This is a genomic window from Desulfovibrio sp., from assembly GCF_014803725.1.
In the GTDB taxonomy this organism is placed as follows: domain Bacteria; phylum Desulfobacterota; class Desulfovibrionia; order Desulfovibrionales; family Desulfovibrionaceae; genus Desulfovibrio.
The window spans coordinates 1-42191 of the sequence record NZ_JAAVBE010000037.1 but is presented as its reverse complement, the minus strand read 5'-3'; the positions used below and the strand labels follow the sequence as shown (position 1 = coordinate 42191).

Annotated in this window: 44 protein-coding genes and 1 tRNA gene; 22 read left to right on the top strand and 23 right to left on the bottom strand. The window is 54.6% G+C overall.

Annotation, left to right across the window (positions count from 1 at the left end; all coding sequences use genetic code 11):
* Positions 1–36 precede the first annotated feature (36 nt).
* On the top strand, positions 37–759 hold the full coding sequence (locus tag HDR50_RS12060; RefSeq protein WP_291358511.1) for an IS3 family transposase: 723 nt from the start codon (positions 37–39) through the stop codon (positions 757–759).
* 11 nt (positions 760–770) lie between these two features.
* On the opposite strand, the gene HDR50_RS12055 is transcribed toward HDR50_RS12060, so the two are convergent.
* Both HDR50_RS12055 and HDR50_RS12050 read right to left on the bottom strand, forming a co-directional pair.
* Positions 771–1067 (bottom strand): hypothetical protein, encoded by a 297-nt coding sequence (locus tag HDR50_RS12055; protein ID WP_291358510.1) that lies wholly within the window; start codon positions 1065–1067, stop codon positions 771–773.
* A 9-nt stretch (positions 1068–1076) separates the two neighbouring features.
* Positions 1077–1739 (bottom strand): ERF family protein, encoded by a 663-nt coding sequence (locus tag HDR50_RS12050; RefSeq protein ID WP_291358509.1) that lies wholly within the window; start codon positions 1737–1739, stop codon positions 1077–1079.
* A gap of 505 nt (positions 1740–2244) precedes the next feature.
* On the opposite strand from HDR50_RS12050, the gene HDR50_RS12045 reads away from it, so the two are divergent.
* Positions 2245–2502 carry an antitoxin gene (locus HDR50_RS12045; protein WP_291358508.1) on the top strand — a complete coding sequence of 86 codons (258 nt, stop codon included), beginning with the start codon at positions 2245–2247 and terminating at the stop codon, positions 2500–2502.
* Positions 2502–2834 carry a type II toxin-antitoxin system PemK/MazF family toxin gene (locus HDR50_RS12040; RefSeq protein WP_365817724.1) on the top strand — a complete coding sequence of 111 codons (333 nt, stop codon included), beginning with the start codon at positions 2502–2504 and terminating at the stop codon, positions 2832–2834. Before HDR50_RS12045 ends, HDR50_RS12040 begins: the two co-directional genes overlap by 1 nt.
* Positions 2835–2855: 21 nt before the next feature.
* Here the strand turns inward: HDR50_RS12040 and HDR50_RS12035 are convergent, their stop codons facing one another.
* The gene (locus HDR50_RS12035) at positions 2856–3908 is read right to left on the bottom strand and encodes an MBL fold metallo-hydrolase (protein WP_291358506.1); all 1053 of its coding nucleotides are present in this window, start codon (positions 3906–3908) and stop codon (positions 2856–2858) included.
* 248 nt (positions 3909–4156) lie between these two features.
* On the opposite strand from HDR50_RS12035, the gene HDR50_RS12030 reads away from it, so the two are divergent.
* Positions 4157–4441: a hypothetical protein gene (locus tag HDR50_RS12030; protein WP_291358504.1), complete on the top strand. Its 285-nt coding sequence runs from the start codon at positions 4157–4159 to the stop codon at positions 4439–4441.
* Positions 4442–4779: 338 nt separating this feature from the next.
* On the opposite strand, the gene HDR50_RS12025 is transcribed toward HDR50_RS12030, so the two are convergent.
* The 3 genes from HDR50_RS12025 to HDR50_RS12015 form a co-directional block, all read right to left on the bottom strand.
* Positions 4780–7311: a VIT and VWA domain-containing protein gene (locus HDR50_RS12025; RefSeq protein ID WP_291358502.1), complete on the bottom strand. Its 2532-nt coding sequence runs from the start codon at positions 7309–7311 to the stop codon at positions 4780–4782.
* A gap of 35 nt (positions 7312–7346) precedes the next feature.
* Positions 7347–7490 (bottom strand): hypothetical protein, encoded by a 144-nt coding sequence (locus HDR50_RS12020; protein WP_291358501.1) that lies wholly within the window; start codon positions 7488–7490, stop codon positions 7347–7349.
* Positions 7491–7706: 216 nt separating this feature from the next.
* On the bottom strand, positions 7707–8762 hold the full coding sequence (locus tag HDR50_RS12015; RefSeq protein ID WP_291358499.1) for a hypothetical protein: 1056 nt from the start codon (positions 8760–8762) through the stop codon (positions 7707–7709).
* Between the two features lie 270 nt (positions 8763–9032).
* On the opposite strand from HDR50_RS12015, the gene HDR50_RS12010 reads away from it, so the two are divergent.
* On the top strand, positions 9033–9977 hold the full coding sequence (locus tag HDR50_RS12010) for a WYL domain-containing protein (RefSeq protein WP_291358497.1): 945 nt from the start codon (positions 9033–9035) through the stop codon (positions 9975–9977).
* On the opposite strand, the gene HDR50_RS12005 is transcribed toward HDR50_RS12010, so the two are convergent.
* The 3 genes from HDR50_RS12005 to HDR50_RS11995 form a co-directional block, all read right to left on the bottom strand.
* Positions 9974–10555, bottom strand: a complete 582-nt coding sequence (locus HDR50_RS12005; RefSeq protein ID WP_291358495.1) for a hypothetical protein — start codon at positions 10553–10555, stop codon at positions 9974–9976. The genes HDR50_RS12010 and HDR50_RS12005 overlap by 4 nt on opposite strands.
* A gap of 106 nt (positions 10556–10661) precedes the next feature.
* Positions 10662–12044, bottom strand: coding sequence for a hypothetical protein (locus HDR50_RS12000; protein WP_291358494.1), 1383 nt, complete (start codon positions 12042–12044; stop codon positions 10662–10664).
* 77 nt (positions 12045–12121) lie between these two features.
* The gene (locus tag HDR50_RS11995) at positions 12122–12646 is read right to left on the bottom strand and encodes a hypothetical protein (protein WP_291358493.1); all 525 of its coding nucleotides are present in this window, start codon (positions 12644–12646) and stop codon (positions 12122–12124) included.
* Positions 12647–12796: 150 nt separating this feature from the next.
* On the opposite strand from HDR50_RS11995, the gene HDR50_RS11990 reads away from it, so the two are divergent.
* From HDR50_RS11990 to HDR50_RS11950, 9 genes are all read left to right on the top strand, one after another.
* Positions 12797–13132, top strand: a complete 336-nt coding sequence (locus HDR50_RS11990) for a helix-turn-helix transcriptional regulator (protein ID WP_291358492.1) — start codon at positions 12797–12799, stop codon at positions 13130–13132.
* A 301-nt stretch (positions 13133–13433) separates the two neighbouring features.
* Positions 13434–14357, top strand: coding sequence for a WYL domain-containing protein (locus tag HDR50_RS11985; RefSeq protein WP_291358490.1), 924 nt, complete (start codon positions 13434–13436; stop codon positions 14355–14357).
* A gap of 13 nt (positions 14358–14370) precedes the next feature.
* Complete coding sequence (locus tag HDR50_RS11980) at positions 14371–14679, top strand: hypothetical protein (RefSeq protein WP_291358488.1); 309 nt, start codon at positions 14371–14373, stop codon at positions 14677–14679.
* A gap of 47 nt (positions 14680–14726) precedes the next feature.
* Positions 14727–15068 (top strand): hypothetical protein, encoded by a 342-nt coding sequence (locus tag HDR50_RS11975; RefSeq protein ID WP_291358486.1) that lies wholly within the window; start codon positions 14727–14729, stop codon positions 15066–15068.
* A 69-nt stretch (positions 15069–15137) separates the two neighbouring features.
* Complete coding sequence (locus HDR50_RS11970) at positions 15138–15311, top strand: hypothetical protein (protein ID WP_291358484.1); 174 nt, start codon at positions 15138–15140, stop codon at positions 15309–15311.
* Between the two features lie 25 nt (positions 15312–15336).
* Positions 15337–15957 (top strand): hypothetical protein, encoded by a 621-nt coding sequence (locus HDR50_RS11965; RefSeq protein WP_291358483.1) that lies wholly within the window; start codon positions 15337–15339, stop codon positions 15955–15957.
* Positions 15958–15998: 41 nt separating this feature from the next.
* Entirely contained in the window at positions 15999–16547 is a 549-nt protein-coding gene (locus HDR50_RS11960; RefSeq protein WP_291358482.1) for a hypothetical protein, read from the top strand.
* Positions 16548–16565: 18 nt separating this feature from the next.
* Positions 16566–17024 (top strand): hypothetical protein, encoded by a 459-nt coding sequence (locus HDR50_RS11955; RefSeq protein ID WP_291358480.1) that lies wholly within the window; start codon positions 16566–16568, stop codon positions 17022–17024.
* Between the two features lie 11 nt (positions 17025–17035).
* Entirely contained in the window at positions 17036–17215 is a 180-nt protein-coding gene (locus tag HDR50_RS11950; protein ID WP_291358479.1) for a hypothetical protein, read from the top strand.
* Between the two features lie 182 nt (positions 17216–17397).
* Here the strand turns inward: HDR50_RS11950 and HDR50_RS11945 are convergent, their stop codons facing one another.
* The 5 genes from HDR50_RS11945 to HDR50_RS11925 form a co-directional block, all read right to left on the bottom strand.
* Positions 17398–17808, bottom strand: coding sequence for a MucR family transcriptional regulator (locus HDR50_RS11945; protein WP_291358478.1), 411 nt, complete (start codon positions 17806–17808; stop codon positions 17398–17400).
* A 160-nt stretch (positions 17809–17968) separates the two neighbouring features.
* Positions 17969–18379, bottom strand: coding sequence for a nucleoside 2-deoxyribosyltransferase (locus tag HDR50_RS11940; RefSeq protein WP_291358477.1), 411 nt, complete (start codon positions 18377–18379; stop codon positions 17969–17971).
* A 433-nt stretch (positions 18380–18812) separates the two neighbouring features.
* The gene (locus tag HDR50_RS11935) at positions 18813–19367 is read right to left on the bottom strand and encodes a hypothetical protein (protein ID WP_291358476.1); all 555 of its coding nucleotides are present in this window, start codon (positions 19365–19367) and stop codon (positions 18813–18815) included.
* Positions 19368–19480: 113 nt separating this feature from the next.
* Positions 19481–20125, bottom strand: coding sequence for an inovirus-type Gp2 protein (locus tag HDR50_RS11930; protein WP_291358475.1), 645 nt, complete (start codon positions 20123–20125; stop codon positions 19481–19483).
* Positions 20126–20612: 487 nt separating this feature from the next.
* On the bottom strand, positions 20613–21140 hold the full coding sequence (locus HDR50_RS11925) for a thermonuclease family protein (protein ID WP_291358473.1): 528 nt from the start codon (positions 21138–21140) through the stop codon (positions 20613–20615).
* 97 nt (positions 21141–21237) lie between these two features.
* Here HDR50_RS11925 and umuD point away from each other — a divergent pair, with 97 nt between their 5' ends.
* Entirely contained in the window at positions 21238–21687 is a 450-nt protein-coding gene (gene umuD / locus HDR50_RS11920) for a translesion error-prone DNA polymerase V autoproteolytic subunit (protein WP_291358471.1), read from the top strand.
* 506 nt (positions 21688–22193) lie between these two features.
* On the opposite strand, the gene HDR50_RS11915 is transcribed toward umuD, so the two are convergent.
* The 3 genes from HDR50_RS11915 to HDR50_RS11905 form a co-directional block, all read right to left on the bottom strand.
* On the bottom strand, positions 22194–24410 hold the full coding sequence (locus HDR50_RS11915; RefSeq protein WP_291358469.1) for an AAA family ATPase: 2217 nt from the start codon (positions 24408–24410) through the stop codon (positions 22194–22196).
* A 446-nt stretch (positions 24411–24856) separates the two neighbouring features.
* Complete coding sequence (locus tag HDR50_RS11910) at positions 24857–26443, bottom strand: site-specific integrase (RefSeq protein ID WP_291358467.1); 1587 nt, start codon at positions 26441–26443, stop codon at positions 24857–24859.
* A 356-nt stretch (positions 26444–26799) separates the two neighbouring features.
* Positions 26800–26884, bottom strand: a tRNA-Leu gene (locus tag HDR50_RS11905).
* Positions 26885–27192: 308 nt separating this feature from the next.
* On the opposite strand from HDR50_RS11905, the gene HDR50_RS11900 reads away from it, so the two are divergent.
* The 7 genes from HDR50_RS11900 (at position 27193) to HDR50_RS11870 (ending at position 32357) form a co-directional block, all read left to right on the top strand.
* Positions 27193–28413 (top strand): sodium:calcium antiporter, encoded by a 1221-nt coding sequence (locus HDR50_RS11900; RefSeq protein ID WP_291358465.1) that lies wholly within the window; start codon positions 27193–27195, stop codon positions 28411–28413.
* Between the two features lie 221 nt (positions 28414–28634).
* Complete coding sequence (locus HDR50_RS11895; RefSeq protein ID WP_291358464.1) at positions 28635–29426, top strand: DUF3298 and DUF4163 domain-containing protein; 792 nt, start codon at positions 28635–28637, stop codon at positions 29424–29426.
* A 31-nt stretch (positions 29427–29457) separates the two neighbouring features.
* Positions 29458–30438, top strand: a complete 981-nt coding sequence (locus HDR50_RS11890; protein ID WP_291358462.1) for a DUF3298 domain-containing protein — start codon at positions 29458–29460, stop codon at positions 30436–30438.
* A gap of 20 nt (positions 30439–30458) precedes the next feature.
* Entirely contained in the window at positions 30459–30671 is a 213-nt protein-coding gene (locus HDR50_RS11885) for a Trm112 family protein (protein WP_291358460.1), read from the top strand.
* Positions 30671–31228, top strand: coding sequence for a phosphodiesterase (gene yfcE / locus HDR50_RS11880; protein ID WP_291358457.1), 558 nt, complete (start codon positions 30671–30673; stop codon positions 31226–31228). Before HDR50_RS11885 ends, yfcE begins: the two co-directional genes overlap by 1 nt.
* A 6-nt stretch (positions 31229–31234) precedes the next feature.
* A complete protein-coding gene (locus tag HDR50_RS11875) occupies positions 31235–31900 on the top strand; it encodes a Maf family protein (protein WP_291358455.1) in 666 nt (221 codons plus the stop codon).
* Between the two features lie 211 nt (positions 31901–32111).
* Positions 32112–32357 carry a FeoA family protein gene (locus HDR50_RS11870; protein ID WP_291358453.1) on the top strand — a complete coding sequence of 82 codons (246 nt, stop codon included), beginning with the start codon at positions 32112–32114 and terminating at the stop codon, positions 32355–32357.
* Between the two features lie 48 nt (positions 32358–32405).
* Here HDR50_RS11870 and HDR50_RS11865 read toward each other — a convergent pair whose 3' ends face one another.
* From HDR50_RS11865 to HDR50_RS11840, 6 genes are all read right to left on the bottom strand, one after another.
* Positions 32406–33644 (bottom strand): diaminopropionate ammonia-lyase, encoded by a 1239-nt coding sequence (locus HDR50_RS11865; RefSeq protein ID WP_291358451.1) that lies wholly within the window; start codon positions 33642–33644, stop codon positions 32406–32408.
* Entirely contained in the window at positions 33641–36868 is a 3228-nt protein-coding gene (locus tag HDR50_RS11860; protein ID WP_291358449.1) for an efflux RND transporter permease subunit, read from the bottom strand. Before HDR50_RS11860 ends, HDR50_RS11865 begins: the two co-directional genes overlap by 4 nt.
* Positions 36865–40014: a multidrug efflux RND transporter permease subunit gene (locus HDR50_RS11855; protein ID WP_291358447.1), complete on the bottom strand. Its 3150-nt coding sequence runs from the start codon at positions 40012–40014 to the stop codon at positions 36865–36867. The genes HDR50_RS11860 and HDR50_RS11855 overlap by 4 nt, the downstream gene beginning before the upstream one ends.
* Entirely contained in the window at positions 40011–41318 is a 1308-nt protein-coding gene (locus HDR50_RS11850) for an MdtA/MuxA family multidrug efflux RND transporter periplasmic adaptor subunit (protein WP_291358445.1), read from the bottom strand. Before HDR50_RS11850 ends, HDR50_RS11855 begins: the two co-directional genes overlap by 4 nt.
* A 133-nt stretch (positions 41319–41451) precedes the next feature.
* Positions 41452–41856 (bottom strand): NirD/YgiW/YdeI family stress tolerance protein, encoded by a 405-nt coding sequence (locus HDR50_RS11845; RefSeq protein ID WP_291358443.1) that lies wholly within the window; start codon positions 41854–41856, stop codon positions 41452–41454.
* Positions 41857–42008: 152 nt separating this feature from the next.
* On the bottom strand, positions 42009–42191 hold a 183-nt coding region (locus HDR50_RS11840), incomplete at its 5' end, for a hypothetical protein (RefSeq protein ID WP_291358441.1).

Sequence of the window (42191 nt, the reverse complement as noted above, 5' to 3'; positions counted from 1 at the left end):
GTACGGCGTCCTCCTCCATAGGACCGGGATGCGGAGCTGCGGCGGCGTCTGCGGGAACTGGCAGAGGAGCGGCGGCGTTTCGGCGTTCAGCGACTGCATGTCTTGTTGCGGCGTGAGGGGCTCGTGGTGAATCATAAGCGGACGGAGCGACTGTACCGCGAGGAGAGCCTGTCCTTGCGCTTGCGCCCCATGAAGAAGCGTCCTTGTGTCCTGCGGTCGTGCCAACCAGCGCCTATCGGTCCCGACGAGCAATGGGGGATGGATTTTGTCAGCGATAGTCTGGAGTCAGGGCGGCGTATCCGTATCCTGACCATCCTTGACCTCTGGGACCGGTCAACCCCAGCCCTGGAAGTGGGTATATCGCTTTCTGGCCAACGGGTGGTGCAGGTGCTCGAACGCCTTCGGCTGCAAGGACGCCTGCCACGCAGGCTCCTAACGGACAATGGACCGGAGTTCACAGGCCACGCCTTGAATGAATGGGCGCAAAAACATGGCGTTGGCCTGGCGCATAGTCGGCCCGGAAACCCCACAGATAACGGTTTTGTGGAAAGTTTCAACGGAAGGCTCCGCGATGAATGCCTGAACCAGAATATTTTCGTTTCCCTGGCAGAAGCCCGGCGTCTCATCGAGCAATGGCGCCAGGATTATAATTGCAACCGTCCCCACAGCGCACTTGGGTGGCAAAGCCCCGAAGCTTTCCGGGCAATCCATCAACCCTCAACCACGACAGGAACCACTAACTTATCCTTGGTATCGTGAATGGGGTAGGGTCAGCTGATCTCGACCTGCCGCATGAGGCGCAAACCCAGTTCCCCAAAGCAGCCAGCAATGCCATCCTCAAACCAATGCCCACGCTGAAGCGTAAGCAGAGTTTCAAGGGAGGTATGCTGCTGGCTGAGTTTGGCTGCGACTGCCGCTCGTGGGCATTCCCCATACCGGGCAAGTTCGCTCATACCCAGATAAGCAGATCGGTCGCCCAACTGGGTGCGCGTCTGCCGTTCCCCATAATGCTGAAGGCCCTGCCGGAATACCTCCAGCAGGGCCTTGGCGCGTTCTATTTGACACATGAAGACCTCCTATACGGCATCTGCGTATTTCCACCAGCACTTGCGCTGGGCATTCCACCGAAAGCCAAGGCCGGACAGAATCTCCTTCTTCGGCTGGGTATTGCCACTAGCTACGATACACTCCCTGCCATCCTGCGATGCCATTCTCTGATAGGTGACGCCATCAAGCGCAGGCAAATCGTCAGTCTCATGGCGATGGGCAGACGCTGGTTCCTGACGATTGCCCGCCTGACGCCGTGGACTTGGCTGTCTGCTTGAACTCCCTTTCCTACCGCTGGCTGCTTCGCCATCATCATCTTCCGTGACCATCCCCAGCATAGCGGTCAGGGCATACCGTCTCGCATAGGTCAGGGCTGAGCCCATGCCCTGCGGGTCAGCTTTGGGCAGAGGGACGACAGCCAGAGAGCTCTGCCATTGCCCGGATTCCACATGGGTCAGCTTGGTCGCCAGGCCGATACACCCTTCCGTCTCCACGGGCACGGGGTACTGACAGAGCCAGATGCCATTTTCCAGAAGCACATCACGGCTAGCAGCCATCACCGAATTGAGCGTGGCGTACTTGCTCTTGGTAAACGGGTTTGTAGCATCCTTGGACGCGGGTTGGAGCTGACGCTGCACATTGAGCAGCGCCTTGGCCAATTCCTTGATTTCCTGGGAACAATCCGACTGCATAGATTCCTCCTCTGGTTAAAAAGAGAAAGCAGGATCCAGGAATCCCGAACCCTGCTTTCTTGCTTTTCAGACAATATAGGGATAAATGTCTTGTTTATTCGAGTAATATATAAATTTTTAATAGATGGGGAGCATAAAAATTTAAAAATGATGAATTATGCTCCAATAAAACGCAATTATTCCTTTACGATGGTGAAGAATATGCTTTTCACCAATATCATCCGCCTTAGTGCTGATACGTATCGTAGGCTTATCACATGCGTTTCAAGTTAGTGTGGTCTTGGTTATAGGCACGTGGCAAGCAACGCGGCTTAGACTTTTTTTCGCCAGTATCACGGCGCTTTGGGTGATAACGCTTGGAGACTTGCTGAGCACCCCATCAATCCTCATCCATGATGAGCCACTAACTATTCCTTAAAAATTGGAAGAGGTACGTCCAAAACGCCACCGCTTGCAGCCGTTTAGATTCCATGTTATATAAAAATATAACTTATGGAGGCGCATCATGTACACGTGCAATCTGAGAAAAGTGGGAGGGTCAGTGATGCTGGCTGTGCCTCCCGCCATTCTGGAAATGCTGCAAATGGAATCGGGTTCAGCGGTGAGCATGGTCGTGGAATCTGGTCGTTTGGTCATTGAGCCAGGAGTCCGCAAAAAATACAGCCTGCAAGAATTATTGGCCCAGTGCGACACTTCCGCGCCTCTTTCCGAAGAAGATGCCGCATGGACGTCATCACCTGCCAAGGGTCGGGAGTTGATCTGATGCGTCGAGGAGACATTTATTTGGTCAGCCTTGACCCAACAGCAGGTCACGAACAGCAGGGCACACGCCCGGTGCTGGTCGTATCACCTGATGCGTTCAACAAGGTAACACGAGTGCCTGTGGTCTTGCCCATCACGAGCGGAGGCAACTTTGCTCGCACAGCGGGTTTTGCTGTTTCATTGAGCGGATGCGGCACCCGCACAACCGGAGTGGTACGTTGTGATCAACCTCGCGCGCTAGACATACAGGCACGCGCCGGAAGATGTTTAGAACAGGTTCCGGCATCAGTGATGGAGGAAGTCCTGGCCAAGCTGGAGACTATCCTCAGTTAGTTTAATTTTTACAAATAAATATTATTTATCATCGTCAATACGGAACTTTTCGCCAATGATAGGTAAGATATACTTCTGACCAACTTCCTCCGCCTTTTTACTAAAACGGCGCGTTGGCTCATCCCATGCGTGCCACGCGAGTGTGAACTTGCCAATATGCGCCGGGCAGGCAAGAAGACTCCGTGTATCTTGGGCCGCCCTGACAGCCTGCTCAGGAAACATATGCACAGTACTCCACGCGCGATTATATTGGCCGGTATCAGGGAAAATGCTCTCGAATGGCCCATACCTGCGGCCGATTTCCGCAAAGTGATGCCCATAGCCGCCATCGCCGGTGAAATAGACCTTGCCGCCACTCCCGGCATCGACGACAAAACCGCCCCAAAGGCTTTGATTTCTGGTCAGTCCCCTCCCTGAAAAATGCTGAGAAGGGGTGAAGACAATACGCAGCGGCCCCTCTCGCCACTCTTCCCACCAATCCAATTCGGTAAAATTCTTTCTGCCCCATGCGCCAAAATGCGCCCCAACGCCTTTGCCACAGAGGACGTGCCCGTAGTCAAGGTTTTTCACGGCCTTATAGTCAAGGTGATCCCAATGGTCATGGCTGACGCAGAGATAATCGATAAACGGGAAATCCGCCGCCTGGTAGGGATTGGCACCTGGCCACGCAGGTATGGTGAAGGGAACCGGGGACGCGCGGGATGACAGGACAGGATCAATGCAGATGATTTTTCCATTCAGCTTAAGCAGAAAAGAGGAATGGCCAAGCCAGACAAATTCGCCATCTTTGAGAGAATGAAAATCGGCTGGAGCAGAGGGAACAGGCGCGGGCGGATAACGATCCCCATCGCAGGCAAGGAAAAATTTCAGCCAGCCGCCGGTTTCAAGAGGCTCCTTATCCAACCCGGCATATACATACGTATTCGGCAGATTGTGGAAAGCACCGTCCTCCCAGTTGGGAGAAATCGGGGTGGGCTCAGGAAGTGCCCCGAATTTCCGCCAGAGGTTCCACGAATACACGCCCCCAGCGACAACGGTTGCGAGGGCACCAAGTACAAAATATCGCCGTGTCATTTATAGTTCACCCTTTCTCATCATCCTCTCAGGTGCATAAAAAATGAGCCTTATAGCCATAACTCACGGTAATGACATATATTAGCACTCTTTGCAAAAATTTGAAAGTTTACATTTATCCTGATGGGATTTATAAAAATAATATAAAAACGCACTAATTTTCATAGAAAAATTTGTATATATTTATATTTCTGTATATATTACAATCATAGAAAGGAGCATCCGTTTAACATATAAGGGAGGGAGTCATGAGTCAAAAGGAACTTTCAGTGATAGCAGAATTTGGTTTGGGACTGGTGGCTATTGAAAATGAAACTACAAATCTTGATCTCATACTTCAGTATTATTCTGAAGAACAACTTGAATTGTTTGCAAAGTCGACTATAAGTGAACGCGACTTGAACGAACTAACTCGTGATGGCATTCGTAATAGTTGGAAAAACTTTGTAGATACAGCATCTGGAAAGTTGCCTCCTTTTAGAGAGCAATTGGATCAACAGCTTTCAAACATTGGTATTCATGTGATGTATTAAAATATAGAGAGTATGGCATTATGGCATACTCTCTATATTTTTAATATTTAACTATTTTTTATACTTTTTATACGTTGTGCTAACTCTTTATCGCAATCTTTTCCAACAAATTATTCATATATAAATCTTCTATTGAGAACATCTTTGTACATTATTTCTAACATATAAATAACATCTGCCTTTCCAACTATTGATGACACATTTAAATTTAATACTAGTAATCAAATATATTAAATTACACATTGGCTTCAAGATTCGTTAAAGCCGTAAGTAACCATATTTCTACATAAATTGTATAAGGGGGTGCCTGTCATGGCACCCCCTTATGGCGTTGCAAATTAAGAATTGGTGTACCACGCATCCAGGAAATCAGGCACCATTTCCGCCATGGTCTCGTCACCATTTTTCATGGTGTCCGTGATGAAGCGCATGGAATGGCGGTCGAGCGTCTGCCCCGGATTCAGCTTGGCAAAGGCCCATTGAAGGAAGACGGCCATGTTCTGCTCGGGCTCAAGGATGGAATTATCATCCAGACGCTCGAAGAAGAAACTCAACGCTTTTCCCTTTTCCGAGGCGAAGAGTTTGTCCATGAACTCCTTCATCGACGAGAGAGAGAGGACGTTCCTATGCCAGAGGAGGAGGACATATTCCAGCAGTTCCTGCTTAGTGGAGAATATGCCGGGTCCCAGTTCATCCAGGCTCATCATGTTGGTGAAGTAGTCCAGCGAGGACACTTCTTCAGGCCCGGCTGGATCCTTCATGACATCCATAACCCTATCCCCCCTGAACATCCCCTTGGGGCGCATGGCAAAGCACGCACTTGAAGGTCCTAAGAGGGAATCAAACTCACCATCTAGCATAGAGCTTCTTCCGCCCCCATGGCCATAGGCAGGCATCTGGGGTACCTGCTGGATTGTGGGCAACCCTTCGAGTTTGTCATCCTCCGGTCGCTCATATACCAGGATGAGGGATGTCAGGTCGCTCACGAGCTGGTACTTGAGTGCAAGGCTCAGCTTTTCTTCCTCGGGGCTGACTTCCTCCATCTGACGCATACGGCCCAAGCGGAGCAAGTCTTCGTTGTCGGTGGTTTCAAACCGCTGGCAGACTGCGCGATGCGTACTGCCGTCGCTCTCCCAGCTCAGGACGGGTGCGGAAGATGATTGCCCCTTGAGCAAGGCAAAGGCATGTACCGTCTCGCCATCATAGATGTACTTGGGAAGACGGGATTGCCAGACCGGCTCCTGGCCCCACTCGATACGCATATTCCTGGCAATGGCTCCACGCATCCGGTGGAACATGCGCACGATAGCTTCAGCCATGTTTTCATCCGGGCTGACAAACTCGCATGCACCGCCGGTCTGCTCGGCCATGTCACGCAGCAGGCTTTCCGCCGGAGCATGGCCAACGCCTATGGTGAAGATACGGTGCCCGGAGTCCTTGGCCGTGGCGATGATATTCTTCACATCCCAGACATCGCCGTCCGTAATCAGCAGGACAACCGGCGGCACTTCATTCTGGGCGTCTCCCGCTATATCATGAAAGGTGGAACGGAGCGCGCCTTCCATTTCCGTGCCGCCCATGTCAGCGGATGTGGCATCGATGGCTTTTGACAGCTTTTCGAGGTTTTCCGGGGTGCAAGGTAGGAGGGTTCGCGTCAGATGCTCCACATTAGAGCCAAACCGGCTGTAGGCGATCTGATCGTGAGCCGCAAGCAGGTTCAGCACCTTGCCAAGTCCTTTTTGCGCTTCCTCTATGCTTGAGCCGCTCATGGAGCCGGAACAATCCACAAGGATCTTCAGCCCCAAGGGCGAAGCTGTTTTCTGAGGGATTTCTGGCGCAAAGCTGGCAACGACCATGCTCGTGCCCTCATCCGGCACACAAAGCGCATGCGAAGTCCCCGAAATATCCTGCATGAGCAGGATAAAATCCCTGTCCAGTACGGCCCCGGCTTCCAGGGACACGCACAGGCCATCCTCCAGCGTTTTGATCGTTGCCGGATGGCTGGGACAGGAGACGGAGCTTTTCGCCATGTCGCCCTTGATGGTCAGTTCCAGCGTGAAGGGATAGTGCGCCTTGGGATCGACCCTGGCGGATTCATGAGGGGCAAGACCGCCGTCACAATACGGGTCGCCATAGCGCTCGCCGATGACGGTGGGAATACAGAGGCGCACCTGCCCCTGCTCAAAGCGCAGCAGCCGGGCGCAGTGGATCTCCACCACAACGGTTTCACCGGCCTTGATATTACCAAGGTTGGCCGTGTACAGGCCACGTGAGGTCTGCTGCACCATGATGGCCGAATCGCCGTCCTTCACGGCCTTTTCGTACTTCTCCTCCGCTTCGGACTTTTTCACCACCTCGCCGATGAGGTGCTTTTCACCGATGGTCGCCTGCAAGCCGAGGAGCGCCGTGCCCCAGCCCAGGGGGAAGGTGTAGATGATCTCCAGCGCCTTGTCGGTGTCGTTTTTATATTCCTGCCGGATGGTGGAGGAGAACAGGAGCCCCTCCACCTCACCGTAGATGGACACCGACTTGAGGGAGATATTCTCTCCGCTGTCGGACACCATGTGGCCAAAGGGGTATGGCTCGTCGAAAATCGATGACGGCCTCCCGTGCGAAGTACGCCTGGATGCGCCCCCATAAGGGCGTGTGGAGCCCGGCGAGGAGTATATCGGCCCCTGCGCGGTCGTGTTGGTGCCGTTTCCTTGCGGCCCTTGCCCTTTTGCGGCCATTTCCGCTTCCTTCCTGGCTTTGCGTTCCTTCCACTTCTTCCAGGCTTCATAGCCCACAATGGCGGCAGCGCCGGCGATTTTGATAACGCCGCCAATTTTTCCGGGCAGCGGAAAACGATTGTAAGGTGGCAATGGCATCATGGCTTTTCCTCCTTATTTTGGGTGTGGACGTGGGGTTACTTCCCGTTCCGGGACTTCTGCTCCTTCTTTTTCTCTCTGCGCTCTTTCCACCACTTCCCGGCCTTCACGATGAGAATCAGCTCAGCAATCTCAACCATGAAATCGAAGACCGTGGGGCGTTCAGGCGGTGGCAGTATCATGGGCAATCCTCCTTGGCATATTCCTGCCGGTTTCTTCGGAATATGATGTATGGCTATGATTTCCGGCATCGACAGCGCGGGGATTTTCCCCCTGCGCTGTCGTGCGTTGCCAAGGAATCTAAAACAGGATATTTCCAGAAAACGGAAAACTCACTTTTTCCAAAATTTTTTGTCCAATCACGAGTCAACCTATGCAGCCTTGTAAAAATTGGAGATTTATTTCAGTAAAATTTCCAAGCGTTTGGCCTTCATACGTATAAGCTCAAAAGACATGAGCGTGAGGTCACGCGAGGTATGGAGGAGTACCTGCATTTGATCCATGCCGTCTTTTTCAAATGATGACTGTAACTCCTCAAGCAATTTATTACCCATATCTGAAAGTTTCGTTGATAAAATTTCGAATTGTTCCTCATAAAAGTCCGCAACTTTTTCTAGTTTTTCCGCATATTCAGCAATATTTTTATCGGTATCACATTTTTCATTTTGCGGAGTTTCATCGTGGAGCAATATTCGTTTCGCTTGATCAATAATATTTCGTTTGATTGGCAAGAAATCAGGAGAAAAGCAGCCTCTAGTATAATCAAAATAGATATTTAGATCTTTATACCCCACGGTAGATTGAATCCAATTTTGACACGCATATCTAAGTATATCAGAATCAATAATGGCCTGTGAGACTTCTTTTTGATAGTTTCCGTGTAATTCCTGATGTATTGGTGTTATATAAAAATAGAAATGAAATTCATCACCTGCATATTTTTTTATATCCTCCTCTAAATTTTTAATTAATTTATCACATAGACTCTTCTTATCTTGTTCTTTTGGCTCTTGCGTTTCATCCTTATAGGAGAGCTCAATGTTTTCTATCTGCGTTACCGGATAATCAGAAGTATTTGGCACAAATATTTCGTCAAGGTAAGATGTTGAACCATCTTTCCACTCTCGATCTTGACAAAAATCATCTGGATTATTTGTCCATCTACGCGCTCTTATAAAAATTATATTGTGTTCTTCATTATAATAACAAATAAAAACACCTGGAACATAACCATACCTAACATATAAACTAAAGAGCATAAACTTATCTAAACTCACATTCTTGATCATATATTTTGTAAAACGTGTGAGCTCAAACCTATAGGGCGGGTGGGGTCGTGATGCGGACTGATTTTCATTATCCATGGGGTTCATGACTCTCTCCTTTTTATTTTTTTTAGCTTGCTTTAACAGAGAAATTGCCAAAAGCAGTGGGGAAAGATATTTGATAATCACATTATCCCTCCTTCTTTACCCAATGAGTATTTGTGAATTTTAGATATTTATCTATTTCTGTACGGCCCATCCTTTTCTCCTTCATTTTTCGGCCTCCAGCCACTAGAAATTTGTCACGTTGTGCGTCTGCTATGGTTCCATGATTCCTTGCTATGTAAGTTAGATCATGATATTTCCAGAAAACGGAAAGTTTTGATCTTTCGCTAAAATTTTTTGATTTCTGGATTCTGGAATGTTCGCTTGCTATCGCCTTCTAAAAAGGAAATAACTATGCCCGAAAAAATGGATCAGGACAGCTCCCCCAGCGTCAAGCTCCTACGCGTCTTCCGTAAGCTGCTGCTCAATGGCCAGCGGCATTACCAGACCGACCTTGCCAGCGAGTTTCAATGCTCCGCACAGACCATCATTCGCATCATGGCGGACATCGAATCCGTCATCGGCGCGAATCTGGAGTACGGGCTGGACAACCGACGCAAGTGGTACAGGATTTCCTCACCCAGTCCAAAACTCCTCGGCCTGGAATTTGAAGAGCTGCGCTACCTTTCCGTGTGTCGTGACCTCGCCGCCCAGACCTTGCCGGAGCAGATACTCTCGCGGGTGGACGACACCATCTTCAACATGTCCGTCCAGATGGCAGAAAGAGGTTCTCAAGGGCCGACGAGCCAGAAAGAACCGTTGATTACGTTTTTCAGCAAGGGAAGGATCGACTACCGGGCAGCCTTCCCCTTCATAGAAAAACTCCTCACAGCCATTGACCAGAGCCGCGTCTGCCTCGTGCGGTACAAGGCTGCCGGCGCACACACTCCCAAGGAACATCGTTTCGCTCCGCATCGCCTCATAAGCATGAACCAGGCGCTTTATGTCGTGGGCGCGACCATGGCGGAGGACTACGGCACCGTGAGGCATTTCCTGAATTTTGCCATTCACCGCATTCAGGATGTGGTGCTGACCGACAAAACCTTCAGCATTGATTTCCCCGAAGTGGGCTCTGGTAATTTCGGTTTCCCCTGGCACGAGCCCCGTACCTTCCGCATCCATTTCAAGGCCGGAAAGGCCGCCGACTATGTTTCGGAGCGCATCTGGTCAGAAACGCAAAAAATAGAAAAGCAGGATGACGGCAGCGTCATCCTGCAAATTACGACTTCAAGCGAACCCGAGCTCATGGCCTGGGTCAGAAGCTTCGGGGAGGAGTCCAGTCTGGAAACCGCCCCCTAAGAAGGCGTTCCTTCCTGCTTTTGCTGCAAACGGAGTGCGGCAATGTCGATCACAGAAGGCACGATCTTGCGCCAGGCAGGCCCTGCTATAGCGGCTGCGGTAACGATGCCAGGCATTATCCCTGTGAGCACAGACGCAACAGCAAGCAAGCTGCGTGTGCTATTCATTTTTAGCAGGGAAAGAACATCTGTATATCCTTCACCCATCTCCTTAACCTGCATATTGAGCTTTTCTTCCGCCTCTGGATGCTTCTTTACATAATCTTTGAGCATTTTTTGAAGAATGAGCAGCTCATTTTCTGCTTCGTCTTCCGTCAGTTCTTGCTTTTTGATACCTATCTTTTCAGCGACCATTCTGACCACCTCATCATAGTTGGGTGATCCCTTGAAGGGCCGGAGGAGGGTATTGGAAGCGTCTTCCCGAATCTCCTGCACCAGAGAATCCGGGCTGTATTTGTCATGGCGCTTATAAAGATCGAGCAGGTATTTGTTCTGAGAGTCTTTATGGCTGACCTCAGTCAGGAGTCCAATGAGGCGCACGTTGGAGGCCACGCCATTCCTGTTTTTATCCGATGTCATTACTTCCCCCTATTGTTTGTGGTTGTGCATAATGAGCATTTTGTGTTATAATCAATTGATAATAGATCATAATGAAGTAATAATCTTTATATTAATAGACAATATTTTATCCAAAATTATTAAGATATTCAAGTTCTCTATTCAAATCTTTATCAATTTCCATCTGGATAAATTCATCCTTAATTTTTGTAATAAATCTTATATCTAAAAAAAGACGGCTTAAAGTTACTAAAATACCACCTATATCTAACTTATGGGGATTTTTCGTAATACAACAAAAAATTGTATTACTTGATGTCGCGAGGAAATTCGAAAGAAGTAATATTTTTCTTGTTCGGACTTCATACAAATTTTTATCAATTCCATCATTTACTGGTGAATAGTACATACTGTGAATAAAGCTTATAATCATATTTATTAATATTGAAATAGACGCAGAAAGTGCTACTGTTTTTAGATCCCTTTGTAAACAGAGATAGTCATATTGTTTCGTATATAGTTTACTTGCCCATTCCTCATTAAAAGTTGATAAAAATGGAATAGGTAACCCCATTTTCGTGTATTTATCTGATGCTAAATGAGCACCTTGTGCAACTAACGCAGCACAGAGGCATCTCCAATCAAATCTTGTTAAGTCAATAACCTCCGAAAAAAGCTGTACTAATGATACCGGCTCATTCACCCAATGTGCTTTTTTAATTCTATAGCTATCAAATGAAGCTAATGTTGCAGTATCGGTCATAAAATTAGCCGTTCCAAAAATCCACCCTAAAATTGGATCATGCCCAAGAGTTTTGAGCCTATGATTTTTACCAGATAAGCCAAGACCTAAAGCAGAACTACCTGGAAGAACATCATAAGGTGCTTTTGTGTAGAGTATCTCAATCCAAGATTTAGGATGTGCATCATCTTTCTTTGGCTCCCAGTATGTCCCCTGAGGATTCTTATCTCTTGAATAGTGTTTATCCCTCATTTCGTTAAGTGTTTGCTTATGCTCTCTTTCTATTTCTGGGTCATTATGATCCATACGATTGCTATCTTTATTTGTTTCACCAATTACTGGAAGGAGTAGCCATTTTAGAGTTTGTAATGCGGTTGCAAGTAACAAAATATATACATCTGTACGATTCATTTTTGTTTTATTAATAAATAGCTTATCAATATCATCAATTCTTTTATTTACATCTTCAATTTCTTGCTGAGAGAGAATATCTTCAAATGAATATATATCATCATCATTTAAAACTATAGAAGAATCTAAAAGAATCTCATTATAACTCCTGAGCTTGAGACCATTTAATATATTACTTGGGGGATTATTTTTTACAAATTTAGGATTATAACCTAACTTATTTAATAATTCTTCAGATTCCAAGATTCTCTCCTCTAATATATTAGATAAGTCATCAGATTTATTATTTATCTGTTCAGATAATTTTTGGTGATATTTAAATATTTTCAAATTGTTTCTATCATCGTTATGGTACATGACTTCCCCTCGAAATTATACAAATTTTTAAAAATATTTATTATTTCCCACGTCAAAATTGGCTAGGAGAATATAATTTATGCGGCCTCCGATATATCTGCATTTAAATCCTTTATTGCGGAGGTCAACATTATATTCAATGACTCAAGATACTTAATCCTATCCTCAGATAATTCTTGCTTTTTCCTTAGTTCTTCAAGTATTGCATTCTGCTTCTTCAAAGCGGCGGCATAGAGTTCCTGTTTTGCAGCTAAAAGTTTTTTCTTTTTATGGTGTGCCAGAACCCCATACCCTGCGACACTAAGTACCACTGCTGGCGCAGCCAGAACTCCCACCCCTGCTGCCATACCGCCACCAACAAGCGCACCAGCAGTAGCCAACGCAGATGTCATTCCTGCAGCGCTTAATCCAGCAACACCAAGCCCCCATAGTCCTGCAAAACCTATCGCTCCTCCTGCCCCTGCCCCAAGAGCGGCACCGAGTACATCCGGAATATCGCTCGTCTTTATGGTTCGAGAGGGGTCATTCAGTGCACTTGCGGCGTCATCAAGAACCTTTTTTATTGGATTAAGAGAATCCATGGATTTAAAATTCAAAGCCATTTTGCTCCTCCCGCCGAACTATAGGGACATGCAATCTCGTTTCATCGACACGTGTCACCCTAGGATTTCTAGATTTATAATTCTACTTTTAATCTTCTAAATCGTAAAGAATTTTTAATGGTTTCATGACAAAATATTAAAGGAGTTGTCATGAAACTTGTTGAACTTGTTGGACAAAATATCGCAAACCGCCGCAAGCTTCTTGGCCTCAGTCAGAAAGAGCTGGCTACGCGGCTTGGTATTACCCAAGACGCCCTGAACCGAATGGAAAAGGGCCGGATCGCGCCCAAGATGGGACGCCTTGAGGATATTGCCTCTCATCTTAAATGCACGGTGCCCTTCCTTTTTCGCCGCGAATCTGAGGCACTCCAGGAACGGGCAGCCACCATAGCGGATATTCTGGCCACATTGCCCCCAGGGGGCCAGGAAGCCTTGGTCAACCTCGTGGCCGATGCCGCACGTGTCATGAACTTTCGTAAGGATTGACAGGGCATAGCCCGACATTCGACGCTACCCCCGTCGGTATAAAATCTGCTTGAGAGATACTCCGGCCCAAAATCTCGGAAGCACGTTCAGAATAGCCAGAACAAATTCCTTTGCCATATGAAATTTGCTTCCAGTCCACTGAGGGGTGGACTGGAAGCTATTTTTTTCTCCTCTTTTTTCTTGCATGCTATTCCGCATGACGAGTATAAATCAAATTATGACGCGTATAAATCAAAAATCGACAGCGGCAAGTGGGAAGGACGCCGCCGAGCTGGCCAGAACGCTCCGGCTCCTTCACATCATGCAGGAAATCAGGAATGTACCCAGTCAGAGCTTGAAAACCGTCCTGAAAACTTTCGGTATCTCGCGCTCCCAGTTCTATAAGGACAAGGATGCCCTGGCCTCGCTGGGATTCTGCTTTGAGTACCGCAAGGGGAGCGGTTTCCGTATTACCGAGGATCGCCTCACGCCCATCCACGACCTCAGCCTTTCTGACAGGGTTATCCTGCTGTTCGCCCTGGAGTATCTCAGCACCTCTGGGGACGGCCTGCTGGCCGCCAAGGCCATAGAGGTCGGCAGGAAACTGGCAGGCGGCCTCGATAGCCCGTTCAGGGAGCAGTTGCTCCAGTGCTTCGACAGTGAAGTCACCGAGAAGACCTATGGCGTGAAGCCGGAAGTCTTTCTGGCCCTCACCGATGCCGTAAAGGAAGGCAGGCGCATCCGCATGCTCTATTGCCGCAGCGGCACCTGGACGGAAAGCTGGCGTGAGGTTGACCCCAGACGCATTTATCTGCGCCAGCGCGCCCTCTACCTCTATGCGCGCACAGTGGATGAAACGCCGCCGGCATGGAAGGTCTTCCGCCTGAACCGCATACGGGAAATCCAACCTACCGGCATTTGCCTGCCGCCCACTCCCAACGCCGAGGACGGCTTCTGCGAACGCCAGAGGAACGCATTCCTGGCTTTCCTCGGAGAGACGCCTAAACCCATCACCATCCGCTTCACCGGCGAGGCTATCCCCTATATCCGCGAATGCCAGTGGCATGAGAGCCAACATTTGGAGGAACAGCCGGATGGCAGCCTCCTGCTGACGGTCTCGGTTGCCGAACCGCAAGAGGTCGTGCGCTGGGCTCGCCAGTTTGGGAAAAATGCCACCGTAGTGAGCATGGCAGACGAAGACAACGTGGAGGAAGGCTTGAGCTCACATCCCGAAAAAGATCAATAATACCGAGCAGAAAATGAGCGAACAGAAGCAAAAATCGAGTGGATGTGGAACAGCCGCTAAGGGTTTGGCCTACATCACCTACAAGATCATTTATGGCAGGCCAGCCAAGTTCATACCCGTCCACATCACCATGGACAGGCATGAAGCCCATGTCATGACCAGCAAATATAGAGATGAGACAGAATACGATTATGTCGTGTATGAATTCAGAGTTCAGGACATTGGAGATGCGATGATGACCGCAGATAAGGATCATCTCCATTTCTTCCAGTATGAAGCAAAGCGTCTCCATGTAGATACACTCTCAAATATCGCTTCCTAGTATCAGCTTCAAGGAAGTCAAAACTTCCTCCGTAAGTGAGGTGATCAATGGCTATTTTCGATACGGTAGCGTCAATGATGGCGGACTCAGCGGGAAAAACTCTCATCAATCAGCATATTGGCAAATACGGGAAGCTCAAGAGCCTGTTTTTCAAGGATGGGAAAATTAATGCCAGTCTCATCCTAAATGGCTTTGACGATAAGAAGATTTACATCTCCTGTGCATCAGTCAAAATTGCTGATGACGGTAGCGAAATCAGCTTGGGGGATTTCAGTTCAAATGTCCCTTGCATTGAACAAGCACTCAATGACTTTTGCACTCGAACATTTCTTATCAAGTCCACAAAAGCCCAATACACAATGATGATTATAAAAAAACTCCTGCTTTAAATATATCAGAAATTTATAGCTATATATTACATATTTAATCATTCAACATAAACATCACGAGAGGAACATATGGGAAAAATCATGACATTCATTGGCGGCGCGGCAACAGCAATTATTGGGATTGCGACTGCATGCCTTATCTTTGATAAATTGTTCCCTTCAAAAGCAGACATATCTTCAGTGCCTGATAATGATGGGAATATCGGCATGGGATCTGATCAAAACCACACGTCAGATAGATAACTCTCTCAGAGAAAGGAGACCAATAATGGCCGTATCAGCAGCCTTTTTAGGTGGAGCCATCTCAGGGATTGCAGCATTAGTAGCAACGGCCCTGTTCGCGGATGATGGAAATGGTAAGCTTTCGTTTAAGCTCCATAATCCGGAATACTTCCCTACGATGACAGCACCTGAGTTATATGACTATCTGGATACATATTCTACAAATATGATGAAACTAAATAGAGAACTTATGGATCTTAAGCAGCAACGTGAAAAAACATATAAATTAGAAAATGCTATTTCTTATATGCTTCAAAATAACATAGAAGATAATGGAAATACTTTAAAAGCATGGAAAGATATTCTTTCTGTGCGAAATAATGAAGTTTATTTTCTTAGTGATATACAAAGGCGTGCGTCAAGAGTGTTTTTTCTATATAGACCTGTATTCATAAGGTGTAATAAAATATTTGAGGAGCATGGAATGAGTGGCTACAGTATAGATAGTTCAGTATTATCAGATTATTTTTATATTGATAAAAATCTCCAAACAGAAGAGTGGTCAGACGAGTATGGACGTATATATTCGAGGCTTCAAGATTTTCTCTTCAAAAGTTCAAGCGCTGCAAGCTTTATGAAGAGATATATGCCAACAAATCCAGCGTAGCATAGGGTGCAGCAATTCCACAGGAAGGGAATCAAGAAAAAATGACGACCATTTCACCCAAACGCATAGCGTTTATGGCGATACAGGTATCCGCTCTCCTGGGCGTGTGTGTTGGCATGACATGCTTGCTGCTGCCGCTGACAAATACGGTGGCGATCTTCTGTCTCATTGTGAGCATAGCCGTAGGCTATATCCTGTTTGTCGGCTATCTTGGGCTTTCAAGCCTCTATCTTCTGCTCCACTACAAGCAGATGAACAAACGGCAGGCAGCCTGGGCAGCCGTGGCCATTGGCATCTTCACCCTCCTCTGGGCCGGGATATTCGAGAGTGGGTTTAACACTACTGTCCACGAAACGCGCTCTATCCTTGCCACCTTTAAAACGGATAGGGGCCTCTTCACGCGCCTTGCCGTTGTCAATGCGGTCCGTGACACCTACAAGCTCTCGCTCAAGAAAAAGATCGCTCGTGATATTTGCAAAAATGAGGAGGACTATCTGGGGCATCTCCCCGTCCTAAAAGATGATGGGAGTTCCATCTCAAAACTCACTCGTGAACTGGAAGCAGGCTACAGATCCGTCTCCTGCTTCTAAGACTTTATGGAGGAAAATATGTCGGGTTTCTTTACCGCCCTAGGCGCAGCGGTGGCCATAATCCTGGTACTCTGCGTCCTCTTCGCCTCTGTCACCTCTGGGTTCAAGGCCATGTTCCTTGGCATCGTCAACAAAATCCGGGAGGGACTCCCCAAGGATAACGGTCAAACGCTTAGGCAAGCCGGGGACAAGCTGTTCAACATGGGACAGCAGCAACCTGAGTCGCTCATGAAGGAGATTGTCATCACCACGGGAAAATGCCAGTGCTGCGGGCGCACCTATATCGGGACAACCGACGATAGCGACTGCCCGCTCAAGGCCGTGGAGTTCATGGGCACGAGCAAGGTGCTTTGCCAAGATTGCTTGAATCAGCTCATGTCGGAATTTCAGCGTTCCGGGGTCAGCCAAGAAAAGAAATTCTCATCCAGTGCTGAGGGCTTACGCGATCTTTTATCCAACATCGGCAACAAAAATTAAGGAGACAAATCATGGAAAAAAATAATGTAAAAACGGAAAATTATCAATATGTTGATGTTAACGCGGATGATAACATAGAACAAAAAGATTTCTCAAAATCCAAGAAGTGCAAGACGATTAAGGGTATCAACGGCGATTTTACTATTGTCGATGAGTATGGAGGTATAGTTGAAATAGGGCTTGGCCTATAGACTCAGCAAGGAAGCTTTTAAATCAAGAGAAGGGTAGCTTAGCGCTGCCCCTCTCTTAATTTAATTTTTTATCTCGTGTTGAGGTTCGATACGATCTTGCTATAAAGTTTCTGTATATTCCGCTAATCCCACAGATGTTTTGTAAAAGACTTGTCTGATAGAAGATGGACTCGTCTAATGGCCTATGCCTCAGCGTTCTTCGCAGCAGGCTGGCGACGCTTCCAGAGCTCCATATCCTTCATTTTTTTCCGACGCTCGCGCTTCAATCCCTTGCACACTAAGGGGGTTCCCTTCTTGAAGCCGTACTTGGCCCGATACTCTTCGGGGGTCAGGCCATGGCCTGCCAAGTGACGCGCGCCAATTATCTTAAATGACTTACCACAAACCAAGCAGGTAATGGATTTTTCCCGAATGGACTTTTTGGGGTCCATGACCTCATCTGTCTCAGCATCTGAACAAGTGCAGCCTTCTGCCATACTACGCAGATTTGCGGCCAATTTACCAGCAAAACTGATGACCTCATCCTCCGACATGACACGCACCCCAGCTTGGGCACGAGCAATGCTGAGTGCTTCAGAAAGATAATCGTCCATGAGTTCCTCCAGGTGATTTTTTCTCTTCATAGCGAAAACAAAATCTCAACACAAGCGGTCATGGACACGATAACGCTGGAAAGGTAACAGCATGGAAATCACATGCCCAAATCAGAAGATAGTCTCATGCTTTTTCAGTCTTCTTTGAAGAGGTAATCGCTTACAGTTTTTCAAGAACAGCATCGACATCCGAGACGATAGCTACACAGCTCCCCTCGATCATGGCGTTTACACGGGAATGAGGAGTATCGCCTGACCTGCGAAAGTCAGTACGAATACCAATGACAGGGATACCCTTGGCGAAGGCATACCCGATCTCCCAAGCCGTACCATCATCGACCTGCGGCCCATCGAGGAGTGCGACAACAGCATCACAAGCGTCAATGGCAGACCTGTCCTTCTCCATGATCAGCCTAGGAGCATCGGCCCCCATCTCCTCGACCTCTCGCTGGGAGAAGAACTCTCCTGGCCAGATGACACGAATGTCAGCAGCAGCTAGTTTATCCCTAAACGCACGATGCCAAAGGATTTCCGCTTCTGTGAAGAGAGGGCCAGCTTGGTAAACACGCATCATTCCTCCAGGGGAGTCAGGGAGTATGTGGGACGAGAACATGTGGCGGCCAAGCAGTGAGAGTAACACAACATCCTCCAGGTTTCAAAAGGCATTACTGACCTGAAGCTTTAAGACGGTAGCGAGTCCCAGAATGCTCTTGCTGCCTTCCCTTGCTCAACCGGAGCCTTGTGCGAAGGTCGAGAGATTTCCTTCATCGGGCGCATAGATGTCTGAAGCCAGTCGATGAAGTCATGCTTCTCATAGAGGATGTTCTTGCCCACTCTCACCTTCGATGCTGGTCCTTTACCGGCAGAATCCAGATTGGAGAGGGTACGGGGGGTGAACAATCCTCCCGTCATCTTGCTCGCAGTCTTGCGTGTAAATACTGGAGGAAGAGCCTCCTCTAGCCCCCTAAAGAAATCTTTATTCTTAAGCGTATTTATTATCAATTTTACTGTCTCCTCTTATTTTTCATGGATTTTATTATTGAATCTGCCTCATGACCTTTAAGTTCGTTTAGAGACTTTTGGTACATAGAATTTGATACCTGCTCAGGGTTCATACCACGCTCAGTTGCCATGGTCTTGATGAGGTTAACTTGGTTTGGTGATATGGATTTTTCTCCTCCACCTTGAAGATTATCCTTAGATGACGTTGTCGTAGACTGCTCAGATGAGGACGTGCCATAAACTTCTGGATTCGGTATTGCACCACGTTTTATCCCTTCCTCTGTTTCATCCTCAAAAACAAACATTTCTCTTATGACCGTAGAGAATCCATTTTGTCCATTATTTTCCTCAACTTTCTGTTCAGGTTTAGATTTTTGTTCCTGTTTATCATCTTTTTGTTTGCTATCGTCTACTTTTTCATTAGCGTCTTGATGCTGCTTATTTGTATCAATGGATATTTTATCTTCACCAAAGGATATATTAACCTTGTTGACCTTCCATTCATCATTTACAATTGTGTCTATAGAAATGTGAATTTGTTGGTTTGAAGTGTCCATGTGTAGTGACCTCCGAATAATGTCATTTTGTGCCAATTAATGGCAACCTATATCATCGTTATTGATTTTCTAGGAGAGAGGGGAGAGGCGCTTATGACCTCTCCCCATAGACTTTACCTCTTAGTTTTAGAGACAGTAATCTTGTGTGTTCCTTTGGGAGTATTTTCTTTTTGATGTACCTTTGCCAAATAGCTTGCGGCATAGACAGCGTTCGCTTTCGCTTCTTCAAAGTCTAAACTATTTCTATTAATCATCAATCCTTTGTTACCCATCTTTTTACAACGTTCTACTAGCCCCCCATTCTCAGGGCTATTTTTATCCACCTTAAATATCCTATCTGCATGCCTTTCAAGCGATTGGAATAATGGGTATGCATTTTGGATACAGTTTCCATTCGCTGCTATAAGCAAGTGGTCATGCGTATTTCCTTCATTTGATTTTCTTTCCGTTGACCTTATGATTGTCATATCTAGACAATTTGGTGAATTCTCAAACTTCCTTTCTTGTTCTCTTTTGAATGCTTCAATTACCCTTGACATTTTTCTTTCTCCATTATCAAATTCAATTTCTTTAGGTTTTCGTATGTCAATTCTTGTTATTAGAACCTTATTATGTTTTTCTGTCTTTTCTTCTATTGTCCCTATACAAGTATCTAAACTTTTCTTGAAACATCCTTTTGAATAGGAAGGGTTATTAATCTCATATCCTCGATAGAATGAATCAAATATAATATCATCTTTTTTTGATGATTTACCCATAGCCTTTCTCCTTATTGTTGATTGATTGTTAATGATTAATATTACTCTATTCCCATAATAGAAGATATATTATTTAATTATTTAAATGAATTATCTTTTTATTAAAGCATATATTTTCTTTTAATAATTAATATAATGAACTCCCATAAGGGAGTTCATAAAGTAAGTATATTTATTTATTCTTTTAATATTGTGTATTAATAATCTGGTTATTATTTTCGTTATCTCTTTATTATTCCTTTGTTATATATTCTTTAAATTAGATACTACCAAAAACCTGAATATTGTTATTAATTATGGCAAATAATGCTTTATGCTATGATCATAAAATACATTATCTAATTGCGACAAATTTTTGCGACAAAAAAATATCTTTCCCCCTGATGGGAGAAAGATATTTTTTTGATTATGGTTGGAATGTGTTTCCGATTATTTTTATAAAGCGATTTATGATTTAATGGAATAATTAATATTGGAAAAGTAATAATCACCTATACACGCGGGAAACTTGGGGATTATCATCTTCCCCTGTTTGTCTTCCGCCAATTCCACGGCTCCATTGCCGCCTATCTGCCCAAAGTCCAGCCTTCGCTTTCTTGGCTCGCATCTCCTGCGCCTGCCATTCGCTGCAAAAGGATGCCGTGCAGTAGCGCGTGTAGAGCCATGCGTAGCCGTTGGCCAAAAGCTCCTGGTTGAGAATCCTGCCGTCTTCAGTCTTAACTACTCCTACGGCGCGTCCGTATCTGTCGGTGTCCAGAACGCTCACCGTCACGTTCCGGCCAGCCACCCGGTCGGCGGTAAAACGCCTCGCCTTCTGGCCAAATGCTTGGCCCTTCTCAGGGCAATCGATGCCGTAGAGCCTCACTTTCTCCTGTTGGTTTCCCGGCACAAGAACCGTGATGGTATCGCCATCGGCTACACGCACCACCTTGCCAGAAAATTCTGAGCGTGCGAAGGCCGTAACACTGAAGGCCAAGACAAGCATGAGAGAAAGTGCCAAGAACCGAGTCTTCAACGTCAACTCCGTCTGCGATTGTTGGGGATTGGCTCCCAAGTCAACCATTTTCACGCTGGGGCGTTTTCAATCAGCCCGACGTGGGCTATAAGGTCTCATGAACGCTACCCCACCACGAGCCCTGAAAATTGTAGGCCGGCCTTGCGACGATGCCAATACCCAGCGCACGAGTCCGCTCTATCTCTCACCGGTTAGCGCTGGCTTCCCATCAGCCGCAGAGGACTATATCGACAGCCAGATCAACCTGCACGAACTCCTCGTCCGCAATCCAGCGGCGACCTTTTTTCTGAGAGCCTCCGGCGACTCGATGTTGGGCGTGGGCATCCATGATGGAGACCTGCTCGTGGTTGATCGATCCCTAGACGCATCCCATAATCGAGTCGTCATTGCGGCCTTGGATGGCGAACTGCTGGTCAAAAAACTGTACAGGAAGGATGGCCGCGTTTTTCTTAAATCTGCGAACACCGATTACCCGGACTTCGACATCACCGAGAGGGAGCACGTCCACATCTGGGGAGTCGTGAGCCACGTCATTCATAGGCTCTAGTCGTGGCGCTGGTGGTACATGGGACGTGCCGTGAAACGGTGAAGACACCAAGGCTCAACCCGTTGTGCGTGTGCGCTGTGCGGGGGGGGAGAGGAGGTGGGATTCGGGGTTACGACCGGCAGCGGTTTATACGCACAGGCGCACGCCGCACTTTAAGATAGGCATGGCAAATGAAACCCATCGTGCCATTGTTTGACTTGTCGGCAGCTCAGTTTTGACTTACATGTCCACGTGCTCGGTGTTGCTGTCAGCAACTTCCCCAGCCGAGCGGCGCCCCGCCGGAGTGGTTCCTGCGGGGCTTTCTTATCGCGGCGTCATGCGGCTGTGAGGCTCCCTAGGAGCGTGGCCGTTCAGACACCGGAGCCAAGTGTGGCTGTTCTGCCCCTGTCCGGTATGAAGGTATCTGGGGGCTCTCCAGTATATGGCGGGGGATTCGTCCAGAGAGAACATCTGCCCCCCTCCTTAAGGAGGGGGGCAGATGGATGGATGCGATGGACGACTGGACGCTAGTTCTGACCGCCTTCGGACACCGGCTGCTTCGCCACTTTGTGGGAATCGGGTCGCTTCAGCCAGTAGGGGATCTTGCCGGCCTCTGACACGACCTTGATACGGGCTTGGATGGTACTGCGTTTTCCATAAAGTCCCTTTGCTTCGAGAGCTGCTGCCATATCTCCCTGCGTAGTATCAGGATGCTCACGAACATACTCAATGATCGCCTCATCAAGGCTTGAGGTATGCGCGGCGGAGGGATCGGGGAGCTCCACTCCACTATCGAGCCCTAATGGCTCGACCCCGTAGGGAACCGTTGACTTAGTTTCATTAGGGAGCCGGAATGTGATCCTCCCACTCTCGCTGGCATCGATTTGCATCTCCAGGTAGGCACCCGAGAGCTCCGCATAGTTGCGAGACTTCTTCACGTTTGCTTTTATGACGCGTCCCGAATCGGCCTTGCACAGCTGAAGGACAACGTCCAACGCAATCTCTTTACCCATTGTGCCAAAGGATGCACCTCGGTTTTTACCTTCGTGGTCAATGAGAATGAGGGTCTTATCATGTTCCTTGCACCAATGAAGCAATTCCAACAATTTTCCTGCTCGTTCAAAATCAGCGCCCATTGACATGGGAAAAAACTTGAAGACGGAATCAAGAATGATGATTTCAGCCCACAACAGGTCAGGAAGATATGCCTTAAAACCTTCATCTGTCTCAAGTGACAAATCTTTCTTTTCACTGAGAAGGGAACGCACCATCAAGGCATCCATCGATTCCTGGGGGACCTCATGGCCGGAGCAGAGACTGTAGCCCCTCTTTTTCAAGGCGCGCGACCGCATTTCTCCGTCCAGAAGCAGAACACGATACTTGCGGGAGGGACACACGCGGCCATTGAGTGCGCTTTTCCCCGACGCAAAGCACAGACCAAGCAGCATGGCAAACAGGCTTTTGCCGACTCCTCGCCAGGCGTGGATCATCATCTGGTCGCCAGTATCCAAGAGCCCTTCCATCAAAGGCTCCTGAGCCACGTCTGAATCAGGAAGGGCAGAAAGGGGAATGGCGTTCGGAAGTACTCCTTCAGGGGGAGTGGCACCAAATTCCTTATGGCAGTGAGCCACGAACTCTTGAAAGGAGCATCCATCGTGGTCAAAAGCCATCGCGTTCATCAAATCCTGATCCAGCTTGAGACTTCCTAGCCCGGCCCCATTTTGCCGCTTAATGAACCTCGGCTGAAAACCAAGCTTCTCCAAAGTTGCGTGAAGTCGAAATGCTTCGTAACAACCGGATGTTGTTGCGTCTGCAAAAATGATCGGTGTACGACCGTTGATTTTTGACCAGTCAGTACCAACCAAAGTGCTATATGCCGTTACAGGTATATAATTAGATAACCAACCGTGCTCTTTATGCATGTAGTCAGCATAAGCTTCAGTTGCACATATAACAGCATGACGCGAACCTGAAAAGGCAACAACCCTATCCAAGTTGTAAAGTGGATAAGGCATTGCAACATTGAGTGTGTCGTACACTATGGTTGAACGCCGAATATTGGACGTCTGCTGCCAAGCACTGAGAGGCAACTTATACTGATTGCCCTCAGAGTCGATAAACCGAACAATTCCGCAAGCAGTCCTACCATCTTCGGTTCGATACCAATATACCTTCCCCTGAGAAAAACCATACCGGGTAGGATATGCCCGATTAATTGCAAACACCACATTTTCGTCTGTGGGCACTTCATTCATAAGTATTTGCTGGTAGCAACCTCCCTTATGGTAAAGATGATACCGGTCTGAACTTTTCAGATTCGACTTGAGATCACGCAAGAAGTCTTCCTGCATGAGGTTCCACACTACCTTACGTAGTAACCATCCCTTCTTCCGAGCAATAAGTGGACCGGTATAATATCCACCTAAAGATGAATCCTGAAGCCCCCTGACTATATGCTCAGGGTCATGCTCATTACCCCGCAAGTAATTAAGGTTGTAGGGATACCTTCCGGCATATGCCCCGTGGCTTTCAGGGAAAAGTGACACAGCCAAATCCGGGGTAATGAGAAGCCCATCCTGACACTCATTCGCATCCGGCCACACACCCTTTATGACCTCTTTTAAGAAGACTGAATCCGTCTGCATTTTCCGCCAGAACAGATCCTCGATGGCTGCATCTTCTATCGTTTCAGCAAGATATGGCCACGCAGGATGGCCATTGTGGTGAGGGAAGCAAAAATCCATGACGATCCTCCATTGCTTGGGGAAGGCGTTGGCCCACTACGCACCCTGTCGCATCGGTGCGCCCCCTTTGTGTCACTTTCCTGTCCTACAAAGGTCCAAGATAAAGGACACAAAAAAGAAGAAACCCGACCCAGCTCACGCAAGCTGGGTAGGCGCGACAAGAGAATATAATTACCTGGAGGATCGAAGGCGGGAAAATAAAATTATTTATTTCAACGAGTTTTCACACATGGAAATCATTTTCCTCTTCTAAGGTATACGCAGTTCCTAACCTTGAGATCTGAAATAACCCAAAAATAACTCAAGGTCAACCTTAAAAAATAATTTGATCCCAAGATCCGCGCGTGAACGAGGCTCTACGCGATTTACATGTAAAATATAATATATTTCATTATTTGTCAATTATACCATATATTGATTTTTCAGTTTATTAAAAGTTAGCAATATCATTTCCTTTTATAATTAAGCAATTTAATCAATTCATTATAGCACTGCTTTGGAGAAAACCGCGCTCCATATTGGTGTCCAGCTAGTTCCGGAATTGTGTGCCCAAAAACCTGTCTAAAAATATCATTATGTAAATGTATAACCTTAAAGAAGTTAGAAAAAGTATGCCTTAAAGAATGAAAACTTTTTCCTTGTTTTATACCTTTTTTCTTAAGAAGATTTGAGAAATATTTACCAACATGCTTCCCATATTTATTCGTATTTTCAGTCCTGCTTAGCGTTGGAAATAGACGTACAGAATTAACTTTTATTTTTTCCATATACTTTATCAATCCTAATTGGATTAGTTCTTGATGAATAGGTACCTGACGTTTAGCATTTTTTGTTTTTAATCTCTTGTCCTTAAGTCCATCACTACTCTCTTCACAAATGCTGATAAGCCAAATACCATCCGCATCTTTATAAATATCTTCACAGTGAAGCTGACAAATTTCTTCCAATCTCATACCAGTATATAAGCCTATCAATGGAACCCAATAATCCGCTGGATTATTAAATTTATTTGGTGTAAAATCTCCAGAATAAAAAATTTGTTGGATTTCCTCATTTGTAAAAGGTTCTCTTTTTTCAATATCAGGCTCTGCATCCCGTTTACTAAGGCCACGTGCTGGGTTTGATTGCATAACCCCTTCTCTAATAGCCCATTCAAACATGCTTGAAACGGATTGGACGATAATATTAATTGATTTTACGCTTAGCCTATTTTCATAGTCCATCGCTAGAATTTCGTTTATTGTTTTATCACGATATTTCGGACTTTTTTTCCGTGAAGGTGGCAGCTTCTCCAATATATCCCGAAATCGGCGCATATCCTCGCGATTAATTTGAGTAATCTCCTTATCTCCAATGATTTCAATTAAATTTTCTAAGCGTCCTTGATGATCCCTTAATGAATCCTTCTTCCATGCTCCATCCGCTATCTGTGTATTACAATATCTCTGTATTAATTTACTTAGTTTAATATCCTCAATATCAGCTATCTTCTTTTGAGATCTTTTATTTTTATCACTTCCTAAGCCGCTTAAATCCTCTACAGCCGAATAAAAAGGCTGCTCAAAATAATAATCTCCTCTAATTCTTGCAGCCTTGATCTGGTCGTATATTGCTAATGTTTTCTGAAATAACTTTGCTAGCTGAATCGAATTTTCTTTTGAAATCTCTTCTCTCTTAAATATCTTTTCAGCAATCATTTCTATCACTGATTGTGGATACCAATCTTCAAAATCGTCGAAGGTATTTATCTTTTTTACAATTTCTGAGGCATTCCTGTCATATATTGCATCAATCGAGACATGCTCAGTTTGATTATCAAGATAGGTAATCGTTGACGTAGGCAGCGGCATAGGCATCGTTGCATCTTCATCGAGCTTACGCTTCAAGTATCTGTTTAATTTCTTCCTGGCTGTATCAATGGAGATGGCACGCTTGCCTGGCTCATCAAGCATCTCGTCCACTAGCTGCCTGAGCTGAGCCCGTAGACTATCCAAACGCGCTTTTTGGGCTTCCAGAGTATCATCATTGCACATTGCAAACCTCTCCATAAAAAACACGGTCAATTCATGGAGCCTCGACGCAAGCCTCTGCGCCTGTCCCAGATAACCCGTTTTAAGGCTAACCCGCAACTCCCGTGCGTGTCCGCTCCAGACTGAATTTCTCGGGAAGGCGAATCGGTAGTAAAAAATACCACGTTTTCTATATATGTATGTTGCACATGAGATCTTTCGTCTCGGAGCTACTCTACTCGACTGATTGTTTGACCCCATGTTTGACCCCATTTCTGCTTACTTTGGATTTTTGGGGTCAAACGGTAAATTTTCCCTCCATTTTCGCATAAAAAAATAAAGGGATTATAGCTAGTTAGCCATAATCCCTTATCGTCTCCTGGTGCCGAGGGCGGGACTCGAACCCGCACAGCAATTGCCACTACCCCCTCAAGATAGCGTGTCTACCAGTTCCACCACCTCGGCGTGAGGAATGTTCTTAGCCCTGTTTGAGGAACTTGGCAAGCATTTTTTGCGCTTTTTCCCGGGTGCGCGGCTCGAGCCCCAAAAACGTCCCCCCTCCTCGCGCCCGCGCCCCTTGACAGGGCCACCTCTCGCGCGCATAGTCGCCGCACAAGGGGAGTAACTGGGCTCTTGAGGCCCGGACGGCGTCAACAGCATGACCTCACGGTCTGGCGCCGTCGTCGGCATAGCCGATGAGTGAGACCTTGGCAGGCATGCCGGGGTCTTTTTTGTTTTTGGGGCACCCGTCCCCCATACCGCCAGGAGAACGCATGTCCCTCCGCGCACTCAGGCCATTCCTTCTCGCCATCTTGCTGACCATTCCCGGGCTCGCGCTCCGCGTCCTGCACCCGGAGATCTCGCCGCTCATCACGGCGCTCCTCGCGGGCGTGGCCATTCTCGGCGCGTCATTTCTGCTGACCTGGACCTGCGAGGTTGCGCAGCTCGACATCCCCCAGGCCATAGCCGTGGCCGTGGTGGCCTTCATCGCGGTGCTCCCCGAATACGCCGTGGACATGTATTTCACGTGGATGGCCGGGCAAAACCCGGCCGGCCCCTACTCCCACTATGCCATCGCCAACATGACCGGCGCCAACCGGCTGCTCATCGGCGTGGGCTGGTCGGCCATCGTGCTCATTTTCGCGGCGCGCTACCACAAGGGCGTGGTGCTCCCCGACGACAAGCGCACGGACGTGCTCTTCCTCGGCATGGCGACGGTCTACGCGCTCTTCATCCCGGTCAAGGGCTCGCTCACCTGGGTGGACGGCGTCGTCCTGCTCTGCATCTATATATGGTATATCTGGATCGTGGCGCACCGCCCCTGCGCCGACGAAGAGCCCGAAGGCCCCGCTGCAGCGCTGGCCAAGCTCTCGCGCCGGACGCGCCTTGCCACCATCATCTGCCTCTTTGTGTTCGCGGCCTGCGTCATCCTCTGCAATGCGGAGCCCTTCAGCGAGAGTCTTGTCGCCAGCGGCAAGATCCTGGGCGTCAATGAATTCTTGCTCGTGCAGTGGCTCGCGCCCATCGCCTCGGAAGCGCCGGAATTCATCGTGGCGCTCATGTTCGCCTTTCGCGGCAATGCGGCGCTGGCGCTCGGGAGCCTGCTCTCCTCCAAGCTCAACCAGTGGACGCTGCTCGTGGGCATGATCCCCGGGGTCTACGCCGCCTCCTCCGGCGGATTTTATCCGCCCATAAACCTTGACAGCCACCAGTTTCAGGAAATACTACTGACGGCGGGGCAATCCCTGTTCGCAGTGGCGCTTCTGGCGGATCTGCACCTGCGTGTCCGCGAGGCCATCGCCCTGCTGACGCTTTTCGCGGCCCAGCTGCTCTCGCCCATCTATGACGCGCAGCTGGAGGCATTTTTGGGGCTGGCGCACGACCCCTTGCGCCTGCACAATGTGTATGCGGGGCTCTATCTGGTGCTCGCCGTGCTGATCCTTGTCTGGCACCGGCGCGGCGTATGGGCGCTCCGACGCGGTTTCAGGCCCTGAGGCCGGCCCGCGGCTCGCCCCAAGCATGAGGAAACGGCATGCAGCGTACAGCTTTTTCTCCTCTCGCGCTTTTCGTGATTCTTGTGGCGGCCCTCCTTTTTACTGCTCCGCGCGCTGAGGCGGCAGGCGCCGAGGCGCGCCCGAACGCTCCCGCTGAAGCCGCCGCAGACGCCGCAAAGGCAGCCGCGCGGGAGACCCAGGCCGCTTCCCCGGAGGCGAGCGTGTCCCGCATCGAAAGTATCGCCCAAGAAAGCCCGGCAGCGGCTCCCGAGCCGGAAAACGCCGCCCCGGAGCAGACCGTCTACCCCGGCGTAATGAATGTCCATCTCCAGAGCGGCGGTGGCGGCACCCCCAAGGTGAGCCTCAACTATCCGGCCTTCCGGGTTGAGGCCGTTGACGCGGACATTCGTGCCTGGGCCGAAGGCGTGATGCGCTCCTACGAAGAGGAGGTTCGCGCCAGCATCGCCCCGGACGGCGAAAAGCCCGGCAGCTACGGCGTGTGGGACCTGACGGGCATGTACAGCCTTGAGCGCCCCTCGCCCAAGGTGGTGAGCGTCATCTTTAATGTCTACAGCTACACTGGCGGCGCGCACGGCAACCTCGTCATCACCTGCCGCAACTATGACCTTGCCAGCGGCAAGCGCCTGGACTTCGCCGACCTCTTCAAGGACCCGGAAAAGGCACTCGAGCTCATGTCGGCCTATGCGCGGGAAAGCCTCACCAAGAGCCTCGGCGAGGAGTCGGACGAGGAGATGATCCGCGAGGGCACCGCGCCGGAGCTCACCAACTTCGGCGAGCTCGCGCTCACGCCCGCGGGCGTCACCATCCAGTTCCAGCCCTATCAGGTGGGGCCGTGGTCCGCCGGGCCGCAGCAGGTGGAGATGCCGCTCGCGGCGCTGGCCGCTGCCGGGCCAGAACCCGCCGTGTGGCCGGACGCCGCCACGGCGGCAAAGGCGGAAAACGCAGCCGCCACGCCCCCTGCCAAGGACGGCGGCGCCGGCGAGCGCAAGTAACGGCGCCCGGCGTCCCTCCCGGCTGGCTTCCATGTTTTCCATACCGTTCTTCGGTGCGGTCAGGGCTTGCCTGCGGGCAGCGGGCGCGCCCGTGCTGCTGGTGATGGCAGCGCTTGCCGCGAGCTTTCCCTGCGGCGCCTTGGCGGCAACGCCCCGTTTGCTGGCCGCCGCCCCTGCGTCGCCGCAGGGGACCGATGCCGCGCGCCCGGCCACACCGGAGCCCGCGGCAAACGCGCCCACTCCCGAAGTGGCGCCCGCTGCGGCCAGCCTCCCCGCCACTCCCGAGGACGCGGCGGCGCAGCTCTCCGGCTCGCAGTGGCCCGGCGTCATCAATCATCTGCTGCAAAAGCCGCTCCCCGGGAGCCCCGCGGACCCGCAGGGGGCCGTCATCCATATCGACTACCCATCCGTAGGCTCGCCCGCGGTGGACGCGGACATCCGCGCCTGGGTCACGGGCATCGCCAACGCCTTTGAGGCTCATCTGGACCTGAGCCGTCCGGGCCTCCCCGAGGCGGACATGCTGCCCGTCCATGACGTGATGGAATCGGACAGCCCCACGGACCAGCGACCGGCCTTCGAGCTCTGGGGCTCCTACAGCATCAGCCGGCCGTCGGACGCGGCCGTGAGCATCACCTTCGAGATCTGGAACTACACGGGCGCGCTCCAGGGCAATCTGGACATCCTCACGCTCAATTACAGCCTGCTCACCGGGCAGCGCCTGGCTTTCATGGACCTTTTCGAAAAGCCCGAGACCGCGCTCACGCTCATGTCCGACTGGTCGCGCAAGGAACTTGCGCCCCGACTCGGCGCCACGACGCGCCCGGCGGTGCTGGAAGCGGGCACCGCGCCCCTGGTGGAGAACTTTTCCAGCCTGACGCTCACGCCCGAGGGCGTCTGCATCAATTTTCAGCCCTATCAGGTGGCCCCGTGGGCCGCAGGCGTGCAAAAGGTGGAAATGCCGCTGGAAGCGCTGCTGCCGGCCGGCCCGCTGCTGGCGCTGTGGGGCAGATGAACGCCGCACAAGGAGCCATCATGAATACTGAAGAACTCTTGCACCTGCTGGCCTGCCCCAAATGCCTCGGCGACCTTGCGGCGCTTGAGCGCGGGGGCGAAACCGCGGGCTTTGCCTGCGAGGCCTGCGGCGTGGTCTACCCGGTGCGGGACGAGATCCCCGTCATGCTCGTGGAAGAGGCCATCCCGCGCGACAAGTGGGAGCGGGATAACGGCGCCGGGGGCAAAGCCTGATGCGCCTGCTCATCGCCTCCGACCTGCACGGCTCGCTCGAGAGCCTGCACTTTCTGGAAGACCGCATCGGGGAGCTCGCCCCGGACATGGTGGTGCTGTTGGGCGACCTTGTCTATCACGGCCCGCGCAATCCCCTGCCGCCGGGCTATGACACGCCGGGGCTGTTGCACGACATGCCCGGACTCACCGCCATGCGGCCGCCCGTCACGGCCGTGCGCGGCAATTGCGACGCCGAGGTGGACGTGTGCCTCATGCCCTTCCCCATGCCGGAAAGCGCGTGGCTGGATGTGGATGGCTTGCGCATCTTCGCCTGCCACGGCCACCGGCTGCCTGAGGCGCCGCCCATCCCGGGGCTCGGCGCCGGCACGGTCATCCTGCGCGGGCATACCCATGTGCCGCGCGGCGAGACCCTGGACGGCCTCCATTTCTGGAACCCGGGCTCGCTCTCTCTGCCCAAGCAGGGCTTCCCGCGCAGCTACGGCTTGTATGAAGATGGCGTCTTCCGCGTGCTCGCCATGGACGGGCGGGAAATTCTCCGCCACAGGCCGCTCGGCTGAACCGGCATGGACCAGCAGACGCTGCCCGATACCGCCCCGCCGCTCTTCGTGCCCGCCCCGGGCCTGCGCGTGGTGCTGGCTTCGGCCTCACCGCGCCGACGCAAGCTTCTCGCCTCGTGGGGGCTTCCTTTTACCGTCCTCACCGCGCCCGATAAGGAGGAACCCCGCCCCGCAGCCGGTGAAGACGCCGCGGCCTATGCCCTGCGCGCCGCGAGGAGCAAGGCCCGCCGCGTGCATCCTATCCTCGGGCCGGAGGAGGCTTCCGCAAGTCTTGTCATTGCGGCGGATACCGTTGTCTGCCTGGACGGGCGCATCCTGGGCAAGCCCCGTGACCGCGCCGAGGCGCTGGCCATGCTGGAAGAGCTCGCCGGGCGCACGCATTCGGTGACGAGCGCCGTTGCCCTGCGCGTGCCCGAAAGCTGGCCGGCCCCGCACGAAGAATACTTCACCGATACGGCCCGCGTGACCTTTGCGGACTGGCCGCGCGCGGTGCTCGCGGCCTATGCGCGCACGGGGGAGCCTGACGACAAGGCCGGCGCCTATGCCGTGCAGGGCCGCGGAGCCTTCCTCGCCGAGCGGCTTGACGGCGCGTGGAGCACCGTTGTCGGGCTGCCGCTCACGCCACTGGCGGAGCTGTTGCTTGGGCGCGGGCTCATCCGGCCTGCGGCGTAACGGCCCCTCCTCTCCGGCGTACTTTTTGCCGCTTTCGCCGCCCGTCCAGCGCCCCCTCATAACCGGGCAAAATGAAAATGATTTTCTTTTTTCTTGACAGGCGCGCCGCTTTGCGCAACTCTTGCCCCATGACAATTGGCGGTACATGGCGTGAGTGAGCGCCATGCCGGACGCGCGTGAGGGCAACCGGCGCGCAAGCAGAGGAGCGTCCATGAACGAGATCATCAGTCTGCGCAAGATGAAGGTGGGCCAGCAGGGCAAGATCGCCCGGGTGGAGGCTGCCGGCGAGGTCAATCGCCGCATCCGCGACATGGGCCTCATCCCCGGCGCCAAGGTTTCCGTGGTGGGCCGCGCGCCCCTCAAAGACCCGGTGGCCCTGCGCCTTTCCGGCGTGACCATCTCGCTGCGCAACCGCGAGGCCGACCACATCACCGTGGAACTCACCGACAAGGCCTAGGGCGGAAATCAAGCCCCGCTCAGGCGTGATGGGGGGGGGAGCCGGGGCTTATGAAAGCCCGGTGACGGCTTCCCAGACGGCCGGGTCCGTGGCGCCCTCGGTGCTGATGATAAGCACCCGCGCCCCCGGGCCAAGGCCCAAGGCTTCCCGCCCCCGGGCCGCGTTCCCGGATGTTTCCGGGCTCTCTTCCGGCCGCATGAGCCAGTGGAGCAGGCCCGCGCCCACGGCGCCGGACTCCCCGGAAACGAGCGCCGGATCTTCCCCGAAGGGGCGCGCCAAAAGGCGCATCCCGAGCCGCGCCAGCTCATCCGGGCAGGCGCAGGCGGCATGCAGCCCGGCGGACAGCACAGGCCAGGCCAGCGAGCTCACCTCCCCGCAGGAAAGCCCGGCCATGAGCGTTTCGAGGCTGCCCGGACAGATGCGCGGGCGCCCGTCCCCGGCGGCGATGGAACGGAACACGCAGTCCGCGGCATGCGGCTCCACGCTCACGAAGCGGGGCTGCGGCATCCCTTGGGTTTTCAACGCTGTCCCGAGGCAGGCCACCATGGCGGCCGCGAAGGAGCCGACACCCGCCTGCACGAAAACATGGGTCGGCCCTGACACCCCCATGCCCGCTAACTGTTCCGCCGCTTCCAGCGCGAGCGTGCCGTAGCCCTCCATGATCCACGTGGGGATTTTCTCATAGCCCTCCCAGGCCGTGTCCTGCACGAGAATGCCGTCTGTCTCCCGTGCATGCGCCGCCGCGTGGCGCACCGCATCGTCATAGGCCAGTTCCGTGACCGTGCATTCCGCGCCCTGGGCGCGGATGGCCGCCACGCGCGCCGCCGAGGCTCCCGCCGGCATGAAGACGCGCGCCCGGTGCCCCAAAAGACGCGCCGCCCATGCAAGCCCCCGGCCGTGATTGCCGTCCGTGGCCGTGACGAAGGTGAGCTCACCCAACCGCGGGCGCGCCGCGCGCAAGCTCGCAAAATCCAGCGTGGCGGGCGCCAGGCCCCGCCGCTCCCCAAGCAGCCGCGCCACCGCCCAAGCGGAGCCAAGGCCCTTGAAAGCCTCCAGCCCGAAACGGCGGGATTCGTCCTTGACGAACACGGCCCAGAGCCCGAGGCGCCGCGCGAGCGCCGGCAGTTCTACCAGCGTCGTGGGCGCATATCCGGGCAAGCCCGCATGGAAATTCCGCGCAAGCCGCGCCCCGGGCGCGAGCCCCCCAAGGTCGGGCATTTCCTCCCGCCGGGGGTTGAGGGCGACCTCCACCGGCCGCGGCCCCTGTTTCACCCCCTCCGCTGTCATGCCTTGCGCCCCAGAAGTTCGAGCCTGTGGCCGCGTTCGCGCCCATAGCGCAGCCTGAGCCACAGCCTGCGGCCTCGGATGCGGGCATGGTCAAGGCACAGATACACCACCGGCGTGGTATAGAGCGTGAGCAGCTGGCTCAGCAGAAGGCCGCCCACGATGGCGACGCCGAGCGGGCGGCGTATCTCCGCGCCGTCCCCGTGGCCGAGGGCCAGCGGCACCGCGCCGAGGATGGCCGCGGCCGTGGTCATCATGATGGGCCTGAAGCGCAGGGCGCAGGCCTCGCGGATGGCGGTTTCGGGCGGGAGGCGGTGCGTACGCTGCGCCTCCAGCGCGAAGTCGATCATCATGATGGCGTTTTTCTTGACGATGCCGGCGAGCAGCAGCACCCCGATGAGCGCGATGACGCTGAACTCCATGCCGCAGGCCATGAGCGCCAGAAGCGCCCCACCGCCGGCTGACGGCAGCGTGGAAAGGATGGTCAGCGGATGCACCAGACTCTCGTAGAGCACGCCAAGCACGATATAGAGCGCGGCCAGCGCCGCCAGGATCATGACCACCTGATTTTTCATGGTGTCGCTGTACATCTTGGCCGTGCCCTGGAAGCTGCCCACGATGTCCGCGGGCATGCCGATGCGCACGCGCGTTTCGGCGATGGCGGCCTGAGCCTGCGAGAGCGAGGCCCCCTCAGCAAGATTGAATGACACCGTTACCGCCGCGAACTGCCCCTGATGCGCCACGGAAAGCGGCGCGAAACCCGGCCCCACGCTCGCCACCGAAAGCAGGGGCACGAGGCCGTCCTTGCCGGGCAGGCGCACCTTGTCCAGTGCCTCGACGCCCTCCAGCCAGTCGGGCCCGTATTCCAGCACCACGCGATACTGGTTCTTGTCGCGGTAAATGGTGGAGACCTGGCGCTGGCCGAAGGCATTGTTGAGCGCCGTGTCCACGTCGCTCATGGTCAGGCCCGCGCGGGCGAGGGCGTCGCGGTTGACATCGAGCATGGTCTGGAGGCCGCGCTCCTCGATGTCGCTGTCCACGTCCTTGAAAAGCGGCTCGCGGGCGAGCGCTTCCTGAAGGCGGCGCCCCCACAGGCGCAGGGCCTCAAGGTCGTCCGCCTGAAGAGTGTACTGGTATTGCGAGCGCGAGCTTCGGCCGCCCATCATGATGTCCTGCGCCGGCCTGAGGAAGATGCGCAGGCCCGGCTCGCCGGAGAGCTGGGCCCGAAGCCGCCCGATGACGGCCTCGGCACCCACCTTGCGTTCCTCCAGCGGTTTCAGGGCGATGAACACGCCCCCGCCCGCGCGCGCGCCGGAAATATGCGCCGAGACCTGCTCCACCGCCGGGTCGGCCCGGATGACATTGACGAGCTTTTCGAGCTTGCCCTGGATGGACTGGAAGGACGCGCTCTGGTCCGCCCTGATGCCGCCCATGATGACGCCCGTGTCCTGCTGCGGGAAGAAGCCCTTGGGGATGATGACATAGAGCCACACATTGCCCGCGATGATGAGCAAAAGCCCGAGCAGCGTGAGGCGCGGATGGCGAAGCACCGCGTCGAGGCTCACGGCATAGGCGCCCTGAAGTCGCGCGAGCCCGGCGCCCCACCACATGCCCGCCCGCGTCATCCAGCGGGCCAGCGGCCCGAGGCCCCCGGCGCGCAGGGCCTTGAGCTGCGCCTTGCGCCGTTTTACCTGCTCGTCAAAGGGCCTGAGCATCTGTGCGCACATCATGGGCGTGGTGGTGAGTGAGACGAGCATGGACACGAGCACCGCGGCCGTGAGCACCACGGCGAATTCGCGGAAGAGCCGCCCCACCACGCCGCCCATGAAGACGATGGGCGCGAACACGGCCACGAGCGAGAGCGAAATGGAAATGACGGTGAAGCCCACCTCGCGCGCGCCGCGCAGGGCCGCGCGCAGCGGGCTCTCGCCCAGTTCGAGGCGGCGCACGATGTTCTCGAGCACCACGATGGCGTCGTCCACCACAAAGCCCGTGGAGACGGTGAGCGCCATGAGCGAGAGATTGTCGAGGCTGTAGCCGCAGAGATACATGACCCCGAAAGTGGCGATGAGCGAGACGGGCGCCGCCACCGCCGGGATGGCCGTGGCGCGCACGTTGCGCAAAAAGAGAAAGGTCACGAGCACCACGAGCCCCATGGCGAGCATGAGGCTCTTTTCCACCTCGCGCAGGGAGGCGCGGATGGTGATGGAGCGGTCCATGCGCAGGGTGAGGTCCGCGCTTTCGGGCAGCCACGCCCGCAACTGCGGCAGCATGGCCTTCACCCGGTCCACGGTCTCGATGATATTGGCGCCGGGCGAGCGGAAGACGATGAGCAGGATGGCCGGGCGCCCGTTGGCCACGGCCATGTTCCGCACATCCTGCGAAGAATCCTCCACCTTCGCCACATCGCCGAGGCGGATGGTGCCGCCGTCCTTCTGCGCCACGATGAGCGGGCGGTAATCCTCGGCCGTGCCCAGCTGGTCGCTGGCGCCCACGAGCCAGGAGTGCTCGCCGTTTTCGAGCATGCCCTTGGGGAGGAAGGCGTTGGCGCCAGCGAGGACCTTTCGGATGTCCTCCATGGAGAGGCCGAGGCGCGAGACCGCGTCCGGGATGGCCTCCACGCGCACGGCCGGAAGCGCCCCGCCGCCCACTGTCACCTCGCCCACCCCGGGAATCTGCGAGATTTTCTGCGCGAGCACCGTGGAGGCCGCGTCATAGAGCTGCGCGCGGGTGAGCACATCCGAAGTGATGGAGAGGATCATGATGGGCGCGCCGGCCGGGTTCACCTTGCGGTAGGAGGGGTTGGACGGCATGGTGGGCAGCGTGGAGCGGGCCGCGTTGATGGCCGCCTGCACGTCGCGCGCGGCGCCGTCGATGTCTCGGTCAAGGTCGAATTGGAGGACCACGTTGCTCGAACCGAGGCTGCTCGTGGAGGTCATTTCCGTCACGCCGGCGATACGGCCCAGGGCACGCTCCAGCGGGGTCGCCACCGTGGCGGCCATGGTCTCGGGGCCGGCGCCGGGCATGCGCGCGCGGGCCACCACCACGGGAAAGTCCACCTCAGGGAGCGGCGCCACGGGGAGGAGCCCGAAGGACACCATGCCCGCCAGCGCCACGGCGATGGTGAGCAGTGTTGTCGCCACGGGCCGGCGGATAAAGGGCGCGGAAATGTTCCACGGCAAGAATTCCGGCCCCAGACGGCGGCGTCGCTTCCCCTCCCCGCTCATGCTTCCGCCTTCCCGTGGGAAGCCTGGCCCCCTGCCCTGCCGCGCCGGGCGGCAAAGCCCCGGCTCAGGCGGTCGAACCACAGATAAATGACCGGCGTGGTGAACAGGGTGAGCGCCTGGCTCACGATGAGGCCGCCCACCATGGTCACGCCCAGCGGCCGCCGGAGCTCCGCGCCCATGCCCCAGCCGATCATGAGCGGCAGCGCCCCCAGAAGCGCGGCCATGGTGGTCATGAGGATGGGCCGAAGCCGGAGAAGGCAGGCCTGGCGGATGGCGGCCTCGGGCGCCAGGCCCTCGCCGCGCTCGGCCTCCAGCGCGAAGTCGATCATCATGATGGCGTTCTTCTTCACGATGCCGATGAGCAGGATGATGCCGATGATACCCACCACGCCGAGCTCCATGTCCGCGAGCATGAGCGCCAAAAGCGCGCCCACGCCGGCCGAGGGGAGCGTCGAAAGGATGGTCAGCGGGTGGACATAGCTTTCGTAGAGCACGCCGAGCACGATATACATGGTCACGATGGCCGCGAGGATGAGCCAGACCTGGTTATCCGCCGAGGAGAGAAAGGCCCGGGCCGCGCCCTGGAACTCCGTGCGCAGGGCCGCGGGCAGGCCGAGGCGCTTTTCCTCCTCAAGCACCGCGTCCACAGCCGCTCCCAGGGAGGAGCCGGGCGCCACGTTGAAGGAGATGGTCGCCACCGGGAACTGCCCCTGCCGGGCGATGGAGAGCGGCACGGGCTTTTCCGAAAGCGTCGCCACGCTCGTGAGCGGCACGGCCTCGCCGCCGGAACCCCGCACATGGATGTCCCCGAGGGAGCCGGGCCCTATGCGGAAGCGCGGCGCCACCTCTAGCACCACCTTGTACTGGTTGGTCTGGGTGAAGATGGTGGAGACCAGCCGCTGGCCCAGCGCGTCATAGAGGGCGTTGTCGATGTCCGTCATGCTGATGCCGAGGCGCGCGGCGGCGTCGCGGTTGATGTCGAGCCAGGCCATGCGCCCCGGGGCCCGCAGGTCGCTCGTCACGTGCGAGAGCTCGGGGAGATTAGCCAGCGCGGCGGTCATGCGCGGTATCCATTCGTCCAGCTGCTCGCGGTCAAGCGCCTCCACGCTGAACTGGTATTGCGTGCGCGAGATGCGGTCCTCAATGGTGAGGTCCTGCACGGGCTGGAGATAGAGCGAAAGCCCGGGCACCTGCTCGGCCTCGGCCATGAGCCGGCGCGCGATGACCGGGGCGCGGGCGTCGCGGTCGGCCAAGGGCGTCAGCGCGATGGTGAGGCGCGAGGTGGCAAGGCTCTGGTTGATGCCGTCCACGCCCACGAAAAAGACCACGCTGGCGACGGCCGGGTCGCGCAGAAGCAGGTCGGCCAGTTCCTGCTGGCGGCCGGCCATGGCCTCGAAGGAGGTGTCCTGCGGCGCCTCGGCGATGCCCTGGATGACACCTGTATCCTGCACGGGAAAGAAGCCCTTGGGCACGAGCACATAGAGCGCCACGGTGAGCGCCATGGTGCCGAGGGTCACGGCGAGTGTCAGGCGCTGGTGGCGGAGCACCATGTCGAGCTTGCGCTCGTACCAGGCGAGCAGGCGGCCGAAAAAGCGCCCAGGCTCCTCGCGTTTGGCGGCCCCGTGCCGCTCCGGCCGGAGCATCACCGCGCAGAGCATGGGCGTGAGCGTGAGCGAGATGACCGCCGAGATGAGGATGGTCACGGCCAGCGTGACCGCAAATTCGCGGAAGAGCCTGCCCGCCACGTCGCCCATGAAGAGCAGCGGGATGAGCACCGCCACGAGGGAAATGGTCAGGGAGATGATGGTGAAGCCGATCTGGCCCGCGCCGGTGAGCGCAGCCTCGAGCGGCCGCGCCCCGGCCTCGAGATAGCGGGTGATGTTCTCGATGACCACGATGGCGTCGTCCACCACAAAGCCCGTGGCGATGACCAGCGCCATGAGCGTGAGGTTGTTCAGCGAGTAGCCCGCGAGATACATGACGCCGAGCGCGCCCACGAGAGAGAGGGGCACGGCCAGCGCGGGGATGAAGGTGGCCTCGGCATTGCGCAAAAACAGCCAGATGACGCCGATGACCAGCGCGATGGAAAGCAGCAGCTCCAGCTGCACGTCATGCACGGTGGCGCGGATGGTGACGGTACGGTCCGTGACCACGCGCACCTGCACATTTCCCGGTAGGGTCTCCTGCAGGCGGGGCAGAAGCCGCGTCACGCTGTCGGCCACGCTGATGACATTGGCGCCCGGCTGCCGCTGCACCGAGAGCACGATGGCCGGGCGGAACTCGTCCGCGCCCCCCGTGGCAGCGTCTGGCCCGCGCACGGCCACATAGGCCGCGAGGCGCGCGTTTTCCGCGCCGTCCACCACCTCGGCCACATCCTGAAGCCTGAGCGGCGCGCCGTCCTTGTACCCGATGATGGTCTGCGCGTATTCGGCGGCCGATGCCAACTGGTCATTGGCGTCGATGGTGCTCGCGCGCTCGGGGCCGTCAAAGCTGCCCTTGGCGCCGTTGACATTGGCGGAGGAGATGGCCGAGCGCACATCCGCGAGGGTGAGCCCGGCGGAAGCCAGCGCCTTGGGATTGGCCTGGATGCGCACGGCCGGCCGCTGCCCGCCCGAGAGCGTCACAAGGCCCACGCCGGGAAGCTGCGAGATCTTCTGCGCGAGGCGCGTGTCCACCAGGTCCTCGAGGCGCGTGAGCGGCACGGCGTCGCTGGTGGCGGCCAGGGTGATGATGGGCGGGTCGGCCGGGTTGACCTTGTTGTAAATGGGCGGATTGGGCAGGTCGCGCGGCAGCAGGTTGTCCGCCGCGTTAATGGCCGCCTGCACCTCCTGCTCGGCCACGTCCAGCGGCACGGAGAGGTCGAACTGGAGCGTGATGACCGAGGCCCCGGCCGAGGAGAGCGAACTCATCTGCGTGAGGCCGGGCATGACGCCGAACTGCCGCTCCAGAGGGGCCGTGACCACCGAGGCCATGACATCCGGCGACGCTCCGGGATAGAGCGTCTGCACCTGGATGGTCGGGTAATCGATCTGCGGCAGCGCCGCCACGGGAAGGGAGCGGTAGGCGAGCAGCCCGGAAAGCAAAAGCGCCACCATGAGGAGCGAGGTGGCGATGGGCCGGAGGATGAAGAGGCGCGAGATATTCATGGCGCGCCCGCGCCGACGGGCGCCTCGCCCGCTTCGGCCGGTGCCACGGCCCCGTCGCTGGCCGGTTCGGGCTCCGGCCCGGCGGGACCTTCGGCCCGCGGGGTCTCCACGGTAGCGGCCACGCGCACGCGGATGCCGTCGCGCAGGCGGTCCACGCCGTCCACCACCACCATGTCGCCGGGAGCCACGCCGCTGTCGATGACGGCTATCCGGCCGGCCTCGATGCCGGGCTTCACCTCGCGCAGGATGGCCACATCCACTTCATGCCCGTCGCGCTCCTCTTTCTTCACGAGGTAGACATAGGAGCCGCGCGAACCAAGCTGCACGGCAGCGGCCGGGATGGTGACTGCATCGTGCAGGGTCTGCACGAGGAGGCGCGCATTGACGAACTGGTTTGGGTAGAGGCTTGCGTCCGCATTGGCAAAGCGCGCCTTGAGGCGCACCGTGCCCGTGGGCGCGTCGATCTGGTTGTCGAGCGAGATGAGCTCGCCCACGCCGAGAAGGTGTTTCTGCTCCCTGTCCCAGGCCTGCACAAGAAGCGGCGGAAGCGCGGGGTCGGCCTCCCGCCGCCTGAGGGCCTGCGTGATGAGGCCCACCTGGCTTTCCGGCAGGGTGAAGAGCACGTCGCAGGGGCTCACCTCGGTGATGCGCACGATGCCCGAGGCGTCGGAGCTCTTCACCTGGTTGCCCTCGTCCACGGCGCGCAGCCCGAGGCGCCCGCCCACAGGCGCCGTGATGCGGCTGTATTCCAGTTGCAGACGCGCCGAGTCCACCGCGGCCTGGTCGGCCTCCACCGTGCCTTCGTACTGGCGCACGAGGGCGCGCTGCGTCTCGTACTGCTGGCCGGCAATATAGTCGCCCCTGGTCAGCTTCGCATAGCGCGCGAGGTCGCGCCGGGCGTTCTCAAGCTGCGCCCGGTCACGTGCAAGATGCCCCTCGGCCTCGGTGAGCGCCGCCTGGAAGGGACGGGGGTCGATCTCGGCGAGGAGGTCGCCCGCGGCAACGCGCTGCCCCTCCTGAAAGTGCAGCTTAAGGAGCTGGCCGTCCACCCGGCTCTTGACGAGCACGTCGCTCGAGGGGAGCACGGTGCCGAGGCCGTTCAAGAAGTGCGGCACGTCCTGCGCCACGGCGATGGCCACGCGCACCGGCGGCGCGTCAGCCCCCATGCCGGGCCGCTCCGGCCCGCTTCCGCCGCAGCGCCAGAGCAGGAATGCCGCCGCCAGCACGAGCGCCGCGCCGACGCCCCACCAGAAGCGCCCCGGGCGCTTTGCGCGCAATTTTTGGCGCTCGGAGGAAAGGGTCACAGCAGCTCCTGGAAAATTCCCGGACGGGGAAAGGGGATGCCCTGGGCCGCAAGGTGGCGCCCACGGGCAAAATCGGAGAAAAGACGAAAAAGGCGGGGCGCCGCAGCAACCCCGCCCGTGCCGTGATGGCTGATTACTTCACGATTTCCAGCGACTTGGCCTCGATCTTCACTTCCTTGCCAAGGTCCTTGTCCACCTTGCCGACGATGCGCACGGTGTCCTGCGGGGTGACGCTCTGGCCGGCGAAGACCTTGCGGTCGATCTCCATGCGCACTTCGCCCGTGGCGTCCTTGAAGATGAACTTGTCCTTGCTGCCAGCCACCTGTGAGACGATGTTGCCGGTGAGCACCACCGGGGCATCATCGCCGAGGGTCACGGCCTTGGCCACGGTATCGGCCTGGGCGCCGCTCACGGGGCCGGAAAAGCCGCCGGCAGCGGCTTTGGCTCCGGGGCCGTCAAAGGCCGCCTGGGCGGGGAGCGCAAGGGCAAAAGGCACGGCCAGCGCGGCGAGGATGGCGAGGGTACGCAGGTATTTCATGGGAGACCTCCTGTGGATGCAGGTTGAGGGCGGAAGCGCCTGCTGGCGCTTCTCGTACTTTTTTCTACCTTGTTTCGCCTCATGAGTAAAGCGCCGGCGCCGGGAAATCCCGGTTACCGGCGCTCGAGGGGAAAGGTATCGCCGAAGCTGCCTCAGCCGCGGGCATAGGCGCCGGGGAGGCGCATGCCGCGGGGCACGCCGGGCGCGCCGGCCGGGCCGTGCATGCCGGCAGCCGGGGCCGGCTGCTGCGGGGCCGCGAACTGCTGCACATGAGCCCGCGGGGCCTGCACAGCCTGGGGAGCTGCCTGGGCAGCGGCCTGAGGAGCCGCTTGCGG

Coding starts and splice junctions, on each gene's coding strand:
- HDR50_RS11980 (WP_291358488.1), top strand. CDS start 14,371: ATGAGCGAACAGAAGCAAAAATCGAGTGGATGTGGAACAGCCGCTAAG.
- HDR50_RS11935 (WP_291358476.1), bottom strand. CDS start 19,367: ATGGACACTTCAAACCAACAAATTCACATTTCTATAGACACAATTGTA.
- HDR50_RS12025 (WP_291358502.1), bottom strand. CDS start 7,311: ATGATGCCATTGCCACCTTACAATCGTTTTCCGCTGCCCGGAAAAATT.
- HDR50_RS11960 (WP_291358482.1), top strand. CDS start 15,999: ATGACGACCATTTCACCCAAACGCATAGCGTTTATGGCGATACAGGTA.
- HDR50_RS11845 (WP_291358443.1), bottom strand. CDS start 41,856: ATGAAATACCTGCGTACCCTCGCCATCCTCGCCGCGCTGGCCGTGCCT.
- HDR50_RS11945 (WP_291358478.1), bottom strand. CDS start 17,808: ATGGACGATTATCTTTCTGAAGCACTCAGCATTGCTCGTGCCCAAGCT.
- HDR50_RS11930 (WP_291358475.1), bottom strand. CDS start 20,125: ATGGGTAAATCATCAAAAAAAGATGATATTATATTTGATTCATTCTAT.
- HDR50_RS11975 (WP_291358486.1), top strand. CDS start 14,727: ATGGCTATTTTCGATACGGTAGCGTCAATGATGGCGGACTCAGCGGGA.
- HDR50_RS12010 (WP_291358497.1), top strand. CDS start 9,033: ATGCCCGAAAAAATGGATCAGGACAGCTCCCCCAGCGTCAAGCTCCTA.
- HDR50_RS11985 (WP_291358490.1), top strand. CDS start 13,434: ATGCAGGAAATCAGGAATGTACCCAGTCAGAGCTTGAAAACCGTCCTG.
- yfcE (WP_291358457.1), top strand. CDS start 30,671: ATGCGCCTGCTCATCGCCTCCGACCTGCACGGCTCGCTCGAGAGCCTG.
- HDR50_RS11855 (WP_291358447.1), bottom strand. CDS start 40,014: ATGAATATCTCGCGCCTCTTCATCCTCCGGCCCATCGCCACCTCGCTC.
- HDR50_RS12055 (WP_291358510.1), bottom strand. CDS start 1,067: ATGTGTCAAATAGAACGCGCCAAGGCCCTGCTGGAGGTATTCCGGCAG.
- HDR50_RS12005 (WP_291358495.1), bottom strand. CDS start 10,555: ATGACATCGGATAAAAACAGGAATGGCGTGGCCTCCAACGTGCGCCTC.
- HDR50_RS11955 (WP_291358480.1), top strand. CDS start 16,566: ATGTCGGGTTTCTTTACCGCCCTAGGCGCAGCGGTGGCCATAATCCTG.
- HDR50_RS11885 (WP_291358460.1), top strand. CDS start 30,459: ATGAATACTGAAGAACTCTTGCACCTGCTGGCCTGCCCCAAATGCCTC.
- HDR50_RS11900 (WP_291358465.1), top strand. CDS start 27,193: ATGTCCCTCCGCGCACTCAGGCCATTCCTTCTCGCCATCTTGCTGACC.
- HDR50_RS12050 (WP_291358509.1), bottom strand. CDS start 1,739: ATGCAGTCGGATTGTTCCCAGGAAATCAAGGAATTGGCCAAGGCGCTG.
- HDR50_RS11875 (WP_291358455.1), top strand. CDS start 31,235: ATGGACCAGCAGACGCTGCCCGATACCGCCCCGCCGCTCTTCGTGCCC.
- HDR50_RS12000 (WP_291358494.1), bottom strand. CDS start 12,044: ATGTACCATAACGATGATAGAAACAATTTGAAAATATTTAAATATCAC.
- HDR50_RS12040 (WP_365817724.1), top strand. CDS start 2,502: ATGCGTCGAGGAGACATTTATTTGGTCAGCCTTGACCCAACAGCAGGT.
- HDR50_RS11995 (WP_291358493.1), bottom strand. CDS start 12,646: ATGGCTTTGAATTTTAAATCCATGGATTCTCTTAATCCAATAAAAAAG.
- HDR50_RS12035 (WP_291358506.1), bottom strand. CDS start 3,908: ATGACACGGCGATATTTTGTACTTGGTGCCCTCGCAACCGTTGTCGCT.
- HDR50_RS11990 (WP_291358492.1), top strand. CDS start 12,797: ATGAAACTTGTTGAACTTGTTGGACAAAATATCGCAAACCGCCGCAAG.
- HDR50_RS11965 (WP_291358483.1), top strand. CDS start 15,337: ATGGCCGTATCAGCAGCCTTTTTAGGTGGAGCCATCTCAGGGATTGCA.
- HDR50_RS11860 (WP_291358449.1), bottom strand. CDS start 36,868: ATGAGCGGGGAGGGGAAGCGACGCCGCCGTCTGGGGCCGGAATTCTTG.
- HDR50_RS11970 (WP_291358484.1), top strand. CDS start 15,138: ATGGGAAAAATCATGACATTCATTGGCGGCGCGGCAACAGCAATTATT.
- HDR50_RS11910 (WP_291358467.1), bottom strand. CDS start 26,443: ATGTGCAATGATGATACTCTGGAAGCCCAAAAAGCGCGTTTGGATAGT.
- HDR50_RS11915 (WP_291358469.1), bottom strand. CDS start 24,410: ATGGATTTTTGCTTCCCTCACCACAATGGCCATCCTGCGTGGCCATAT.
- HDR50_RS11865 (WP_291358451.1), bottom strand. CDS start 33,644: ATGACAGCGGAGGGGGTGAAACAGGGGCCGCGGCCGGTGGAGGTCGCC.
- HDR50_RS11940 (WP_291358477.1), bottom strand. CDS start 18,379: ATGCGTGTTTACCAAGCTGGCCCTCTCTTCACAGAAGCGGAAATCCTT.
- HDR50_RS11870 (WP_291358453.1), top strand. CDS start 32,112: ATGAACGAGATCATCAGTCTGCGCAAGATGAAGGTGGGCCAGCAGGGC.
- umuD (WP_291358471.1), top strand. CDS start 21,238: ATGAACGCTACCCCACCACGAGCCCTGAAAATTGTAGGCCGGCCTTGC.
- HDR50_RS12045 (WP_291358508.1), top strand. CDS start 2,245: ATGTACACGTGCAATCTGAGAAAAGTGGGAGGGTCAGTGATGCTGGCT.
- HDR50_RS12030 (WP_291358504.1), top strand. CDS start 4,157: ATGAGTCAAAAGGAACTTTCAGTGATAGCAGAATTTGGTTTGGGACTG.
- HDR50_RS12020 (WP_291358501.1), bottom strand. CDS start 7,490: ATGATACTGCCACCGCCTGAACGCCCCACGGTCTTCGATTTCATGGTT.
- HDR50_RS11950 (WP_291358479.1), top strand. CDS start 17,036: ATGGAAAAAAATAATGTAAAAACGGAAAATTATCAATATGTTGATGTT.
- HDR50_RS11890 (WP_291358462.1), top strand. CDS start 29,458: ATGTTTTCCATACCGTTCTTCGGTGCGGTCAGGGCTTGCCTGCGGGCA.